This is a genomic window from Candidatus Amarolinea aalborgensis (genome assembly GCF_900491745.1).
Lineage (GTDB): Bacteria > Chloroflexota > Anaerolineae > SSC4 > Amarolineaceae > Amarolinea > Amarolinea aalborgensis.
The window spans coordinates 1-56,903 of sequence record NZ_UETR01000002.1 but is presented as its reverse complement, the minus strand read 5'-3'; the positions used below and the strand labels follow the sequence as shown (position 1 = coordinate 56,903).

Here is a 56,903-nt window from a genome sequence, read left to right as displayed (position 1 = left end):
TTGACCACGGGCGACTTCCAACTGACTGACGGTCGTCTGCAAAACGGTGCTCATGATTCACCTCCCCGGCGCGGGTGGCTCGTGACAGGTCGCTGTCTGCGTGACAGGCGACGTGTTGGTTAGGCTTCTGGATGGATAATGGGCGCCGCTGCTTGCAGGAGGCGCTCAATGCGTTCCGGTGCAACTTGCCGATAGGTAAAGTAGCGCTGCAGGGCCGCTTCCGGCGTGAGCGCTTCGATACTTCCCGTGTCGCTGGAAAGGCGCAGACGGCTGGAACGCTGCACTTCATGGGTCAGGGTGGCCACATGAAAAGCCGGAGCCAACGCCTTGTTGATCTGCTGATCGTCAATGAACTTCTCGATTTCAGGCGTGGTGCGAATGATCACCTTGACCACGGCGCCGGCAATCGGCTGGCGCTCAATGGCGGCAATGATCGCCTCGGTCGGCGCGTCCGCTGGCGCATCCACACCAATATGAACGAACGGCCGCGCATGAACCCGCAGAAAGCGCCAGCGCGCCTTCTGGCCAGGCCCGTCGAGTTCAACCATGACGAAGCCTTTGTCCTCGCTCGCCTCGCCAAAATCAATGCGCTCCAGGCTGCCGGGGTAGACGATAGGCGGATCATCGCCCAGGCTTTGATGCTTGTGAATATGTCCCATCGCGACGTAGCTGAGCAGCGGGTGATTGACCAGGCTGCGCGGCAGCGTCAAATCATAGCCCAGCATGACGCTGCGCTCAGAGCCAAAGACCGCGCCCTGCACGGTGCCATGCACCGCCATAATCGCCGGCTGATCGGGCCGCAACCTGGCGAAGAGCGTGCTGAGCACCCCATCCAGTTTGTCCAGCAGCGTCTGGTTGATTTCTTCCAGACTCAAGCCCGTGTACTGCTCACGCGTGAGCAGCGTGCTGCGCGTCACCCAAGGCAGCGCCACAATTTGCAGAGGGCCGTGCCGCGTTTCGATGGTGTAAATATCGGGCTTGCGCGCCACGGTCACGCCAGGAACTTCCAGGGTGTTGAAAATCTCCAGGCTGTGCGCCTGGCTGCTGGCGTTGGGCACGTCATGGTTGCCCACCAGGAGAAAGACCGGAATTTGATGCACGACCGCCAGACGATGAATGCGGCGGGCAAATTCGCGCTGATAGGTGGGGCTGGGATCCCGCGTCTTGAACGCGTCGCCGGCAAAGAGCACCAGGTCAACCGGGCCAGGCGCCTCTTCCTGCACAGCAAAGGCAATGAGTTCATCGAACACGCGCAGAAAATCGAGCGCCCGCGTGGAAAGACCGGTCTCAGGGTCAAGCCGGCCATAGTTCTCAACACCGAGGTGCAGATCGGCAAAATGCAGGATACGAATCATAGTACCATTTTACTACGACATGCAAAAAACGTAAAGTCGCGAAGAGCAAGATTGCTCGACCAACTATCCAGCGAACTCACTCTCATCCCCTGGCAGCCTGGGCTGCCAGGGGATGAGCGATCATCAGCTCACAACCGCTTTGCTGCGCGGCGGGGCGTGACGCGCAACAGTGGTGCGGGGCGCGCTGTCGCCCTGCTGCACGCGCAGGTCGCTGCCCGCGATATACTTCTCCGTCAACTCGCGCGCCTCATCGTCCACGTACTGCACCGGCGGCGACTTCATAAAATAGGCGCTTGGCCCTTCGAGCGTGCCGGAGAGGCCCCGATCCAACGCCAGTTTGGCGCAGCGCACCGCGTCAATCACGACGCCGGCCGAGTTGGGGCTGTCCCACACTTCGAGCTTCATCTCAAGGTTTAGCGGCACGTCGCCAAAGGTGCGGCCTTCCATGCGGATGTAGCACCACTTGCGGTCTTCCAACCACGGTACATAATCGCTTGGCCCCACGTGGATGTCGCGGTCAGCCAGTTCGTAAGGCAGCTGCGACGTCACGGCGTTGGTCTTGGAGATTTTCTTGGACTCCAAGCGATCCCGCTCCAGCATGTTGAAGAAGTCAGTGTTGCCGCCGAAGTTTAATTGGTAAGTGCGTTCCAGCTTGACTCCACGCTCGGCAAAAAGACGCGCCAGGACGCGGTGCGTGATCGTGGCGCCTACCTGGCTCTTGATATCATCCCCGATGATCGGCAAGTTGTGCTTGCGGAAGCGCGCCTGCCAGTACGGCTCGCGGCCAATGAAGACCGGGATGCAGTTGACGAACGCGCAGCCGGCCTCCAGCACCTGCTCGACATACCACTTGGTCGCCATTTCGCTGCCCACGGGCAGGTAATTGATCACGACATCGGTCTTGGTTTCCTGCAAGATGTCCTTGATCGGCGCGGTCGGGCCGTCTGCCTTTTTGATGACCTGCTTCAGGTAATGGCCCAGGCCGTCATGGGTCATGCCGCGCACCACCGGCACATTCATGAACGGCACGTCGGTAAACTTGAAGGTGTTGTTTGGCCCGGAGAAGATGGCCTGCGATAAGTCCTTGCCTACCTTTTCGGCGTCAATGTCAATACCCACGCTGAATTCGATGTCGCTGATATGATACCCGCCCAGGTTGACGTGCATCAACCCCGGAATCAGGTCCTCGGCGACCGCGTCGCGATAGTAATGCACGCCCTGCACCAGCGATGATGCGCAGTTGCCTACGCCGATGATCGCGACCCGTACTTTTTTGTCTCCCATATGATCTTCCCACACTCCTCTGATAGATAAGCGTAACCGTTCAATAGGCTCTGCGTAGGACCCAGATGAACGCAGAGTAACGCAGATTGACCGATGATAGCTCAATCTGCGTACGCAGTCTGCGTGTCTCTGCGTCCCCACCATCCGCCCGAAGGCTCACGTCATGATTTACTTGCGCACACGTTTGCGCTGCTTCCTCGCTGAACCAGGCGCCCGCGCATGATGACATCCGCGACCACTTCAGCGCCGGCCAGCAGTTCCAAGATGATGTTGGCCGCCACACGCCCCATTTCCTGCTTGCGCTGATCCACCGTGGTCAGCGGCGGCCAGCTCAGCGCGCTCATCAGGATGTTATCGAACCCCACCAGGGACAGCTCGGCCGGCACCGCCAGGCCCAGGCGATGGGCCGCGTGCAGCGCGCCGATCGCGGTCAGGTCGTTGTAGCAGAAGATCGCGGTGGGACGGCGAAGAGCCGGCAAGGACGCCAGGTGACGCAGGCCCTTGTCGCCCGCCAGCGGCGTGCCATCGCCGGTCAGCACCAGCGCCTCGTCCGTCTTGAGGTCGCGGCTGGCCAGGGTGGCGCGATAACCGGCCAGGCGTTCGCGCGCGGAGGCCGATTCGGCCGGCCCGCCGATCATCGCGATGCGGCGGTGGCCCAACTCAAGCAGGTGATCCACGGCCAGCGCGGCGCCGTGCGCGTTGTCGCTGGAGACCGAATAGACGCGGCCGCCGCGCTGCGGGCTGTTAACCAGGACGATGGGGAACGGCGCCGTGCTCAGCAGCGCCAGGGAGCGATCACCGCCGCGGCCGGAAACGACGATGAGGCCATCCACACGCTGCCCAATCATCATCTGCAGACCCGCCAGTTCCCGCTCGGCGTCGCCGCCCGAACTGGTGAGGATGACCGTGAAGTCCTGCGCACGCGCGGCAGCCTCGATCCCGCTGACCACCTCGCTGGCGTAGGGGTCGGTCAAACTGGCGACCACCACGCCCAGGGTGCGCCGCTGCTGCATGGCCAGGCCGCGCGCGAGAGCGCTGGGGGTATAGCCCATCTCCTGCGCCAGGCGTTCGATGCGCGCACGAGTTTCTTCAGGGATGCGCGCATGTCCCGCAAGCGCGCGCGACACCGTGGAGTGACTGACCCCTGCGGCTTTGGCTACATCTTTGATCGAAACACTCACGGCTGTTGCTGACCTCGATCTTGCCCACATCATGCGCAAACGTGTGCGCAAAGTATAGGCAAAAAAGAGGCACTGTCAAGTTGGCGGGGTCTGGAGTTGGCTCAGCGGTTCGCCGTAGAGGACATAGGCCAGCCAGGTCGGATTATTGGGATCTTTGGTGCGCACGGCCTCCCGCGCAAGCGCAAAGGCCGCGCCCAGCGCAGCGCCCTGGAAAAGCGCCCCATAGAATGTGGCGGCAAATTCTGCGGCCAACGCGTCGTTGACCTCCCACAGCGTGCCGATGAACGCCCCGGCGCCGGCGCGCACAAAGCGTTCGGCCCAGCCGCCCAGCCCTGACAGGGCAAAGCCGAGGCCGCCGCTCTCGCAGGCGTTGAGGAAGATGAGCGGATGCTGCCGGTAGCGCACACGGCGCGAGAGATCGGCCACCCGCAGGCTGCCATCGCTTAGCGCCAGGGGCGAATTCGTTGGATCGGCCGCATCCAACTTGCCGTGACAGGCGAAATGCAGAATGCCGACGAGATTGCCGTCGAGCAACTGGCGCACCGGTTTGACACTGGCGGCTGCGTCTGTCAGCGCAGTCAACCTTGCCTGCAAATCCTTGAGAGCGTCCAACTCCGCGGCCGCAAAAAGCAGACTGGAGGACGGGACAATCGCGGTCAGTTGGCGGCTGGGCAGGGTTGCGATCATGCCGTCGCCGGCCAACCAGCGCGCCACACGGAACCGGCTGCACAGGAAATCACCTTCGGCGCGCGTGTCAAGATCAAACGTGCGCGCCAGTTCCCAGGGAATCCACGGCTCGTCCGACGTAATGATCAGATCGGTGATCGAGGCCGGTATCGCCCACAGCGCGCGCTGCAGCGCTTCCGGGAAGGCGTCGGCAAAAAGATTCTCCCCCAGCGTGTTCAACTGCGCCTGCTTCTCCGCATCGAGCAGATCATCTCCCTGCTCACGCGCCAGGTCGTTGAGAGCCTCAAAGCAGATCTTCATCAGCTCGGCTGGCTGACTGGAGAACTGGTGGGCGCCCATGGATTTCCAATTGAAGCCGGCCAATTTGGAATGCAGGATGAACTCGAAAGCCGTGCGATCCTGGTCAGCGGCCTTGATGCGGAGCTCCAACTGCGGCGGCGGCAGCTCGCGGTCAGGCATGGTCATGGCCGCCTGCGTGGAAAGCGCCTGGACAGGACCAACGCCCAGCGCAGCATAATCGCTGACGACCTCCACCGCCAGGTTGACCGTCCCCAGCAGGCGGTCATTCTGGCGGAAGTCCACGGCCACCGCCTTCGCGCCGGGCGACTTAGGCAGCAGTTCAAACGTCAACGGTTCAGAATCGCCATCCGCCTTGACCAGCAGCTCGCCCGTGTTTGCCAGGTTCCAGGCGTCGTCGAAAATGACGAAATCGGGCGCCAGGACTACGACCGTCACCGGGTGCGCGGCGCCGGTCTGCAGCGACATCGGCGTGAGCGTGTTGACCGCGCTGGCGACCTGCTGCTCGGTCAGACGGACCGTCAGCCGGGCGGCCAATTTGTGCAGCACCTTGCCGGGAAACTCCACGGCGCCGTAGCGCGGCACGATGGTCTCTTCGTCATCCGCCGGCGGTTCAGCATGCGCCCCCTTGTCATCGCTCCCCGTGGGCGTCGGCACGGGAGAGGGTTGGGGGCCAGAGACGCCAGCCTGGCGCAGGAGGTCAATGACGTTGGGCTGAAGAGGGTGGGCCGGCTCGAAATCACGCATCACATCGCCTTTGGGCACGGCCAGCGGTTTGACCGCTTTGAGCAGCAGCGGCTGCACGGCTGGGGCGGCCGGCGCAATCAGCTCAATCTGCTCCAGAAACCAGACCGCTATGGCGCCATGCTCGTTGGCGGTGGTTGTCTCCCCCAGACGGCTGGCCGTCTCCCAAAACAGGCCGCACAGATCGGACTGGGTTGCAGGATCCAAGCTGCTCCAGTCAGCGAGAAGCGCCTGCGCGATCTCTGGCAGCACGCGGCTGGCCGGCCCGGGCCAGTAGGATGGGCGGGCGGCTGGGTATGGCCTGGGATCATAGGTCGGCGCCGTGTCATCGCTCCACGCCGTTGGGTATGGCAGCGGCTGCTGCAGCAGGTCCTCCAGCAGATGCCGGATTTCCTCCGCCCTGGCCGGGTCGCTGAAAGTAAGTCCACGCATGGCGGCTGCCTGGCGAACCGGTTCGAGGGCCGAGGCCAGTCGCCGGCGCACAGGCGCGATTTTGATCTCATCGAGCGCGCTCAACATCTCGCCGGCGCGGGTCACAGGCTCGAACCGCCCGCTCGCTTGCTGCAACCTGGGCGCCTGCGCAGCCAGCACCGCGTGAACTGCCTGCGCGCTGGCGTAATCCAACGCGGGCCACTGCGCCAACAGCGTCTGCAAGGCTTTGACCAGGGTTGTTTCAGCAACGTGAGGCGCGAAACTGGACATGTTACACCTCCACGATCACACGCGCACAGCCGGGTCAAAGAGTTTGGCATGATCTTCGAGGGCGTAGCGGTCGGTCATGCCGGCGATGTAATCGCAGATCACGCGGTGCAAGCCTTCCGGCTCGTCATCAATCTTGGCCTGGGTGATCGCCGGCATCTGCAGCGGTTCTTGCAAGTAGGCCGTAAACAGGTTGGTCAGCACGCGTTGGGCCTTGCTGGCCATGCGGATGACGCGATAGTGGCGGTAGAAATTCGCCAGCAGAAAGCGCTTCAGTTCCCGGTTGGCCGCGGCGAAGTCCGGTGTATAGCCGGCCGCGTTGCGCCCCAGGGCGCGCAGCTCGTCCACCGAGCGTACGTCATTCACCTCCAGGGCCGCAGCCGTCGCTTCGATGGCATCGCGCACGAAAATGCCTACCAGGCGGCGGATCACACGATGGCGCAAGAGATCATCCAGCGGCCGCTCCGGCGGTTCGCCCAGGCTGTGCAGCGCCTGCTGCCACAACGGCTGCTGCCGCACATCCTCGATGCGCAGCAAGCCCGCGCGCAGGCCGTCGTCAAGATCGCTGGTGTTGTAGGCAATCTCGTCCGCCAGGTTGGCTAACTGGCACTCCAACGTGCCGGCTAATTCGGGATTGTAGCCGGCCGCATCGGTCACGTCATAATCGGTGTCATGCTTGACCAGCCCCTCCCGTACTTCGTAGGTCAGGTTGAGGCCGTCAAACTCCACATAGCGTTTTTCCAACTGGTCGAGGATGCGCATGGTCTGGCGCTGATGGTCAAAGCCGCCAAAGTCTTGCATGAGAGAGTTGAGCGTCTGCTCGCCGGTGTGACCGAAGGGCGGATGGCCCAGGTCATGCGCCAGGCAGATGGCCTCGGTCAGGTCTTCATTCGCACGCAAGGCCCGCGCCAGGCTGCGCCCCACCTGCGCCACCTCGATGGAATGGGTCAAGCGGGTGCGGTAATGATCGCCTTCGGTGTTGACGAAGACCTGGGTCTTGTATTCGAGGCGCCGAAACGCGGTGGTGTGGATGATGCGATCCCGGTCGCGCTGATAAACCGAGCGATGGGCCGGCTCTTCCTCGGCCACCCGACGCCCGCGGCTGTCGCCGCTTTTCATGGCATACGGCGCCAGGCGCTCTCGCTCCACCTGCTCATAGTCACTGCGTGTCTGAATCATGCGACCTCCCGGCAGATTAGAGATTGAAGATTACAAATTGAAGATTGAAAATGTCACTGGCGGCGCCAGCGGCGCTCAAACGACCAGGACTGTCTGCAGGAAGCCCATCTGATCGAGGGTGTCATAGGCATAGGCCTGCACCAATGGGTTTTCATCTTGCAGGTAGTGATAAAACACGTTGGCGGTTGCCAGGGTGCGAATCTTGCTCAGGGCGTAGGCGGCGCGCGAGCGCGCGCCCTGCTGGCCGCCGGCCAGGACGGCCGCCAGGGCCGGCACTGCGCCCTCGCCCAGCAATGCCAGCGCGTCCGCGGCTGAGGCGCGCACCCAACCGCTGTCGTCGCCCAAGGCCTCGACGAGGTCAGGGGTGGCTGCCTGCTGGCCCAATTCGGCCAGGGCCAGCGCGCTGGCGCAGCGTACGGCCGGGTCCTCATCGTGCAGGCGTTGACGCAGGGGTTCTAACAGAGTCTCCCCGCCGCCGGTCACATGCGCAGCCGCGGTCAGCGCCCGTACGCCCCACCAACGCCGATCGGCGTCCCGCGCATCGAGCCAAGTGAGCATGTCGGACAATGGCGGCGCGGCGCTTGCCGTCCACTGACGCACCAGGCTTTCGGCCAGATCATCATCCTGCGCCGCAATCGCGCGCAGCAGGGGCTGCAGCAGATCGGGGACATTCGGGTCATCTATCATACGATTCTCCCAGGATTTTCAACCCATCGTCATTACTTTCTAGTTTAGCGCCAGGCCAGATTATAGCATCAGCCGCCTGGCCGGACAAGACACGCAAGACGATCAGATGCATTGCAAACTGGGGACAGGTTTTGAGGCTGATGGAGATCAACCACAGGGTCGGCCATACAGTGCCGCCCCTACCTTCGAAACTGCGGGCAGCGGTTAGCGCAAGCGGGCAACTTCATCTATAATGTCCATGTCCCCTGTGCCACCGTTTAGAGGAGATTTCACCATGCGCAACACCTTGAGTCGCCCCGTGTCGTTGTTGAGAGAGTTGGTCATTCTCGGCCTCGTCATGTGCCTGGTCTTCGTCTTCGCCTCGGCCAGCGCCCAATCCACTCATCCGGCGCCTGGCGCCGATCTGTGGGTGGACACGGACGAGGCCACCTTGCCCGCGGGCGGCGAACGGCTGATCGTTCCCCAGGTCTACCGCACGCTGACCCTCAACCCAGACGCGCTGCAAGCCATCTTGGCCGCGACCCCGCTGGAAGCGGCTGCCGGCGCGGCGAACAGCGCCACGATCATCACCTTACCCCTCCCCGACGGAACCTGGGCCCGTTTTCGCCTGGTCGAGTCGCCCGTCATGGCGCCCGAGCTGGCCGCACGCTTTCCTGAAATCAGGACGTACGCCGGTCAGGGCCTGGATGATCTCAGCGCCACCACCCGGCTAGATTGGACGCCCCTCGGCTTTCACGCGATCATTTTTTCTGCCGCGGGGACCGTCTACATTGACCCTTACCGCCGCGGGGATACCATCCACTACATCAGCTACGACACGCGTGATTTCCAGGCGCCGGCCGGCAAACGTTTCGTCGAGTCGCCGCCGCTGGATGACGGCATGTCGGCCACCATCGCCGCGTTGATCGCGGCGCATCCGCAGACGCCCGCGGGACCCCAACTGCGCACCTACCGCCTGGCCGTCGCCGCGACCGGTGAATATACGCAGTTCTTTGGCGGCACGGTTCCTCTCGGCCTGGCCGCCGTCGTCGTCTCGGTCAATCGCGTCGACGGGGTGTACGAGCGCGAAGTGGCTGTGCGCATGGTCCTGGTTGCCAACAACAACCTGATCATCTACACGAATGCCGCGACCGATCCGTACACAAACAACAATGGCAGCGCGATGCTCGGCGAGAATCAGACCAACCTGGATGCAGTCATCGGCTCTGCCAATTACGACGTGGGGCATGTCTTCAGCACCGGCGGCGGCGGCGTGGCCTACCTGGGCGTCCCCTGTCGCGCAGGGTGGAAGGCGCAAGGCGTCACCGGCAGCAGCAGTCCCGTCGGCGACCCGTTTGATATTGACTACGTCGCGCACGAAATGGGACATCAGTTTGGCGCCAACCACAGCTTCAACGGCAACGCTGGATCGTGCGGCGGCGGCAACCGCAACGCTTCGACGGCCTACGAGCCGGGCAGCGGCTCGACGATCATGTCGTATGCGGGCATCTGCGGCGCGCAAGATCTGCAGCCGCACAGCGACGACTATTTCCACGTTATCAGCTTCGATGAGATCATCGCCTACACTGTCAGCGGCCAGGGCAACACCTGCCCGGTCACCACCAACACAGGCAACCTGGCGCCTGTCGTCAACGCCGGAACCGGCGGCTTCACGATCCCCAAGCAGACGCCCTTCACGCTGACTGGCTCCGCCACCGACGGCAACAACGATCCGTTGACCTTCAACTGGGAGGAGTTCGATCTGGGAGCCGCCGGCGCGCCGAACAACGCCACCAACCCGCCCTTCTTCCGCTCCTGGCTCGCGACCGTAAGTCCGTCGCGCACCTTCCCGCGTCCCTCTGACCTGGTTAATAACACCACCGTCATCGGCGAAGTGCTGCCCAACGTCACGCGTGCGCTCAACTTCCGCCTGACCGCGCGCGACAACCGCAGCGGAGGCGGCGGCGTCAACTACGCCAGCCTCTCCTTCAACGTCACCACGGCCGCCGGCCCCTTCCAGGTCACCGCGCCCAACACAGCGGTCAGCATCCTGGGCGGCACGCCGATGAACGTCACGTGGAATGTCGCCAGCACCACGGCGGCCCCGGTCAGCTGCGCTGCTGTCAACATCCTGCTGTCCACCGACGGCGGCTACACCTACCCCATCACGCTGGCGAGCGGCGTGGCCAACGATGGCGCGGAGACCGTCACGACGCCCAACGCCAACAGCACGACCGCGCGTGTCAAAGTGGCCTGCGCCAGCAGCATCTTCTTCGATATCTCGAATGTCAACTTCACCGTGCCGGCCTGCTTCTGGGCCGACGTGGACTGCTCGTGCAATGCCGGCAGCACCACCGTGGAAACCACTGACATCGGCCTCACGGCTGACGCCTGGAACACCTTCAGCAACAGCGGTGTCTACACCCGGCCGGCCGACATCAACTGTCGCGCGAGCGGCGGCTGCGACAACGTCAACGACATCCAGGATGTGCAGGCAGCCGCCTCGGCCTGGAATACAGCGTGTCCGTAAGCTCGAAGAAGCCCGGCTTCAAGAGGCCAGGTTCCCAAACGGTTTGATAGACGGAGTATTTGATGAACAGCATTTACAAGCTTCCACTCGTGCTAGAACCCCAACCTGAAGGGGGATACACCATCACCTGTCCTCTCCTGCCAGAGTTGATTACGGAGGCGGACGATGTGTCAGAGATCTACACCCATGTGGCAGATGCGCTCATCGCGGTCATGGAGCTCTACAAAGATATGGGGCGCCCTCTACCAGCCGTTTTGATGCCCATGGCCGTTGGCACAACCATGTGGGCAGAAACGCTTGTTCCGGTGGTTGTTGCATGAGATACCGGGAAGTTGCCAGGAAACTGCACGAGTTGGGCTGCAAGGAGTTAGCTCAAGGCGGCAGTGGATCTCATCGAAAGTGGTATAATCCAGCAACCGGCAAAGGGACGGTTGTTCCCGATTGGGGAAACCAGGACTTGAAAACCGGCACGCTTCACGGCGTTATCCGTCAACTCGGCCTGGATTGGGAAGAGTTCAAGCGTGCCTGACAGGAACCATTCATAGAAGCCGATGCGTGTTCACCCAATCGCCAGCGCAGGCCCCTTCACGGCGGGCCTGCGCAAGGTTGACCGCTTGCTCGGCTGCCAATGGCAAGGACTCGCTCGAAGACACAGCCCTGGTTTCTGCGAGAAACCAGGGGTGTGAGAGCGCTACATCAATTCACGGGAAGTCCCAGGTAGTTACCTCACTGGAAGCGCCCGACATAGCGGCCAGCGACCAGGCGTGCAGAGCGGGCGGCCCCACAAAGTCGCCGTGGCCGAAAAACTGCGCAAGTGCACTGCGGTCGGCGCGCCCACGCACACTTCGGGGCTGTAGGCGCTCCACCATTCGTTGGCAAAATAGTAGATGGGCCGCGCCGTGAACGTTCGCACAACGAAACAATAGAGATTGGCGGGCGGCAGATCAGCGGCCCCATAATGGTCGGTCGCCCTGTCAGGTGTTGTACCGTGCACCACATAAGGCCCGCCGGGCCTCGTGGCGTAGCTCACCTCATAGAAGCCCTCCTCCCACCACAGGTGTGGAATCGGCGTCCAGGTCAGGGTTGCGCTATGACTGGCGACCAGAGTGGCCTGCACATTGCTCGGCGGCACCGTTTGGGTATACTCCCACCCTGGATCCACCATGTTCAGCCACGCAATCACCGTTGGATCGGTGGGCGTCACCATGTTGTAGTCCACACCGACCGAGTACAGGTACGGCGGCTGCATCAGTTCAGCCGGAATCTCGCCCGACAACTGATTGTCGCTCAGTTCGAGTCCGAGCAGGCTGCTCATGTTGCCCAGTTCGGGCGGAATCGAGCCGCTCAAGTGATTACTGGATAAATCCAGGTATTGAACCTGCGTCAGCTTGCCCAGTTCTGGGGAGATTGGTCCACTCAAGTGATTGGTGCCGAGGGAGAGGTATTCCAGATTGGTCAGATTCCCGAATGTGGCCGGAATGGCGCCCTGCAGCTGGTTGCGGTAGAGCAAGAGCGAGCCCAGGTTGTGCAGGTTGCCCAATTCAGGGGGAAGCTCTCCGCTCAGAAAGCACAACTCGATGGCCAGGACTTCCAGGAGAGGCAAGTTACCCAGGGTCGGCGGAAGGGGTCCGCTCAGCTCATTCTCGGATAGCTGAAGCTCCTGCAGGTTCACCAGGTTGCCCAATTCTGGCGGAATCGGACCGCTCAGGTGATTGACGGACAGCATCACACGGTTGAGATTCGTCAAGTTGCCCAGAGTGGCCGGAATATTACCGGTAATGTGATTGGAGCTCAAATCGAGCACATGCAATCCAGTCAGGTCTCCCAATTCTGGTGGCAGGATACCATTGAGTCGGTTCCCTCCTAACTCCATTGACTGGAGATTGGTCAAATGGCCCAATTCTACCGGTATCTGGTCGTAAAGTTCGTTCCCGGATAGTTTTAGTCGGAGCAAATTGGTGAGGTTGCCGAGCTCTGGTGGCAAATGACCCCTCAGCCAGTTGTTCTCCATGACAATTTGCGTAATGTGCCCCTTCGTGCATGCTAGACCGAACCAGGTACATGGTGTGTTTGATTGCAGCCATCCTTCACGACGCCACCAATGAGGTCCATCGGTGCTGTTGTAGAAAGCAACAATCGCTACGCATTCCGCCTGTGGGATCTGCGTTACCTCCATGCATGAGAAATCATGCGGTGTTGCTTCAGAGAATGCATTGTCAGCGTGGATTAGTTCTACTGTGACCAGGAGCGCCGCCAGGAACGAGATCACCACAGCCACCATCCTGATAGCGAATCGCCCCTGATCCGTGTTGTTTGTATCTAGCATCATCGGCCTCCATGACCTCTCAATGGCGATTGATTCGATTACTCGATGAACGCAAGCAGAAGTGGGAAAGCGAAATCAACACGGCGGGAATCCTGTGTGTCCAACCGTGACGAAAATGCCCTGACTGGTATTATGATAACTACCACTGCCAGACGTAACCAACTGAACCGCCTGCACTCGATACATGCTGGGACCGGGCCAGGGGTTCACCAGGAAGGGGTGCTCGTCCAGGAAAGTCGTGGTTGTGATGTAACCACTGTGAAGGGGGAAGAAACCGGCCGATGAGCACTCGACAGGATCTACGTCGTCAATTCGTTCGACGATATATCCCAAATTGGCATCGGGCGAGGCGTTCCAGGTCAGCCGAACCTGGAAGGTCGAGCTGATTGGAATAACTTCTGCCAGTACATTGCTTGGGGGTGCAGACACATGCATGCGCAATGTGGGATCGCCCATCAATGCGATATGAACATTGCCAGCATAAAGAGAACTATTTTCACCCGCGTAATACAATCCTTGATTATTCTGGGTAAGTCGCGTGCTGTACCCAATCGTTTCCCCCAGCGCCATGTGATGGAAGAACCAGTGTGGCCGCCCTGACCAACTGCTGGTGAGGATATAGTCAGAACCAAGAGGCGCGCGCAGGAAGTCATTGAACTGATCCCAGTCGCCAAAGTAGCTGCCATAGAGCATGGTGAAAACGGCCTTGACTCTTGGGTAATCGGCAAATCGCCTTGTACTAAAAATGTGGTCTGCCGAGGAGTTCGTTCCGAACCCGCTGCCATAAGCCCACAAGTGGGCCTGGTTACCAAAATGACTGCCGGGATAGACATCTTCTACAATCTGATCCCAACGGTAATTGGGATAGAGACTGGAATTGGCAACCGTGATATGGTCAGGTCCGAAAAACGGTGCGAAATTGCGCCATCCACTGGCCGCAAAATCGTAGCCCCTAACGGCCGTATCGAAAGTGTTGGCAACGAACCCGCGCTGTATGTCCGGGTCCTGCAGAATCGTCAACGTCTTGTGGCGAAACGCATGATCCTTGTTCAGGTAATTGCGCAACAGTTCCGTCTCCGTAGCGGCGAATGCATTCAGGAAGTAGAGATCAACCCGTCCGATTTCCAATTCCACATCTGATGGAATCCGTTCATAATCCAACGGCGACGGATCGAAACGGCCATCTCCAGGGATATTACGGTTTCTTAGGTCAGGCGGTAAGGGTTCGTTATTGTCGGTATTGACGATGCAATCCGTCCAGATATCATTGGCCTGGCACCCTGTGGCAACATTGTCTATGTCGCCATAGAAGACGTCGGCGGGCCAGGCGCCGCGATGATCCGGCACATGACCATCGGGCACCAGGTTACCAGCATAGGGCACTGGGATATGCCCGAATAGCAGCACAGCCCGGACTTGCGTTGGATCCGCAAGGTAATCGGCCTGAATCAGGCCCTTGATACTCAGGATGGTGGCCGTTTGCGCCACATCATGCCGCAGCACGAGCCAGCCGTCGCCCACCAGGTCCTGTTTCAAGCGCGCTAATTCCTGCCACAAGGCGGTTGTGAGATTGCTATCCACGATCAAGATCACCTTGCCTCGCTGCAAAGTCGGCGGTACTTCGACGCCGGCATAGATGTAACCGTAGGCCGTATAGGCTTCTGGCGTTCCCGTCGGATGCGGTATAACCACATCCTTCTCGATGCGATATTCCTGCGCGGCGCCGTTGACTGTGGTTTCCACGAAAGCAATCGCTGTTGCTCCCGGAGTAGCCACTGGCGTGCCCCAGGTTGCGTCATTCTTCGACTTGCGATAAACCCGGTAGCCGGCCGCGTTGGGATCAAGCGGCCATGTCAGTGTGATCTGAGCTGAAGGGGTGGATTGAACCTGGGCGCTGACCAAGACCGCGGTGTCTTTGCTCCAATCGACGGCAGAACGGTTGGGTAACGCAAACACGAGCGGGGCAATCTCAACCAAATCGCCTAAGCCTTCAGACGGACGCCCTAATTTGTTAGCAGACAGATCAAGGTAGCGCAAACTCTCCATCTGACCAAGCGATTCCGGAATGTTGCCAACCAACCGATTGCTTGAGAGGTAGATTTCGACCACATGATCGTCGTCGCACACAATCCCATACCAACTGCACGGAGATTCATTCTCCATCCAGGCGGTGTGATCAAACCAGAGATCTCCTTGAGTGCTCTCGTAGAGCTTCTTCAAGGCTTAGAACTCATTGGTGGGAATTTCACTGTTGCGTGTGGAAGAAGCCAAAAGTGCTTGCGCATCGGCTCCACTCGTTGCCAGGGCTCCACTGGCGTGGGTTGCTCGCGCCTGTGCTATCAGGCCGACAATGACAACAACCAGGATGACAAAAAGAAGCCACAACGCTTTGTGGTAATCGCCTCGAGTAGAATTGTTTTCCATGATGAGCCTCGCTTGACAGGTAACAGGGTTGCATCGTGGCTGGCTCGTTGGCATTGATACGTAAACAAAAAAAGCCGCTTCAATGCCAGGTGAACGACCAGCATTTGCAGCGACCTCCGGGACTCTTTCACCGCTGTCAGGGTCACAGCACGACAAAAGAAACAAACCAGGAAACTATCGCCATTCTACTTGATCCGCCAACCGCGCGCTATGACACACATCAGGTTGACGCCATCCTCACATGGATCACGGGACATCAGCGCCTTGGCTTGTGAGCGCCTCGCGCGCCTCTGAGATCGTCGTCTCTCCGCAGCCCTGCGAGGGGGCGAAATCCCCTTGCGCAGGCTGGCTGCTCCATCCAGCGCCGGGCAAGCCGAGAACGCCCTCGCCAGCGCGTGCCCCTTACACGGCGGGCCTGCGCAAGGTTGGGCGATTGCCCGGCTGCCAACCCTCGCAGGGGTACGTGAACATCAGCGCGGTGACGTGTGAGAACGTCGTGCGCCTCTGAGATCGTCGTCTCGCCGCAGCCCTGCGAGGGGGCGAAATCCCCTTGCGCAGGCTGGCTGCTCCATCCAGCGCCGGGCAAGCCGAGAACGCCCTCGCCAGCGCGTGCCCCTTACACGGCGGGCCTGCGCAAGGTTGGGCGATTGCCCGGCTGCCAACCCTCGCAGGGGTACGTGAACATCAGCGCGGTGACGTGTGAGAACGTCGTGCGCCTCTGAGATCGTCGTCTCGCCGCAGCCCTGCGAGGGGGCGAAATCCCCTTGCGCAGGCTGGCTGCTCCATCCAGCGCCGGGCAAGCCGAGAACGCCCTCGCCAGCGCGTGCCCCTTACACGGCGGGCCTGCGCAAGGTTGGGCGATTGCCCGGCTGCCAACCCTCGCAGGGGTACGTGAACATCAGCGCGGTGACGTGTGAGAACGTCGTGCGCCTCTGAGATCGTCGTCTCGCCGCAGCCCTGCGAGGGGGCTGCGAAATCCCCTTGCGCAGGATCGGATCGTCAGGTAGGACGCCATGCGGATATTGTTGACGGCAGCTTGATTCCTGCCTATAATTTGCGGCGACGCGAGACTGCCTTGTGGCATGGGCCAGCTGGACACCGCGCGTCATATCCTGGAACAGTCACCGGTTGGCTTCCGCAGCGCAGACGGCGACAAGTACGAAGCGCTCGCCCTGTTTCACCTAGCAAGGACGTGAATACTGATTGGTCAACTGGTCATGACAACCGACGCATCGGACCCGAAATCGCCAGCGCTGCTATCGCCCTTAGACGTGGAGGGCGTTGCGCGCGCAGACGACGAAACGGACGCAGGGCTGGGCGGCGCCGGCGCGTCGCCGCGGCCGACGATTCCGCGGTCGGTCGGCCGCGCCCTCGTCATCCTCGCCTCGTTGATCCTGTGCCTCGTGCTGGCGGTGGCCGCGGCCGTGGGGTGGACGCGCAGCACATGGACTTACGGCGCGACGACTGTGGATCGCGACACATCGCAGCGCCTGGCGCGCCTGGCCGATGACCTGGCGCAGGCAGGCGCGCCGCAGGTGGTGGTGGCGCACGTCGCCGCGGCCAGCCAGCCAGGCATCAACATCGGCGATGCGCTCGAAGCCCTGGCAACCGCACAAATGGCTTTGACCGGCACCACGGATTCGCTTGCCCTACTGCGCGCCCGCGCGGAACTGAATATGATCTACAGCGATCTCTACATGCACCAGTACGGTCGCTATCCGATGCCGCAGACGCCGCACCCCACGCGGCTGACACCCTCGCAGTCGCTCTGACTCAGCGAGCTGATCTGGGAATCCTGAACTTGTTCAAGCTCGACCATTCGACCCCGTGTCCCGAGCAAGTTCGGGAGTCCAGCTGATCCGGGAGTCCTGAACTTGTTCAGGCTCGAAAATCCAGCCAATCCAACCATCCGAGGGAGGGAAATCTCATGTTGCGTACTCAGTGGTTGCTGAGCCTGACCATCTTGACCCTGCTGCTCTTGCTGACCGTGGCCGCGTTGGCGGCAACGCCGACCCCGGCCCTGGCTGAACCGGTCTCACCGGACGCGCCGGCCCCCTGGCTGACCTCTCTGCCTGCGGGTCGTCCCCTTTCCGGCCCCTTGCCGCCGCCAACGCCGCCGCCTTTCTACTGGGTAGATCCGGACGCGCCCAAAGGCAATACGCCACCGGCCCGCGTGCCCGACCTGCCCGATCTCAGCGTCAACTGGATCGAACGCACGCCGCGCTATCAGCGCTACTGCCTGGACTACAGCAGCGGCCTGCCCGACCTGTGCCCCGGCACGCAGGGGCTGCGCCGCTTTCCCCTGCCCGGCGAAGTGGTCACCTTCACCGCGCGCATTGCCAACCAGGGCGCGGTGACCAGCCCGGCCACCAGCGCGGTGTGGACGCTGCAGCCCGCGGCGGCCGCGCTGGCGCGGCCGCAGGTCACTCTGGTCAATCTGCCGCCGCTGGCGCCCGGCGTCACCACCACCCTCACCCTGACCTGGCCCTGGCAGACGGCGCGCTTCACCGTGTCACTGGCGCTTGACCCGGCCGTGACCTTCAGCGAAATCACGCGCAACAATAACCAGCGCAGCGACGCCACCGACGCGCTCTACATGGATGTCCTGGTGCATCCGTTGATCGTGCAAGCCTTTGCCACGCGCGCCAACCTGGTCGGTTCCTGGGGCTTCAACGACTGGATTCAGGCCCAGTTCGACCGCATGAACGTCAACCTGGCCGCGGCAACCTACGCGGCCGCGCCCAACAGCATTCTCGATCGCGTGCGCATTGATGTCATTACTGCGACCGAGGAGGTGGGCGGCGACCTGGTGAGCGGCAGCGTTTGGTTCGATGGCCGCTGGACTTTCCGCGTCGAAGCGGACGATCCCGACACCCCGCAGGACGAGTCGCAGCTTTCGGCTGAAAACTACGCGCAGACCTTCGCCGGCGCGATTGACTGGGGCCTGATTCACGAGTTGACCCATCAACTGGGCGTGATTGACGAGTACAACCTCAACATCGCCGGCAGCTACCAGAACCAGGTGACGGACGGCGACGGCCGGCCGCTGCTGCTCGGCTTCGAGTGGGTGCGTCCTGGCCTGATGGGCGGCGGCGACGTCGGCCCGCACACGCCGTGGCGCGATTACAGCGACCACAGCGCCCTGGCGCTCAACAGTCACCAGGGCAAACGCCGCGGCTACTTTGGCGAGTATCTGTTCGATGTGCCGGCCAGCACCACCCTGCGCGTGCTGGACAACCGCGGCCAGCCACTGGCCGGCGCGACCGTGACGATCTACCAGGACCAAGGCGGCACGGTGCAGGCCGCGCCCATCGCCAGCGGCGTCACCGGCGCGGATGGCCGCATGTCGCTGCCCAATCGCAGCCTGCCCCTCGGCGGCATCACCACCGCCACCGGGCACACCCTGGCGCCCAATCCCTTCGGTCAGATTGACGTGGTGGGCTACAACGGCCAACTGCTGGTGCAGGTCAGTCAGGGCGGCCAGCAGTTCTACGCCTGGTGGACGCTGAGCGACTTCAACCTGGCCTTCTGGCAGGGCGGCGCGAGCGCCTACGAACGCGTGTTGAGCACGCACTTGCCCGCGGCCGGCGCGCCCGCGGCGCCGCCCAAACTGAGCGGCCGCGTGGATGGGACAACCGTCACGCTGAATTGGGCGCCCAGCCCGGCGATTGGTATCACCACCTACCGCGTCTATCGCGGCCAGGAACCGGGCTTCTATCCCCTGACGCTGATCGCCAGCACCGCCAACCTGAACCTGGTGGACACGTCGAACCGCACGGCCCGCTATGCGGTGACGGCCGTGGACAGCCAGGGGCGCGAGAGCGGCTTCAGCCCGGTCTTCCGCGCGCATCGCACCATTCTGCCCGCCGCCGTGACAGTCAACCCAGCCACGGGCGAACGGGTCATCCTGGATAGTCATGACGGCGCGCTCGTCACGCAGTTGGCCGATGACCGCTGGGTGGGGCGGCAGGGATCGGTGCACCTGGGACTGGCCGGCGGCCGCGCCCTGGTGCGCACCGCGGACGGGCAGTGGCTGGCCGGGGTGACGGGCGAAAATCGCCTCAAGGTGTTGGACAGCCAGCGCCAACTGGTCAACTGGTTTGGGCAGGAAGGCTTCGTCGCCGGGCCGCTGCAAGGCCCGGCCGGCATAGCGCTGGCGAGCGCGCCCTTCACCATCACGGCGCGGCCCGCGGCCGATGGACAAACGCTCGGCCTGGCGCCCTTCGACGGCAGCCTGAAGCTGAGCGGCAGCCAGCCCATCACCGCCACCGGCGTCAGTTTTGTGCCTGGGCGTTTCGACAGCGCGGCGCTCGTGGACGGCGACGATCAACTGGCCTACGCCGCAGCCAGCCATTTCGATCCGGCGCAGGGCAGTGTGCAGATGTGGGTCAAGCCGAGCTGGATCGGCGCGGACAACCAGGAGCACGCCCTGTTCGAGGCGCTGCAGGCCGGCAATAACGGTTATCGCCTGCGTCTGGCCAAGGCCGATTGGAACTGGCTCTACGCCTGGTTCACAGATGGCAGCCTGGGCCGGCACGATTTTGCCCTCTACGCCGACGTCTCCGACTGGCAGCCCGACGTCTGGCACCACCTGGCGCTGGCCTGGCAGCCGGTGCAGACCGGAACCCCCTACCGCCGCTTCACCTTCTGGGTGGACGGCCGCCTGGTGGATTCACATGTGCAGCGCGTCCCGCTGGCCGGTATGCCCACCTGGCTCAGCGTCGGCGCGGGCGTGGATGGCCGCGATCAGGCCGACGCCGCGTTGGACGAGGTTTTCATTAGCGGCGCGGCGCGCGTGGGCAGCAGCCAGCAGACGCGGCTGCTGGTCAGTCAAAGCAGCGTGAATCGTGTGGATGTGTTGGATTGGATGGGCAACACGCTGAGTCAATTCGGCGGCGCGGGCAGCGGCGCAGGGCAGTTCAACAACCCGCAGGCGCTGTTGCCCATCGGCCCGGCCGGGCAGACCGTGTTGGTGGCCGACAGCGGCAACGGCCGCATCGAGGCGCTGCATGATGACGGCGTCAATTTGACGTGGCAGGCGCACTGGGCCGTCGGGCTAGGCGTGCCGCAGGGGCTGGCGCGGCTGCCCGGCGACGCCGTGGCAGCCAGCGACCGCGGCGGCAACCGCGTGCGACTGCTCAGTCCCAGCGGCGCGCTCGTGCGTAGTTGGAGCGGGCCGAACGACGGGCACACCGGCAGCTTCTGGAGTCCGATGGGGCTGGCCTTGCTGCCCACCGGCGATCTGCTGGTGGCCGACACGAACAACGGCCGCGTCGTGCGCATCACGGGCGTCGTCAGCCTATGCTACGATTTCAACGGCAGCGGGCTGGTGGATGTCAACGACATTCAGGCCGTGGCGCAGCGCTGGTACGCCGGCGGCCTCTACGATCCGCGCTACGATGTGATTCCCGACGGCGTGATTGATGTTGTGGACGTGATGACCGTGGCTGCGGCCTGGAACCAGGCGTGTTCGTGAGGGAATTGACAGGATGAACAGGATGGATAGGATGGCTGGCGCGTCGCAGCGATGGGTTGGGCACAGCGCAGAACGAAAATCCTGCGCATCCTAAGGAAATTGACAGGAAACAGGATTGACAGGATGCCTGGCGCGTCGCAGCGACGGTTCTGCACACCACAAAACGAGAATCCTGCGCATCCTGTTCATCCTGTCTACATTGGCGTGCTGCGTGCGCAATCAAGAGATTTGAAACGCAAAGGCGCCACGACGCATAGCTGAAAGAGCAGATGGCAGCGGTCATCGAGCATGGCGACCAGCAGATGTTTCTGTTGGCGCTGCATGATGTGACTGAGGCGCGTAAGATCAGCCATGTTGCGCGCGAGACTGGTTTGAATCGCGAGAACCTACGAGATGACCAGTTCAGGCATAGCTTAATCGCAACATCTCAGATTCTGCTCTTCAGATAGGCCTCTATCATATGTCGAATCTGTTCAAGATCCTTCTCTGGATGGCCCGATAGCCCAGAGGGTTCAACGCTTCCGTTGTGATGGTGCACATGGTGAGGGAAGTTCGCCAATTCAGAATGATGACGTGCATTGTCCCACCCCATGATACGAACGCCTTGCGACACCAGCGTATAGCTATACTTGTTCAGATCAGCATTGAAATACAAATCGAGGAAGTAGACGCCACCCAATTCAAGTCGCCACTTGGTCATCAAATCTTGAACGGACGTCACGTACTTGCATTGAGCTATGAACTGGGCAACTGCTTGGTCAAACCCTGTAGCCATTCAAAGAGACTCCGCATGGTCTGGGCGCGGCGCAAGATCTCCACCGCATTGCGCCATTCGATTGAGTCTTCCCAGTCAGGATGCTCAGAACCCTGGCCTCTTTCTAACCGCGCATCCAGCTTTTCCAGTGAGCCATAGCGTTGCTCAAAGCGATGGACCATGGCTCGCAATACGGCCTCCCGACCATCCACTTCTTTGACCAGTCCAGCTAGCGTCTTTCGCGTGATTCCTGGCGGAAGAGATCGTGTCTCCAACATCGGAAGTTCTCCTGTTTGACATTACCAAACGGCACGTAAGTGCACATGAGCGCCATTTTACCAGAGAAACTATCGAAGGTCAATCACCCATCTCAGACATCAGGCGATCTCGTTGAGCACGCAGCCTGCCGAACCCATCCCCAATCAATGTCTATGTCGTATTCTTCCCAAACGCCATGCCCAAGTGCACCATACAACGTAGCAGTCAGGTGATGTGACGGGGTTACTGGCGCAGGCAAGGCAGCGATCAACCGGCGGCGTAAGGCTAATAGTTCTGGTATGATCGTATCAATCTGAGCCATAATTTGCCTGGTATCCCCAACGGCATCCAACTTGATCATCGTTTCGATCACGACAAGATCTCCTGTCCGAGTCAGGCGGTGTCCAAAAAACATTCACCATTGAGGCCAATTATAGTTTGCCCAAGATGGGCTGTCAATTGACCCAGTTCGCAGGTTGTTTGGGCTGGGTCACTGCACGAGAATGCCGCGTGTCTTCACTTCCCAGGCCAACGGATGTTCATCGCGGAACTGCTCGGGCCGGAAGCAGTTGCCAGCACCTCTGGCCCAAAGGTCTCGATATGGAACGTGATGGCTGATCTGACATCGGTCAGCGCCTCTTCGTCGCTATCGCCTTGCCCCACAACCACGCCTTTCAGATTCAATGGGTAGGCCACGTAACCATCGGAGTGTTTTTCGACCACGATTTTGAACTGTTTGATCATTTTGTTCTCCTTGGGACTCGCAAGGTTCATCAGAGTCAAGCCACGAGCTGGACGAATGTCACGAATTGTGTGATGGTCAGGAGAAACCTGCACAAGGCACCATCCTAACGCAAAGGCGCCGGGCGCAAAGGCGCAGAGAAACTCCTGTTCGTGCGTCGTTCTGTTCGCCACAAGCACCTTGTGGACGGCTATGCAGGCCTCTTTGCGACGTTACAGCGTTGCGGCTTTACGTTAAGTCAGGCGCACCCAGGCCTGTAAGCGGTCTCCCGTCTAGTCTGATCGGTTTCTGTGAAGTTGTCAGAATGTAGTTTTTATGCTACAATGCTCGCATGCCAGACAATGCCATCATCGAACTCCTTGAGTATCTCACAGAAGACGGACGTAATCCGTTTCGCGAGTGGCTCCTGAGTTTGCGCGATGCGCCTATGCGTGCGCGAGTGCGGGTGCGGCTCAATCGGGTTCGTCTCGGAAATTTCGGCGACAGTCGTGGCGTCGGCGGTGGCGTGAGCGAACTGCGCCTACATCTTGGGCCTGGGTATCGCGTGTATTATGGTCGCAGGGGGAACGCCCTGGTCATTCTCCTTTGCGGCGGCGACAAGGGAACGCAGGCGCGCGATATTCAAAGAGCACAGGCCTATTGGACAGATTACCTACGGAGGGCAATATGAGCGAGGTGACGGTCAGATACGAAGATGGATTGCTGGCGGATTTGACCGACCCTGTGGAAGCAGCGGCCTATCTGAATGCGGCCATCGAGGATGGCGACCAGCAGATGTTTTTGTTGGCGCTGCGTGATGTGACTGAGGCGCGTAAGATCAGCCATGTGGCGCGCGAGACTGGTTTGAATCGCGAGAACCTCTACCGGCTTCTTTCGGCAGCCGGCAATCCCCAATTGTCCAGTCTCAATGCTTTGCTGCACAGCCTCGGCTTGCGTTTGGCGGTTGAAGTTGAACCAGGGCGGATACCTCAGTCGTCACGTGTCGAGGTGGCGGTGGCTGAAACGCCGGCTACCTACCACGAAGACGCGGGATAGGGAAATAGTTGGCGACTGTCGGTTCCATGAGGCGTTCTTTGGGTTTCGGCTCTACAGATGCTGACTCATAATTTGCGCGGTCTCCCGCCAAGTCTGGCGAGATCATCGCCAGTCCAGTTGATAGGCCGTGCCACCTATGCTACAATGGCTCTTGGCTCGAAGACTCAGGAACGACTGCTATCCTGGACAAAGGGTGTATGATAGAGCTAGAGGTGATCCAGTACATCGCTCGTCAACAGCAACTGTTTTTCACCGACCATAATGGGCAAATAATCGAATCAGGTTGAAACCATCATGACATGCTATTACTGCCGCGGCGAGATGATCGAACAGAAAACCACCTTCATGTATGAAGACAACGGGGAATTCTGGATCATTCGCAATGTGCCGGCCTATGTGTGCACGCAGTGCGGAGAGAAGGAATACAGCCAGGAAACGACGCGTCGGGTCTTGGCGCTGCTGAGCCACCCACCGCGCCCACGGGACATCGTGCACGTGCCGGCCTATGAACTTGCCGCCGCCTAGATCCGTCCATGATTTTCCTGCGTCTTCGGAGTCAGGAAAGCATGGTCGCTTGGGGCGTCAACAGCGCAAGCCGAAGGCTCGCGTTATACACGAACGCTGGCCGGCGCCAGCCCGAGCGTCACGACGCTGGCGGGCAGGGCGCCGGCTGCTTTGATATTCGCCCGCCTGCGCTGCATGCCGCAGGCGGCCAGGAACCGATTGCGCCGGCCTTCAGCCGCGCGGCGTCAGCCGTAACCGACGCCGGATTCTGGTACGTTGCGGTGCGTTTCTGCGGGTTCAGACAACACCGCGTGCGTAGAAAGCCGTGGGACGCCACCCGAAAACCGATGTTGTTGTTGCGGTTGCCGGGGTCGTTCCTGTTCCGGTTGGCGGAGCGCACATTCCTCGCTTCATTGTTCCAACTCCCGCCCCGCAGGACACGACGTCTCAACCGGTCCCCACTGCAGCCGGGCCAGGTTGGCCCGCTGTCTGTCGAGTCACCTTCTGCCAGGCGCCCAGCAGGCGACCCAACTCGGCCACCAGGCGACTGGCATGTTCATACTGGCCAATGTTGATCCATTGCCAACGATGGGCCAGGCGCAGATACAGCCGTATCTTGTCCAACTCGGTGTCTGCCAGGCGCAACTGCGCCAAACGAGTCTCCCCGAACACGTAGTTGGCCAGGAGCACGATCTGCTGAAAATCCAACGCCGCGTCCAGTAAGCGCTTGGTCACGGTGTGGCGGTGTGCGCGCGGAAAGTGATTCGTCAGCGGCACCAGCCACCCGACGAAATCGTATGTTCTGATGAAGAGCGGCAGCTCGGCGCTCGCTTTGCCCGCGCCAGCGATTTCACGTTCAGCCATGCAATGGCGCCCCTTTCATACCTGACCCGATAGCCGCAGCCTGTTCAGCACGGCCAGGCGCAGTCCCCAGGTATCCCCATAGCGCACGTGGTTGATCCAGCCCAGCACCGAGCGCTGAATGGCCTCGCGTCCAATCTCGCGGCGCGCATAGGCTGCCAGCAAGAGCCGCAGCTTGCGCTGATAGGCGATGCCGCGCCGCCGCTTTAGGCGCCGGTGGGTTGGAAAGATCGTAAAGCCCAGGAAGGGAATCCCTTCCGTAACCGGACGCACCACGGCCTGCGTTTCGTGCAGAGTCAGGCGCAGGCGCGCCAGGCGTTCCACGATCGCCCCGCGCCAGGCCCACAGCGTGGCCCGGTCATCGGCAAAGAGCAGAAAATCATCCATGTAACGCAGGTAGGCGTGGCAGCCGAGTTCACGGGTTACGAAATGATCGAACTCGTTCAGGTAGCAGTTGGCCCAGAACTGGCTAGTCAGGTTGCCGATGGGCAGACCGCGCGGGCGCAGGGCCGCCCATAGGTCGTCGCCCGCATAATACACCATCTCGTATTCCTGGCGCAAAATGCCCTCGCCGCTGCGCAGGATCAGTGCCATCAGGCGGCGGATGTCGCCGTCCTGGATGCGGCGCTGCAGCTGCTGTTTCAGCGTGTGATGGTCAATCGCCGGGAAAAACTGGCAAATATCGCACGGTAAGACGTAGCGATACTGCCTGGTCCAGGCCTGGCAGGCATCCAACGCCCGGTGCGTGCCCTTGCCCACGCGGTTGGCGTACGTATGAAAGATGAAGCTGGCCTCGAAGGCCGGCTCGATCACCTGGCACAGCGCATGATGCACCACGCGATCCCGAAAGGGCGCCGCGCTGATCACGCGGCGCTTGCTCTCGTGGATGGTGAAATTGGTGTACGCCCCCGGCTGATACGTCCCCTGCGCCAACTCGTCCTGCAGCGCAACCAGGTTGTCCTCCAGCCGCCGCTCGAAACGCGCCACGGCGTCCTGGCTGCGCTTGCCGTGCGCCGCACGCAGATAGGCCGTATAGAGATTTTCCCAGGCATAGATATCGGCGTAGACGCCGCGCACCTGTGTCGGCATAGCAACACTCATTTCTTTCGCATAGTACAGGTTGCCGCTTTGAACCGGCAGGGGGCTGTCGCCCCCTGCACCCCCTCACAAGTTCGTCTCGCCGTGCTGTATCCTGGCGCACACCAAGCCAGATGTCAAAAAACTCAGAGATCCAGAGACGCCAGAGACTCAGAGGCCGGGGGACGCCACCCGAAAACCGAAGTTGCTGTTGCGGTCGCCGGGGTCGAGCCTGTTCCGGCTGGCGGAGCGCACAAGCCTCGCTTCATTGTTCCAACCCCCGCCCCGCAGGACACGAACATTTGTGCTATTCTGGCCCTCTCGTCCATCGTTAGGGTTGTATGGATATGCGAAATCTGGCTTATCACCACTGTTCCCCCATGCACTGCTTGTCCATTCCCACACATTTCCCGCCAGGTCCAGCGCTCGGTAAGGACTCACCCCATTCGCATAACTCCCCACCGGCGCCGTAGCCCTATACCCATCATTCACACTCGCATCTTTCCAGTCATACTCACACTGCTGATCGCAAAAATTTACACGCGTGCCATCCCACGTGTTCCCCCAGGGATAAATCCGCCCGTCTGTACCCCGCGCTGCTTTCTCCCATTCCGCTTCGCTCGGCAAACGTCCTCCGGCCCAGCGCGCATAGGCATACGCCTCGTACCAGCTCACGCACACCACCGGCTGCGCGGCCTGATTGAAATTGCCGTCGCTCCAGCAACCCGGCTGTGTGGCGTTGTTCTGCTCCTTCCACGCCCACCCCGCTTCGGTCCAATATTGCTTCTGGTTGTAACCCCCAGCCTCCACGAACTTCCGGTACTGCGCATTCGTCACTTCCGTGCGGTCTATCCAGAATCCATCCAATGTAACCTTGTGCTGCGGCTTCTCATCGGGCTGCGCCTGGCTGTCGCTGTCCGCCGATCCCATCGTAAATTCGCCCGCCGGCACATATACCATCACCGCCCCATCCGCGTCCCGTACACGGGTTGCCCCGGCCGCAGGTTCCGTCGGTCGGGTCGGTGTGGAGGTCGGCATATCAGTTGGCGTGGGCGTAGCCGTCGCGTTCGATACGGTCACTACCGGCGGCAAAGTCACCGTCGCTCTGGGATTCACCGTTCCCCCACCAGTGGTCGGCGCCGTAGTCGGCGCCGGGGGCGGGCCACCGCGACCCGCGATGGCTACCCCCAGGATCAGCAGCGCCACGGCCGCCGCCCCCAATCCGATCAATATCCAGCCCGGCAAACCACGTCCCAGGCTGGCTGGCGACGATGCCGGTCGAGGCGAGGGCCGCGGAATGACCTGCGTGGGCGGAGCCGCCGGCGCCGGGGGCGCGGGGCGGCCGGCTTTGGCCGCGCCCAGGCCCGCCTCCAGCTCCTGGCGCAGCAGGGCGATGCTCGCCGGCCGGTTGGTCGGCTGCGTCTCCAGGCCGTGCAGCAGCGCCCGGTCCAGCGCGGGGCTGAGGGTGGGATTCAGGGCGCGCGGCGGCGTCAACGCGACCGTCCCCACGGCGCGCTTGACGCTCTCTGGCGGCGCTTCGCCGGTCAGCATCGCGTACAGGGTGGCCGTCAGCGCATAGACATCGGTGCGCTGATCGGTGTGCGCGCTGCCGTACTGCTCCAGCGGCGCATAGCCCGCGGTCACGCCCAGCGCGCCGCTGGCCGTGCTCTGGTAGGCGGAACCAACTTTGCTCAGGCCGAAGTCCACCAGGAAGGCGTGCCCCTCCGGCGTGATCTTGATGTTCTGCGGTTTGATGTCGCGGTGGATGATGGGCGGGTTCTGGCTGTGCAGGTAGGTCAAGGCGTCGCACACCTGTCCTAGCCAGCTCGTCACGTCGGCCGGCGCTTGACGGCCGCGGGCGGCCAGCAGCTCGGCCAGGTTGGCGCCTTCGATGAAGGTCATCACCAGGTACTGCGCGCCCTCAGCCGTGATGAAGTGGTCGGTCACGGCAGGCAGGTTGCTGTGGTGCAGCCGCGCCAGCGTCAGCGCCTCGCGTTCGAACTGCGCGCGGGCGTCGAGCGTCACCAGGCTGTTTTCCTTCAGCGCCACGGCCAGGCGCAGGCGTTGATCGAACGCCTTGTAAACCGCGCCCATCCCGCCCTGGCCGAGCAGGGATTCGACGCGGTAACGGTTTTCCAGAATCGTGCCAGGTTGCAGAGGCATCGGGCGCCCTCCTCAGGCGGTCAATGGTTGACGCTTCCTTACGATGAGCGATGGGCGGTGCGCCGGTTGCCGCGGACAGGTTCCTTCGGAAACAGCGCAATCAGGGTTCGCAGCGCGCGATTCACCGATTCAGAGTCAGGAAAATAGCGCAGAACATCCGGTTCGAGAAAAACGGCTCCCTCTGTCGGCTTGACTTCACGGGTTTCAGTCGTGCCGTCCGCGCGCTGAATGGTGATCGTATAGCCGCTGCACATGGCCGCCACATGCTTGCCGCGTACGCCATCCGAAAAATCATACGCAGATCGCATGTCGTCATCAGCCGTTTGCGCGCTCTCATTTGTTGCGTTGCTCATAGAGCTTCCTCGAAGACGATAAGTGGGGCAGAAAGCATATGGCTGTCACTGCACGAGAATGCCTCGTGTCTTGACTTCCCAGGCCAACGGATGTTCGTCGCGGAACTGCTCAGGCCGGAAGCCGATGACTTCGAAGCGCGCATCGAGCCGCGTCGCCAGGGTGGTTAGGCGCACCCAGTCCTGTAAGCGGTCTCCCGTCAAGTCCGGTGAGACCACTGCGACGTCAATGTCGCTATCGGCGTCAGCCGTGCCGGCCGCATAGGAACCGTAGAGGTAGACCGCGATCATATCCAGGTCTTGCGCACGCAGGATGCGGCGCAGTTCCTGCACCTTGAGGATGACCTGCTCTGGTCCTATGACTCGATGCTGCTCTCTCGTTGCAGTTCCTGCTTTAGCCATGACGCCACCTCTTCAATGAGTTGCAGCTCCGTCTCCGTAAAGGACTTCGAGTACCGATCGCGTAGTAACAGACGATCTTCGGGATAACGTGTCTCTAAATTGTACGCCGTAAAGCGGACCAACTGCCGGCGTTTCTCGTCAGAGAGTACCACGTTAGTCCGTTCCGCAAGAATGAGCAGATTGTGGGTACGGGGTGCGTGTTCGCCAGTAGCCTTCACGACCAGCGCCTTCAGTAGTTTCTCCAAGTGCAAATGCCCAAAGAACAGAGCATAGTGATAATCTCCGCTGTTCATCAAATGTTTGACAACCGGCCAATCATCATCGGCAGATTCAAGCCAATATCGGACAACCTCAGGGACATTCATGTGTAGCTTGTCAATTTGAGGATTTGCCTGGCATCCACCAGGGCCTCGATCTTTGCCAAGTTTGGATCATAACACATTCACCTCTCCATGTCAGGCCGTAAAGTGAACAGTTGTAACGCACGTCATTATAGACGATGGCGCAAGAATGAACAATCCTCAGCCTTGCGCCGGGCGGGTGTGCGTGCTACAATTCCGCCGCATGAGGCAAGTTCTGGCCAAAAGGATACATCATGGCAAACGACATCATTGCGGCCGTCTATGAGAACGGCGTGTTTCGTCCGCTGCAAGCGCCGTCGGATCTCGCAGAGCACCAGGAAGTCCGGTTGTACCGCGTTGTGGCGCCAACGAAGGGTCAGGTCGTTGCCGCGATTGAGCGGCTGCAACCTGAGCAGTTGGCAGAACTATGGGAGGTCATCTGCGCCTGGTTGGACGCTGCGCCGTCTCCGCTCTACCGGATTCATGAATCCGCCATCGCCACCGGCGTAACCGATCTGGCTAACCAACACGACCATTATCTGTACGGGACGGACAAACGTAGGTCATCGCCTCCGGCGTGACAACCAAACGTGCCTCCACACAACAACCCCCTCGTAGGTCATCGCCTCCGGCGTGACATCCGCATGTATCACGAGCCAACGATCCCCTTCGTAGGTCATCGCCTCCGGCGTGACAACCAAACGTGCCTCCACACAACAACCCCCTCGTAGGTCATCGCCTGCGGCGTGGCGTGATCCTGCATGATGGAGCAAGTATACCCTATGAACTTCCGACGCTATTACGTACCCGACTCCATCGTTTTCATTACCAATGTCGTCCAGGGGCGCGAGCCGGTGTTTGCTCACGAACCAACCTTGAACCTGTTCCTCGAAACGCTGCGCAACACGAAGAAACTGCACTCGTTTATCATGCTCGCTTATGTGTTCTTGCCCGATCACATGCACCTGCTGATCAGGCCGAATGGCGCCAGCAGTTTCAGCACGATCATGCAATCGGCAAAATCGTACTTCACCCATGCGTACAAAGACAAGCTTGGAATTGATGGGAGGATGAAGTTCTGGCAGAAGCGCTTTCAGGATCACATCATTCGTGATGCTGAGGACTTCGACAATCACGTCAACTACATTCACTACAACCCGGTTAAGCATGGATACGTAACTCGCCCTGAGGACTGGCCGCACAGTAGTTTCTAGGCATGGAAATCAAGAGGGTTCTACCCAGAACAATGGGGATGGACATTGCCTGATTCGCTCACATCATTCAATCGGGACGATTTGGAATGAGCCGTCGTCAATCACCGAAGAGTCTTATGGTGGCCGTCGTCGCCGGCATGACGAGCGTTGTCACGCCGGAGATGCGGCCTACGATGACGACGCGTGGACTTGCCATCGTGTCTGAAAAACGTACGTCGTCACACCGGAGATGTGACCTACGATGACGACGACGCGCGAGACAAGCGTTGTCACACCGGAGATGTGACCTACCATAAGCACGACGAGTGGACTTGCCGTCGTGTCTGGAAAACGAACGTCCGTCACGCCGGAGGCGTGAACCTGCGGTGACGCGGATGTCCTGTCGAACTGCGTCGCGCGGGCGACCAACGCCCGTCACGCCGGAGGCGTGAACCTACGGCCACGCGGATGTCCTGTCGGACCGTGTATCGCGCGCAACCAACGCCCGTCACGCCGGAGGCGTGAACCTACGGCGACGCGGGTGTCCTGTCAAGCCGCGCCGGGCGGGCGACCAACGTCCGTCACCTGGAGTGCGGGCGTCCCGCCCGCCAATGCGCCTCTGTGCTTTGTCAGCAGGCGCAAAGCATGTTACAATGCTTATATCGCAGTGCGTCATCTTTGCACTGCATCCATTGGATCACAAAAAGGAGCAGCGAACCATGAAACTTCCGTTTCCCAGCGAGGAATGGGCCAAGCAGTTGCAGGTGGAACTAAACCAGAGTCAAGATTACGCAGAAGCCGCAGCGACGTGGGAAGGCGACTTCTATTTTATTGTGGATCCGGGCCAGGGCGTCGTCAAGGAAGAGGTGATGTACCTTGACCTGTGGCACGGCAAATGCCGCGAAGCCGGCATGGTGGCCGATCGTTCGGTCAAAACCCCAGAATTCGTCATTGCCGCGCCCCTGTCCGCGTGGAAGCAGGTCATCGGCCGCAAAATTGACCCCATTCAAGCCCTGGTCACGCGCAAGCTGAAACTGCAAGGCAACATGCTCAAGATCATGAAGTCGGTCAAGGCCGCCAATGAGTTGGTGCGCTGCACGACCTTCATCCCCACGCAGTATCCCGACGAAGTGTAACGGGCGCTGGCCGCGCGAGGCGACCGCGTCTCGCCGGCTTGGTTCCCATGCGCAGCAGGTAGGAGGCGGTTATGTGGTTTTTCAAAGCGCCAGAGATCGTCTACGGCGAGGATGCCCTGAGCTACCTCGGCCAGTTGCAGGGCCAGCGCGCCTTCATCGTGACCGACGCCATGCTGGCAAAGCTGGGCTATCCTGAGCTCGTCATCGCGCAGTTGAACGACGCCGGCATCCCCGCGGCCGTCTTTTCGGACGTGGAGCCAGAGCCTTCGCTGCAAACGGTGCGCAAAGGCGCGGCGGCGATGCTGGAGTTCGAACCCGATTGGATCATCGGCCTGGGCGGCGGCAGCGCCATGGACGCGGCCAAGGCCATGTGGATTCTGTACGAATATCCTGATATTGAACCGGCCGCGATCAATCCGATCGTGCCCATCGGCCTGCGCAGCAAGGCGCGCCTGATTGCCATCCCCACCACCAGCGGCACCGGCTCGGAGGCAACCTGGGCCACGGTGCTGACCGATGTGGAAGAGCGGCGCAAGCTCGGCCTGGCCTCGCGCGAGATTTTGCCTGACCTGGCGATCGTGGACCCCGCGCTGACGGCCAACCTGCCAGCCCGCGTCACCGCGGACACCGGCATTGATGTGCTCACCCACGCCATCGAGGCCTACACCAGCTCCTGGCACAACGATTTCTCCGACGGCCTGGCGCTGAAAGCCATCCAGTTGGTGTTCAGCTACCTGCCGACCGCGGTCAGCCAGGGCGCCAAAGACATGGAGGCGCGCGAGCGCATGCACAACGCCGCCACCATCGCGGGCATGGCCTTTGGCAATGCGCAGGCTGCCCTGGCCCACTCGCTGGGCCACACGCTCGGCGCCAGCTTCCACATCCCGCACGGCCGCAGCGTGGGCATGTATCTGCCTTACACCATCGAATACTGCGTGCGCGGCCAGGACCCGACCCGTTACGCGGACATTGCGCGCTTCCTGAATCTGCCGGCCGCGGATGAGGCGCAGGGCGCGGCCAGCCTGGCGGCCGCGATCCGTGACCTGGAGCGCCAGATCGGCCTGCCGCTGTCTGGGCGCGAAATGGGCATTGACCCCGCGACGTACGATAGCGAAATTAGCCGCATGGTGATCTTGGTGGAAGGCGACACCTCGGTGACGATGTCTTCCCGCGTGCCCAATCAGGCCGACACCGCCAAACTCCTGCGCTACACCTTCGACGGCACGCCGATTGATTTTTGAGCGCAGGCCTAACTGCTCAGGCGGTGCGCCGTCGCAAGCGAGCAATGGACATCACGCCTGATGAGCGTGCCGCCGGACGTCCGACCTGCGTGGACGCGATGCCGGTCGGCGACGGCCGACGGCTCGACTGAGCTCGCCGAAGTCCTGGCGGCGGCAGTTGGCGGAGGATGCCTGAATAGTGACGCACGGCCGCCTGAAACCGCCGCGGCCTGGCAACGGCGATCGTCGCCGGGCCGCGGCGGGATGACCCGCCCCGGGGTGAAAATTCGCTGCCGACCGCGAGATCTGGGCAGCGCCTGACGAAAACGAGGACACTCGTATGACCACCCTCCCTGGCTATCTTGGCCAAATCCTGCGTGTTGATTTGACGCAGCCGCGCACCTGGGTTGAGCCGCTCAATGCGGACTACGCGCGCCGTTTCCTGGGCGGCAGCGGCCTGGGCGCACGCTATCTGTGGGATTATGTCACCGCTGACACCGACCCCTTGGGGCCGGACAATCCGCTCATCTTCATGACCGGTCCCTTCGTGGGCACCACGACACCGGCTGCGGGCCGCTTCAGCGTGGTGACGCGTTCACCGGCCACGCGGCTGACCGGCGAGGGCAACAGCGGTGGTTTCTTCGGGCCGGCCATGCGCCAGGCTGGCTTCGACGGCATCATCATCACGGGCCAGGCGCCGGCGCCGGTCTATTTGAGCATCGTCAACGGCGAAGCGCAGCTCCACGACGCGGGACACCTGTGGGGTCTCGACAGCTACGCCGTGCAAGAACGGGTCAAGGCCGAGATCAGCCAGCCCAAGTCGCGCGTGGCCTGCATTGGCCCGGCCGGCGAACGGCTGGTCAAATTTGCCGCGGTGATGAACGACCACGGCCGCTGCGCCGCGCGCACGGGGCTGGGCGCGGTCATGGGCAGCAAGAAGCTCAAAGCCATCGCCGCGTACGGCCGCGCGGAAATCCCATTGGCCGATCCCAAAGAGTTCAAAGAGACGCTGCGACGCACGATGAACTTCGTCATCGAAGACCTCTTCACGCAGGCGCTGCGCGTGGGCGGAACCGTGCTCAGTCTCGATGCCGGGTTCATGTACGGCGATGTGCCGCGGCGCTACTACACGGCCGGTGAATCCGCGCACCTGGAAGACAACGTCAACATGAGCACGATGGCCGAAACCATGCTCACTCGCCACCTGGCCTGCTTCCGCTGCCCCATCGCCTGCAATCGTGAAGTCCACCTGGATAAGTATCAGGAGCCGCTGGTGGACGGGCCGGAATACGAAACGGTCGCCGGCTTCACGACCAACCTGGACTCTCCCGACATGCAGGCGGCCGGCATGGCCGGGCACATCTGCAACCAATTGGGCATGGACACCATCTCCACCGCCAATACTATCGGGCTGCTCTACTACCTTTACAATGAAGGGATCATCAGCGCCGAGCAAATCGGCATGGCGTTGCCCTGGGGGGATGCGGAACCGGCCATTCGCCTGACGCGCATGATTGGGGCGCGTGAAGGCATCGGCGACATCGCCGCGGAAGGCGCCCTGGCCCTGGCCACGCATTTTGGTGTGCCTGAACTGGCCGTGCAGGTCAAAAACCTGGAAGCGCCGTTCCATGATCCGCGCGCGTTCATGGGCCAAGGTCTGGTCTATGCCACCGGCAACCGCGGCGCGGACCACATGTCAGGCGACTGCTACGAAGTGGGGCGCGGCCGCATCATCCCCGAGCTGGGCCTGGACTTGCTCGACCGCTTTGAGCAGAGCGAGGCGCAGGCGGTGATGGCCGCAGCCACGATGGATTTTCGCAGCTTCACCAACAGCGCTATCCTCTGTCATTTCGAGGATCCACAGGTTGATAACCTGGTCAGCCTGCTGCGCACCATCGCCGGCATCGAAGCGGACTATGCCTGGATCACGCGCACAGGCCAGCGCATCACCAACCTCAAGCGCGCGCTCAACTGCCGCCTGGGCGCGACGCGTGCGGACGACACGCTGCCCAAGCTCCTGCGCACGCCGCTGGTCAAGAGCAACACCGAAGGCAACAGCCTCGATTTTGAAATGATGCTGCCGATCTACTATCGGGCGCGCGGCTGGGATTGGGAGACCGGCAAGCCGCTGCCGGAGAAACTGGCTGAGCTGGACCTGCCGGAAGCCGTGGCGGCATTGTGGTAGTAGGTAGGTAAGCGTTCAGGGAGATGACCAGGACGCAGATTAACGCAAGCTTCGCACGCAGATTTTGCTATTCTGTGAGATGGCAGACCTTGTCCCTTAAGCAGATCTCACCGCACGCGCCTGCGTGGTCACTATCCCGTTTTATCTGCGTTTTTCTTGCGTTAATCTGCGTCCCACTTCGAAGCCCCGCGAACGGTTGCGCAGGCAGAAACCCGGCTTCCTGGGGAAGCCGGGTTTCTATCGGCAGTAGGCCGAGTTTCTGATCGGGTCGAAAAGACGATGAATTGGACAAGTAACAAACGAATCGGGCTGGTCTTGGGCGGCGGCGTGGCCCGCGGCCTCGCCCACATCGGCGTCTTGGAGGTGCTCGACGGCCAGGGCATCCCCATTGATTTTGTGGTTGGCGTCAGCGCCGGGGCTATGGTCGGCGCGGCCTATTGCGCGAGTGGAAGCCACGAACAGGTGCGGCAAGTGTCCGAGTTGATGCGCTGGGACCGCATTGCGCGGCCGCTGCGCCCCTCGCGCACCGGCGGATTCGGCGTCACATTTGCGCGGCTGGAGCGCTGGGTGGAACAGAGCGCCGGCGTCACCACCTTCGAGCAGCTCAAGACGCCGTTGATCGTGGTCGCCAGCGACCTGATGAGCGGCAAGCCGGTCATCTTCCAGCACGGGCCGCTGGCGCCGGCCGTGCGCGCCAGTTCGTCGGTGCCTGGCATGGTCGAGCCGCTGATGCTGGACGGACGTCTGCTCGTTGACGGCGGAGTCACCAACAACCTCCCTATCTCGGTAGCGCGCCAGTTGGGGGCCGATGTGGTCATTGCGGTGAATTGTTTCCCGCCGCCGCATGCCATTCCGCGCAGCACGCTCTGGCAAGGCATCGCGGCCCTCTCCTGGCTGCTGGTGCGCGCGGGCGACGATCCACATTCGGCCGACGTGCTGGTGGAGCCTGATCTTGACCAGGTCAGTCTGCTGCGCCTGGCGAGCGCGGACATGCGTCAACGCGGCGCGCGAGCCATGGTGGCCCAACTGCCCCGGCTGTACAATCGTTTGTTTTCCTAACATACGCTCAATTCGAGGGTTTGGTCTCGGGTACATTTCAATCTCGGGGTGTAGCTCACGAAGGTGGGCTTGGCAGTAGTTGCAGCGACTGACAGTCGCCCGATCTGCCTCCAGATTGAAATGCGTCCTTTCGTCTCCATCCAATTTCGCGAAACCGGCTGCAGCCATTAAAATGAGATGCGAGGACTTGTAATCAAGGAGTGTGAATTGTGGCTGACAAGGCTCGGAAGCCACCAGACCTGCCAAATGTGATAGCCGTTGCGCTTCGAGAAGTAAAGCAAGCTTTAATTGACTTGTATGGCGCCCGGCTAAGCCAACTATACCTATACGGTTCGTACGCGCGCGGGACAGCAACCCCTGCGTCGGATGTTGATCTGATGGTTGTGCTGAATGATGATACCAACCCTGCCACCGAGATCGAACGTCTCAATCCGGCCGTTTCTGAGGTTTGCCTGCGTCATGATCTCCTCATCTCGACATTCCCTGTTTCGCTCGCTTGGTTCGAACATCAACGTAGCCCGCTATTCTTGAACATTCGTCGCGAAGGGATCGTGTTGTGATAACTATCAAGCGGTGTCTGTCATTGAGCGGCCCCATGCTGACCGACTAATGGCGTTCGCTGAACGCTTCGTGCAAATCGCAGAATCGTATTTGGTTGAGGGAGGCGCGCCATGAAGTTCGATTGGAAGAAAACCTTCGTCCTCGGTTTCGGCTTTTTGGGCATCAGCGTCATCTGGCCGCTGTTCAACAGCCTGATCCCGCCCTTCCTGGAAGACCTGGGGCTGTCGGCCCTCGTCGTTGGCTTCATTCTGACGTGGGATAACTTGATCAACATGTTCGTCCAGCCCTGGGTGGGGGCGCGCAGCGACCGTACGCGCAGCCGCTGGGGCCGGCGCAAGCCCTGGCTGATGGCCGGCGCGCCGCTGGCCGCGGTCTTTTTCATCCTGGTGCCCTTTGTGCGCACCAACTTTGCCCTCATTGCCCTCGCCATCCTGGGCACCAACATCGGCATGGCGCTCTTCCGCTCGCCCACCGTCGCCTACCTGGGCGATTTATATCCGGCCGAGCAGCGCAGCAAGGCCAATGGCGTCATCAACCTGATGGGCGGCGTCGGCGGTGCCATCGCGCTGTTTGGCGGCGGCGCCCTCTACAAGATCGGCGTGCCGCTGCCGTTCATCGTCGGCGCGCTGCTGCTGCTGATCGCCATCGGCGTCGTGCTGGCCTTCGTGCGTGAACCCGCAGCGCCGCAGGCTGCCAACGAAGTCGTGGCGCCAGGGGTGTGGGACAGCCTGCGTGACGTCAGCCGCGGCGACAATCCGAACGGCATGTACATTCTGCTCGCGATCTTCTGCTGGTTCATCGCCTGGAACGCGGTGGAGGCCTTCTTCACCCTGTATGTCCGCAACGTGCTTGGTATTGCGGTTGGCTCCGGCACCCAAATGCTGACCGCGTTCGCGGCCATGCTCATTCTGTTTGCTATTCCCAGCGGCCTGATTGCCACGCGCATCGGGCGCAAGCCGACCATCATGATCGGACTGATCGGCATGACCATCGGCCTGCTCCTGGCGCTGGTGCTGACGAACACCCTGCAGCTGCTCGTGCTGCTGGCGCTGATGGGCGGTTTCTGGGCGCTGGTCAACATCAACTCGCTGCCGATGGTGTACGATGTGGGCGGCAACCACGCGATTGGCGCGCTCACCGGGCTGTATTACTTCGCCTCATCGTTGGCCGCCATTACCGGGCCGATTGTGGCCGGCGGCTTGATTGACCTCACCTCGCACCGGGCCATCTGGCCCTTTGCCGCAGTCTTCATGCTGCTGGCCCTGGTCATGATGAGCCGCATCAAGGTATCCCGAACATGATTGACTCACATAAAGACACCAAGACGCAGAGAAGCTCTTGACATCTTGGTGACTTTATAGCTTTGTGTGAGGACTGACCAAAGAACAGGCCGCGGATGAACACGGATCGCCACGGATTGCCTGTTTTCATCCACGGTTGTGCGGCGCCTGGCGCTGGCGCTATTCAGCCTTCAGCATTCCTCATTCCTCATTCCTCATTCCTCATTCTGCCATCTTGCCGCGGTGGGTGAACGCGTGTACAATACGGTGCACACCAATCAGTGAGGTACCACCCACCGTATGCCAGCACTTGTACCGGCCGGCTTTACTCGGGGCGCCCTCGTCGCCACCGGCGGCCACGAGCCGTTCAACGACGCCAGCTACATCTTACAATACTTTTGGCAGTTGGCGGGCAGCTACGGCGCGCGTATTGCCATCATTCCCACCGCCAGTCGCGATTTCGACGCCGCTGAGCAGGCGCGCGCCTTGTTTGCGCGCTGGGGGGTCAACTGGGTCGAGCTGCTCCCCATCCGCACACGGCTGGATGCGCGCAGCGCCGACGCACAGGCCGTGATTCAACACGCCACGGCTTACTTCTTCACGGATGGCAACCCGCTGCGCCTCTCCACCGTCCTGGGCGGCACCCCGGTGGCGCAGGCCATCCGCCGCGGTCACGCACGCGGCAAGGTGGTAGCCGGCAGTGGTCATGCCGTCGCTTTCCTGGCGGAACACATGATCGCCTATGCCGAGCCGCGGCCGCAGCCTGAACGAGGCATCGTGCGCTTTGCGCCTGGGCTGGGACTGACCAATCGAGTCATGTTCGTGGCGGACTACACCGCGGATGCGTGGTATGGGCCTTTGTGCGTGGCCGTGGCGGCCAATCCATTCTTGCTCGGTGTTGGCATTCACGCCAACGCCGCAGTGGTGCTGCACCCGGGCAATCTCCTCGAAGGCGTGGGCGAAGTCCCCGCCGCCCTCGCCAATGGCAGCGGCATCACGCGCACGAACCTGTACGAAGTCCCCTTCGGGCAGACCGTGTCCATCGAGGGCATCGAGTTCCACCAACTGCCGAACGATCACTACTACGACATTGACAAGCGCGGCCTGTACGAAGAAGAGAACATCCTGGAAGAACCGGCGCGCAGTTCGTTCTAGGGCTCAAGATTCAAGATGACAGATTGAAGATTACAGATTATGTCTCCTGCACCTATTCCGACCGGCAGCCAGCGCGGTCCGCTGATGGCCATTGGCGGCTCCGAAGACAAAGCCGGCGCACGCCGCATCTTGCGCTATTTCCACACCCTGGCCGGGGGCGATGCCGCCCGGCTGGTGGTCGTTCCCACCGCGTCCGAGGACCGGCAGACTGCCGGTCAGGCGCACATGGACATCTTTCAGTCGTTTGGCGCGGCGGCCGTGCAGATTTTGCCGGTGTTCCAGCGCCAGGATGCGATTGATCCGGCGCATCTGATTCCGCTGCAAGAAGCCACCGGCATTTTCCTTGTCGGCGGCAATCAGCTGCGCTTCTCGGCCCTGCTGGGCGGCACGCCGTTGGCGCAGGCCATCCGCCGCGCCAACGCCAACGGCGTCCTGGTGGGCGGCACCAGCGCCGGCGCGGCTGTGCTATGCGAGCATATGATTGCCTTCGGCCATCAGGGCAGCACACCGATCCAGCGCATGATCAATTTTGCGCCCGGCTTGGGGCTGACCAACCGCCTGATCATTGATCAACATTTCAGTCAGCGCCTGCGCACCGGCCGCCTGATGGCCGCGGCCGCGTACAACCCTTTCCTGCTCGGCGTCGGCATTGACGAGGATACCGCCATCGTCATCGAAGCGGATAACCGCCTGCGCGTCATCGGGCAGCACAGCGTCGTCATCGTGGACTGCAATTCGCTCGAATACACCGACATTCACAAAATGGAGGAGATCAAGCCCGTTGCGATGCTTGGCGTCACCATGCATGTCCTCGTAGACGGTTACGGCTTTGACATTGACAAGCGCCGCCCGCTGCAGCCGTAGGCCGCGCCGTGGCTGACCGATCTCCGCTGGCCGCGCCAGAACCTCAGGCCCTGCCCCCGCCTGACTACAGCCGTAAGTGGCTGGTTCTGAGCGCCGTAGGCATGGGCATCTTCCTGTCCACGATTGACGGCAGCATCGTCAACGTGGCTGTGCCCACGTTGGAACGCGACCTGGGCGCGACCTTTGCCCTGGTGCAGTGGGTCGTGCTGGGCTATCTGCTCACCCTCAGCAGCCTGCTGCTCACGGTTGGGCGCCTGGCTGACATGCGCGGCAAGAAGAACATTTACCTCAGCGGTTTTGTCCTCTTCACGCTGGCCTCGGCCCTGTGTGGACTGGCGCCCAACATCGTCTGGTTGATTGTCTTCCGCGTCCTGCAGGCCATCGGCGGCGCGATGGTCGCCGCGCTCGGTTCAGCCCTTATCACCGAGGCGTTTCCCGCCAGCGAACGCGGTCGGGCCCTGAGCTACGGCAGCGTGATCGTCTCTCTCGGCATCATGGCTGGCCCCACCCTGGGCGGCCTGCTGATTCAGCATTTCAGTTGGCGCTCTATTTTTTATGTCAATCTTCCGGTCGGCATCATCGGGGTGGCCCTGGTCTACCGTTTTGTACCGTGGTCGCCGCCGCGCCCGGGCCAGCGTTTCGACGCGCCCGGCGCGCTGCTGCTCTTCGGCGCGTTGCTTTCCCTGCTGCTGGCGCTGAGTTTCAGCCAGGGCGCCGGTTGGCGCAGTCCGCTCGTCATTGGCTTGCTCCTGGGCAGCGGACTGCTGGCAATCAGCTTCGTCCTGGCCAGCCTGCGCACGCCCCAGCCGATGGTTGACCTGCATCTCTTCCGCAATGTGCTCTTCAGCGTCAACCTGGTCACCGGCGTGCTCGTTTTCATCGCCATGGCTGGCTCCACCTTCCTCATGCCATTCTATCTGAACAATGTCCTCGGCTATCCGATGCAGCAGGTGGGACTGCTGCTGGCCGTTGTTCCGGTGGGTCTGGGGCTGATGGGCCCGCTGGCTGGCCTGCTGTCGGATCGTTTTGGCACGCGCGCCATCTGCGTGGCCGGTCTGTCTTTGTTGACCGTGGGCTTTGTCTTGATTTCGACCCTGAACACGGACACCACGCGCAGCGGCTACATCCTGCGTTACGCGCTGGTGGGCCTGGGCATCGGCCTGTTCAACGCCCCCAACAACAGCGCCATTATGGGCGCGGCGCCGCGCGAACGGCTGGGTATTGCCTCCGGTCTGCTGGCCCTGGCGCGTGTGCTGGGACAAACGGCCGGGGTGGCCACACTCGGCGCGCTGTGGGCCAGCCGCGTGCAGGCCGCCACGTCAATCCCCGTGGGCGCGGACGTCACCAGCGCGCCGCCCGCCGCCCTGGTCGCCGGCCTGCATGATGTCTTTTTGCTCGGCGCCGCCGTCGTCGGCCTGGCGCTGCTGCTGGCGCTGGCTGCGCTGCGCCTGGAACATCGGCGCCCCAGGGACTGAAGGCCATCGCTGGACAGCATAGAGCACTCGAAGCATAGGAAACACGTATGGGAACACTGAATCCAAACATCCTCGCGCCGGAGACCAGCAAGGCGCTCAACGCGGCCAGGGCGCTGCGTCAGCGCTTCAACAAGACGGTGCTGACGCCCGAAATGCTGCTTTACCTGTTCATCACCAATCCGGACTTCGACGCCAACCGTGTGTTGCAGAAATTGGCGGCCGAGCGCGGTTTCAAGTTGGACGACATGGCGCGCACTGTGCAGACGATGGCCGAGATGCGCGACGGCGCCAACGCCAATCTGGACTTCATGGGCGACGACGGCCGACCGGCCGCGCTTTCGGACGAGATGATCGTGGTGCTGGACGAGGCCCGCGCGATTGCCCAGGCTGCGGGTGAAATCTACGTCGGCTCGGCCCATGCCCTGGCGGCTATGAGCCAGAAGGGCGTTTCCACCGCGGCCATGCTGCAGCGCTACGGCGTGACGCCGGCCGCCATGACCAGCCTGTTGGCCGACACGGCCGTGGCCAAACGCCTGACCAGCCCCGACTGGGTGGCGCAGGCCAAGGCCGGCGAGCTGGCGCCGGTGTTCTACCGCGAGGATTTGCTACGCGATATGTTGAGCCTGCTGGCATTGGCCGAAAATCGTCATGTCATCCTGGTGGGACCGGCTGGCGTGGGCAAACGGTCGTTGGTGCAGAGCCTGGCGCTGCTCATGGCCGAAGGCAAAGGCCCGCGCGATCTGAAGTCCGTCATCACGATTGCAGAAACAGCCCTGCTGGACGACGCGGCCAAATCGGTGCAGGCGGCCGCAAAACAGGCCAGCGGCGGCATCCTCTTTCTGCCCAGCGCGCAGCGTTTTCTAGGCAATTCGCTGGATGCCGAGTTCCCCAAGGCCACCACGGCTGTGCGGCGCGCTTTCTTGGACGGCGGCGCCGTGGTCGTTGCCAGCGTCACCGACGCGGACTACACCGCGCGCATCGCCAACGACGCGCTGATCACCGAACGCAGCCACGTGCTGCGCGTGCCCGAAGCGACTGTGGCGGACACAACCACCATCCTGGGTTTGCACAAACCCGCGCTGGAGCGTGAGTACGGCATCACCGTCAACGACAAGGCCCTGGGCCGTGCGGCAACCTTAGCCAAGCGCTACCTGGGTCAGAACCCGCTTCCGGCGGCGGCGGTGCAGCTCATGCACCGCGCGGCGGCGGTCGTGCGCATGGGCAGTCAGCCGCACCTGGCCTTTCGGCCGCAGCCAAGCCCAGGCCATGCTGACGATTCGACGCTGGATGAAGAGGACGTGCTGGTAGCCACCAGCCTGATGAGCGGCGTGCCTGTGGCGAAACTGGGCGCGGACGACCGCGCGCGCTTCGCCAACATGGTAGAATTTTTGCACCAGCGCATCATCGGCCAGGAAGAGGCGGTGTTGGCGCTTAGTCGTGCAGTCAAGACGGCGCGCGTCGGGCTGAAGGACCCCAGCCGGCCCATTGGCTCGTTCCTCTTTCTTGGCCCCACCGGCGTAGGCAAGACCGAGCTGGCCAAGGCGCTGGCGGAGTTCCTGTTCGATGATGAGAATGCGATGGTGGTGCTGGACATGAGCGAATACCAGCAGGAACATACCGTCAACCGCCTGATCGGCGCGCCGCCTGGCTACGTCGGTTACGAGAGTGGCGGCCAGTTGACCGACCGCGTGCGCCAGCGTCCCTACACCGTCGTGCTGTTGGACGAGGTGGAGAAGGCGCATCCGCGCGTGCTCGATGTGCTGCTGCAGGTCATGGAAGAAGGACGGCTGACCGACGGCCAGGGTCGTCTGACCTCGTTTGCGGATGCGGTGATCATCATGACCAGCAACCTGGGCGCCGAGTTCCTGGAACAGACCATGCTCAGCGAAGAGACGCGTGAATTGGTCATGCTCAAGGTCAAGCAGTTCTTCCGGCCGGAGTTCCTCAACCGTCTGGATGAAATCATCATGTTCCTGCCGCTGACGCAGGCCGAACTGCGCAAGATCCTCGTGCTGATGATCAAGAAGGAAAACAAGCTGCTGGCCGAGCGCGGCCTGACCCTGGAATTGACCGATGCGGCCATCACCTGGCTGTTGGCGCAGAATGATCACCCCGAGTGGGGCGCGCGTCCGCTGCGCCGCATCATCCGCAAGTTCGTGCGGGAGCCGCTCGCCGATTATCTGCTGACGCAGGAACCGCCCGCGGGCACGGTGCTGCGCCTGGACGCCGGAGAAACAGGCTTGGTATTTGCGCCGGGCGCTTGAGCCTGGAGAGGAACACGATCATGCGCGGCTTCGACCGGACTTGCGCGCTCAAGCTCTCAGGGGGTCTGCGGCTGCCGTCTGGCCTCGAAACGGCGCATCGGGGCCAACGGTGAGCGTGAGGCGCGGCGTGCAGCTCAAACGGCTCGTTTTCCAGTTGGCCTCATCGCTGGCGTATGGATGGCTGGCGCCGCTGTATGAGGCGGTGGCGCAGCTCTTTTCGAACGGCCAGTGGCACACCTGGCGTCGGCAGGCCATCGTGGCGCTGCGCGCGCGGACTGCCCTAACTGGCATCCAACCGCGACTCCTCGAAGTTGGCTGCGGCACAGGCGCGCTGCTGGCTGAGGCGTCCGCCGCAGGCAGGGCGGTCATCGGCCTCGATCGCTCTGCGCCTATGCTGCGTGCGGCCGTGCAACGGCTGCGCCGCGGTGGACTGACCTCGGTGCTCCTCGTGCAGGGCACGGCGCAGGCCATTCCGCTGCCTGCGTGCAGCGTGGACTGCATCATCCTGACCTTTCCCACAGCGTACGTTTTTGATCTGCGCACCTGGCAGGAGTTTGGTCGCGTGCTGGCGCCGGGCGGATGGGTCATCTGGGTGGATGGAGGGGAAATTGACCACCCCGGTCTGATTGCGCGCCTGCTGCAGGCCCTGCTTTCGCCCGACCTGGCCGCGCAGCGTCTGATGCGGGCGATGCCGGCCCAGGTGCGCGGCCTGGGCTTCGCGGCCAGTTGGCAAACACGCGAGCTGCCGTCTGGCCGCGTCTCGATCCTTACGGCGCAGATAGGCGCGCACGAACAAGAAGGCCCGCCGTCACTGATTGACGGCGGGCCTTGATCTTATCTAGGCCGGTTCTTCATCGCCAGGAGAATCAACGGGGTCGGGCGGCGAAGGCGCGGCCGGTTCGGGTAACGGCGGCGCCGCGGGCGGCGTGGGCGGCGCGGTCGTCACGATGGCTGCGGTCCTATCCTGCGGGTGAATGACGGCTGTGCTGGGCGCGGCTGGCGTCTCCCCGGCCGCGGGCAGCGGAGGCAACGTCAGATCAGCCGCGGGCAGCGTGCGGCTGCCCAGCCTGGTGAAGCCGCGCACGAGCAGGAAGATGCCGAGCGCCACGAGCAGCACCGGCCACCACTGCGCCACGAACAACTGCGGGCCGCCGGTTGCGCTGCTGAAAACGAAGGTGAAGAGGCCGAAGGCGATCAGCGCGGTCGCCGGCACCAGCGCCCACCAGACCTCGCGCTTGAGCGGACCAAGCAGGTAGACGAACAGGAACACCACCCCCATGCCGATGAACAGCGTGGCGCTCAGCACGTTGGGCCGCACCTGAAGGGTGCTCAGCGCAGTCGTTGCGCTGACGAGTAGAAGCACGCCGCCGGGAATGACAGCCCACCAGCGGCGGCGATCGAGCAGAAAAATCACAGCAAAAGCCAGCGCGACGCCGAAGAACAGAATGGCGCCGAGCATTTCGCCCGCCAGTTTGGCCTGCGTGGTCAGAAAAATGATCACGCCGGTCGTCAGCAGGGTGAAGGCGGGAATGATCGGCCACCAGCGAACGACATCACGCACGAAAAGAATCAGAAAGGCAATCCCGCCGACCCCAAAGAGACTGGCCAGGATGTACTGCCAGACGGGAGCATAGGGGTCGAGCTTTCCGGAATTGACAAGCAGCAAGAAAACGCCGGCCACCAAGATGCCGCCGCCCCACAAAAGCGTGTTGCGCTTGGCCGCGCCGTCGCTAGGTGTGGTCGTCATAGGCTAACGCTCCCGGCTGGGAGATAATCCATTGCGCAAGAGAACACCCACGCCGACCAGAATCAGCACCAACGGCCATAAGCGCCCGATCCACGCCATCTGTTCCACAGCGCCGGCCAGGAGGAAAAGGCCGATGATCGCCAGAACGCCAGCCGGAATGAGCGCCCACCAAAACTGCTGATGGAGGTTGCGCAGCGCGCCTTGCAGGTAGACGAGGCCAAACGTAGCGGCCAGGCCCAACAGCATCGCTGCCCCGCCGGCGTCACCCGATATCAACACGAGCGCCAGGCTGGCCATGACGCCGCCAGGGATGATAGCCCACCAGTTGACAGCCGGTTGGCTGAGATAGACCACCAGGAAGGCCGCCGCAATGGCGCCGAATAAAACAGACGGCAACCACTCACCTTCCAAACCGGCGCCGCTGAGCAAGACGAGCGCGCCGACGCCAACCAGGGTCAGGCCTGGTATGATGGGCCACCAATGCTGCCGGTTTCCCAGGTAGAGGGCGACGAAGACCAGGCCGCCGACCACAAAAAAGAGGCCCCACACCGTCGGGCCGAGGTCGCCGAAGATGTCGAAGTTGACCAGGAGGAGGAAGAAACCACCAAGCAGCAACAGCCCGCCCAGAATGAGATTTGTGCGCTGATTAACCACGATCAAACTCCTTCCCTTAGAGTGCTTTCCTTGCCGATTGGGCGCCGGCAGGTTACAAAACAACAAGCCACGGGTTCGTCAGACAAATTTCAGACATGAGGGGGATCAACGGGGCGATCGGGGCGCTGAGGCGACGCTGACGGGGTTGTGCGGGGAGTCTGGCGCCCGGCCTGCCACGAGGTGATGGTTTGCCAGGCAAAGAGCAGCAGCAGCGCGCTCCAGGCGCCAATTTCCCACCAGGAGCGGCTGGTGCTGGCCAGGCCGGCTGCGAACAATGTCATGCCCAGGTTGAAGGGGGTCTGGAACAGGGGCGTACGCAGGGCTGCGGTCAAACGCTGGTGATTGACGCCAGCCCACCAATCGGCGTAGCTCAGAGCCGCCAGGACCACAGCCAGGCCCAAGATCCAGAGTGCGTTTTTCGCCACGCCAACCCAGTCAATCAGGTTCATGATCCCTCACCTGTTGCCTAATACGCAGGACACGCGTCCAGGTTGCACCATGTTTGGGGAAATGCCGGCGAAGCCATCCGCATCAACCAAGACCGTTGTCACCAATGCGCTGCGCCGTGCAGGTCTGCTCATACGTCAAATTCAGTTCCACGGGCACACTGACCCCGCCCTGCAACCAGAGCGGCAGGGTAGGCAAAGTGCGTCCCAAGGCCAGGGTCTCAGGCCAAATGTCAAGATGAGACTCGCCTCGCACCTGCGAAGCCCGGTAAGCAATGGCGTACAGATCGCTGCCCAACGGAGGCAGACTCGTTGCCAGTTTGCGCAGGAGATCGTTGTGCAAATTGGCGCTGCGCCCGGTTACGATATCAACCATGATCAAGCTGATGCCTTGCCGCAGATAGGTCTCGCATTTGGCCGCGAAGGCAGCGCGATGTGCGGGACGGTCTTTGTTGGCCGGGCTAATCAATTCGATGGCTGCGGTCAGCATAGGACCACCAGCGTCGGTAAAAATCTCCACTTCCACGATGTCCGAGGTCAACGTGAAAGGCACAGAGAGGGCTGGCGCAGGCGCTGTCCATGCCATCGTTGGCCCTGGTGATTGCGTTTCTGTGAACGGCTCCTGGAATGTGGCGACATCAATTTCGATGCCAAACTGCACATTCGGTTCAGCAAAGTAGCCGGGCGGCAGGCGCTGGTTTAGGTCAGCGGCAATGTACGTCGCCCACGCGTTGTGAAATGCGTGCCAGTGGCGATGCGCACTCAGCGGAGGATGGAAGTGATCCCGAAGCGACATGCTGGCTCTCCTTGCGAAGGGTTCGACATAGCCCCACACGCAAATTGTAACATGCGTTCGAAAACGAGTCAATCTGCAAAATCACCTGACCAGGCGATCCCAGCCCTGACGTCGAGCTGGCGCATGGCGCGGAGAATACAAAACGGCCGGTGGAATCCTTGTGGACAAGGATGCCTCCCGGCCGTGTTTTGATCGCGGCGGCGCGCGCCGTTAGCCGCGCCCACAGGCTTCGCTAGATGAGAAGCACACCGGTGATGAGCAAAGCAAAAAAGGTCGGCACGGCAAAAACGAAGGTGTAGAGCCGCGTGTCGAACTTCAGGTGCATGTAATACATGACGACCAGGGCCAGTTTGGCAAAGGCAAACGTCAACAGGATGACCACCTGCCCGCCTTTGGGAATGGGCAGGAAGGTGACTCCAATCTCCATAAACGTCAGCGCCGCCAGCGCCAGGTAGACGGCAACATAGTTGGGCTTGGCATGTTCTTCATGAACCACAGCCGAGAGCTGAGATGCGTTTTCATTCATGATGTTGTTTTCTCCCATGCCTCAGATCAGGTAAACGATCACAAACAGGATGATCCACACGATGTCCACGAAGTGCCAGTAGAGGCCGAAGATCTCCAGGCTCATATTATAGGTGGCGCTGAAACGGCCTCGAAACGCCTGCACAATGATCCCCACCAACCACAGCAGCCCGATGAAAACGTGCGTGCCATGAAACCCGGTCAAGGTGAAGAAAATCGTGCCGAACATGTTGCTGTTGATGGTCAAGCCCTCTTCGAAGAGTTTGAAATACTCGATCATCTGCACACTGAGAAACGTGCCGCCAAACAACAAGGAGACCAGCAGCCACAAGCGCAGTTTGGCTTGATCGTTGCGCTGGGCCGCGGCCAGGGCCAACACCACCGTCATGCTGCTGGTGAGCAGAACGAAGGTATTGAACGCCGTCAACGGAATGTTCAACACATGATTGGCATCTGCTGGGCCGCGCAGCCGATACATCAGGAAGGCGGCGATCAGTGCGCTGAAGAACATCACTTCAGACGCCAAAAAAATCCACATTCCCAGCTTGGGGGTATTGACGGGCAGTAGGCTTTCGGGCGACCTCTGAGCGGGCGCGGTCGAGGCTTGGGCCATGCGATTGACTCCTTGAAAGAAACTGGTCTCGGTTTGGGTACGGGTCAGGGCACGCGCTGAAAATTGTCACCAATGACGTAGAGCTAATAATAATCAGATTTGCCCCTCTTGTCAAAACACCGAGTACACTTTGTTACTATTCGCACTTATCACCAGTTTTTGACAAGGCGCGACCTGTATGTTAGCATGTGTTGCCCGTACCAATGACGTACACCAGAACGAACGATTCGAGTGACCCGTGAAATCATTTTTTGTGAATAATCTCACAGTCTTGGGAGTAGCCATCCAATGAGCACGAGCTACCGCTTACGTGCAGCCTATCTGTACTTTGCCCATCCAACGCCGATCTTGCCTGACCAATGGTCGCGCAACGTCTTGGGAAGTCTGTATCCTGAGTTAGACCTGGATGCAGTACGCATCGTGGGCCGCACGGTGGGCGCCCTGCCCACTCAGGCCCAGGTTGATGCAGGCATGGAAGAAGCAGGTTATGGAAAGCCGGCGTATGAGTGGAACCGGCGATCCATCACTGATTCAACGGGAAAGCCGGTCATCCTGGTTGAAGTATATGAGGCGCCGGTGCCGGTTGCTGCGCCGGTTGACATGACCGACACGCGCACGCCGCCATTCACGCGGCGTGATCTGATTGCTGGCGCGCTCGCCGGTGTGGGCGGCGGCCTGGCCATGGGCCTGCTGGCGATGCTCGTTGCCCTGTTCGACCGTTCAGGCGCCATGAGCGTCTGGGCGCCGCTCAATCAGATTGCCAGCGCGATTCTTGGCCCCAGCGTCGTCGGACCACAGTTCAACTTCATGACCGCCCTGGTCGGCTCCGTTTTCCACTTTGGACTCTCAGCCGTTCTCGGCATGGCCTTTGCGGTGGTCTATCACGCCATCCTGCGCTTGCCGCGTGGCCTGGGCGCGCCGGTGGCCGCGGGCGCGATCTACGGCTTGATCGTCTACTTCCTGGCTGATCTGCTCTTGCCCGTGCTGGCCCCGGCGATGGCTTTTGCCGCCAAACCGGGCTTCATAGCGGGACACATGGTCTTTGGTCTCATCATCGGCATCGTGTACTCCCGCTTGCGCCCTAATTTCTCCAGCTTGCTGGTGGTCATCGCTTCGATGATCTTTATGGGCGCCGGTGTGGTGGTCACCTCGCTCAATCTCTTCATGCCGGTCGAAGCCTCTGTCCAGTCACGGGCGGTTGACTCTCTCTTCAATCTTATGCTCGGCATCGCCACGGTCATCTTCCTTATCGTGCAAGCCGGCCTGCTGTATGCCGTGCTCCAGTTCCGCCGCAAACCGGGGGACAATGAAGATGGGCCGCCCATTCACGGTAACAATACGCTCGAAGTGATCTGGACGGCTGTGCCCGCCGTCATCGTTATCATCATCGGCTTCTTGAGCTATCAGACCTTCGTTGGCGAGCGCGCTTTTGCCAAGACCGACATGGTGGTTGAAGTAACCGGCCAGCAGTTCTTTTGGACATTCTACTACCCAGAACAGGACATCACCGTCCAGAATGAACTGGTGGTGCCCGTGGATCAACCAGTGCAATATCGTCTCAAAGCCAAGGATGTGCTGCACGCCTTCTGGGTGCCCAATTTCCGCATCAAACGCGACGCCATGCCCGATCGGGTGACTGATACGCGCGCCACAGCTTCCGCGATCGGTGAGTATCCGATCGTGTGCGCGGAGTTATGCGGCGCCGGCCACGCGCAGATGCGCGGCAAAATCAGCGTGGTCTCGGCGGCCGACTTCGACGCTTGGGTTCAACAGCAGAAGAACAAGACGGTTGACACCAACGATCCGATCGCCTATGGCCGCAGCCTCTTCCAGAAAAATGGCTGCACCGCTTGTCACACGCTGACCGATGCCGGCGGCGCCGGGCAGATCGGACCTAACCTCAACCAAATCGGATCGGTCGCGGCCACCCGTGTGGCCGGCGAGACGGCCGAAGAATACATCAGGACATCCATTATCAAGCCGAACGCTTATATCGTGCCGCAGTGCCCTGCAGGCGCGTGTCCGGCGAATGTGATGCCACAGACCTTCGGCAGTTCGCTTTCTGAAGCGGAGCTGACGGCGCTGGTTACTTATCTGTCGAATCAGAAGTAAGCGAGGAGATCAACAAGATGGCACACGCACCTGCTTTACCGCAGAGTGGGCATGGCGCCGACCATGCTGAACACCATGAAGGCTTTGTGATGCACGGGGCCTGGAAGTGGTGGCACTACTTGACATTCAACACCGATCATAAGGTGATCGGTATTCAGTATATCACTGTCACGTTCTTGTTTTTCTTGCTGGGCGGCATCCTGGCGTTGATGGTGCGCACCGAGCTGGCGCAGCCGGGTCAAATCTATTCGGGCACCGAATACAACCGGTTGTTCACCATGCACGCCACGATCATGATCTTCTTGTGGGTGATCCCGGTATTGGCCGGCTTCGCCAACTATATCGTGCCTTTGCAGGTCGGCGCTGATGACATGGCTTTCCCCAAACTCAACGCGGTCAGCTTCTGGCTGCTTGTCATTGGCGGTCTGCTGCTCTGCTCGTCCTTCCTCGTGGGCGCGCCCGAAGCCGGTTGGACGTCGTATCCGCCCCTCTCCCTCTTGGGCAGCGACGGCCAGACGATTTGGGCCATTTCCATCATCATTCTGGGCTTCTCATCCATCTTCGGCGCGGTCAATTTCTTGACCACCGTCGTGCGTATGCGTACGCCGGGCATGGGCTGGTTCGAGCTGCCGCTCTTCACCTGGGGCATCATCGCCACCTCGATCATTCAGATTCTGGGCACGCCCGTCATCGCCAGCGCGTTGTTCTTGTTAGCCATCGAGCGCATCTTCCACGCCAACTTCTTCAACGTCGCGCAGGGCGGCGATCCCCTGATGTGGCAGCACCTGTTCTGGTTCTATTCGCACCCGGCCGTCTACGTGATGGTGCTGCCGGCCATGGGCATCGTCTCCGATGTGCTGCCGGTTTTCAGCCGGAAGCCGATCTTCGGCTACAAAGCCATCGCCTTCTCCAGTCTGGCCATCTGCTTTTTGGGCTTCACCGTCTGGGCGCACCACATGTTCACCAGCGGTATGAACCCCTGGATGACGGTGCCCTTCATGATCACCTCGATGATCATTGCCGTCCCCACCGGCGTCAAGATCTTCGGCTGGCTAGGCACCATTTGGCAAGGCAAGCTGCGTTTCACCAGCGCCATGATGTTCGCCCTGGGCTTCATCTCCCTGTTCGTCTTAGGCGGCATCAGCGGGGTCATCCTGGCCTCGGTGCCCGTGGACATCCATGTGCACGACACCTACTTCGTGGTCGCACATCTGCACTATGTGCTATTCGGCGGCAGCGTCACCGCGATCTACGCTGGCATCTATTACTGGTTCCCTAAGATCACCGGTCGCAAGCTGAATGAGTCTTGGGGCAAACTTCATTTCTGGCTGCACTTCATCGGCTTTCACACGACCTTCCTGGTCATGCACGTTTCCGGTTTGATGGGCATGCCGCGCCGCGTGGCAGATTATGATCCGCAGTTCGCTACCTTGAACCTGATTTCGACCATCGGCTCGTTCCTGTTGGGCGCCTCGACGCTGCCCTTCCTCTGGAATGTGTTGATCAGCCTCCGCAAGGGCGAGGTGGCCGGCGATAATCCGTGGGATGCCAAGACCTTGGAATGGCAGACCTCGTCGCCGCCGTCTATCTTCAACTGGGACGAAACTCATCAGCCGCACGTTGGCGGCGGCCCGTACGATTATGGTCGCCACGTGCTGACCGGCGGAGCCGCGGGCACAGCTGCCGCGCACGGCGCAGACTAAAGCATCACGTAACTGCTCAGGCATCCGGCGACTTGCAGCCACCGAATGGATTCAGGCCGCAGCGGCGCCGCCTGAGCAGCTACGCCATCGCTTGCATGGCTACCGGCTGATGTTTGCGCAGCACAGCGTCAGGGCCTTTGTGTTTCTTGTCACAAAACCCCCTGCGTAGTACAATGACACAAGATGAACGATGAATGGCGAACGCGAACTTGAATTCACGTTCATCATTCATCGTTTGTATTCTGGGGGTCTCACGTGCCAATTCGTTTGATCATCGCCGAGACCGGTCACATGCGCTGGTTTCGTCAACTGTCGCTGTGGACTGCGGTTCTCGCCTGGGTTGTAATTGTGCTGGGCGGCTTGGTGCGCGCCACCGGTTCCACACTGGGTTGTCGCACCTGGCCGCTGTGCAACGGAGGCCTGGCGTTCACCATCGCGCCAGGCGGTTTGACCGATTTGTGGCATCGCCTGGCCGCGATGATCCTCGGGCTGGCGCTGTTGCTGCTCCTGCGTATCACGCTGACCAACCGCGAGCACTTGCATCGGCTCTCCCCCCGCTTGCTAACTATCACCACGGCCACGGTCCTCATCCAGGCGCTGGTTGGCGTTCTTTTGACAGCTTCGCCCACCCCAACGTTGTGGGCCTGGATTCATACCGGTCTGGCCACGCTCAGCCTCGGCCTGCTTACTGCCAGCACGCTGCTGGCCTGGCCGCGCACGCGCAACCGCGGCGCCATCCTGGCGCGCATTGTGCAGACGCAGGAGGAGTATGGCGGCTTTAGCGCGTGGCTGACCCTGGCCACCGTGGCTGCGTTCATCCTGGTGCTGACCGGCGCCGCCGTCGCGCAGAGTCAGGCGGCCAGCGCGTGCCCGGCCTTCCCGCACTGCGGACCCAGTCAGGCTCCCGCTGCCTTGCAGTTCATCCAGATGCTGCACCGCGGCGCGGTTTTTGCCACGCTGATCGCTTTTCTGTGGCTCTCCTGGCGCTATGTCGGCATCTTGGGCCGGGCAAGCATGAGTGCACGACGCTGGAATCGCGCCATGCTGCTCCTCTTCGCGGCGCAAATCGGTTTGGGCGTGGCAAATGCGTTTTTCATCATTCCCGTGTGGGTCAACGTGGCGCACCTGGCCCTGGCAACGGCGGTTTGGGCTGGCTTCGTCGTTCTCTACACCCTTTATCACGAGGGCGCACACGCTCAGGTCCTCGCTGGCGCAGAGGACCAGGCCGCAAGCCCCCGCCGCGACACCGTCGGCTCCATCCTGTTTGCCTATTTCTGGTTAGCCAAGCCGTACATCACCGTCCTCTTGCTCATCACGACCCTGGCCGCCATCCTGGTGGCAACGGCCGGCCGCCCGCCGTGGGGCTTGACACTGTGGGCGCTGTTGGGCGGCGCACTTTCGGCCTCATCCGCCAACACCATCAACGCGTACATTGAACGCGACAAGGACAAAATTATGCCGCGCACGCGGCGCCGCCCTCTGGCCACCGCGCGCATCGCGCCAATCAACGCGCTGATCTATGGCCTGGCGCTCGGCGTACTCTCCGTGGTCGTTTTCCTGGTTTATGTCAATGTCTTGAGCGCCGTTCTCTCGACCATCGCGTTGGTCTACTATGTCGTCGTCTACACCCTGTGGCTCAAGCCGCGCACCCCGTACAACATCGTCATCGGGGGCGCGGCCGGCGCGTTTCCGCCCATGATCGGCTGGACGGCCATCACCGGGCAGATTGACCCGCTGGCCATCATCCTCTTCGCCGTCGTTTTCTGCTGGACGCCGCCGCACACCTGGGCGCTGACACTCCTGGCGCAGCGTGACTACACGATGGTCAACATTCCGATGTGGCCGGTCGTCCATGGGGAGGAAGACACCCGCAAGCAAATCGTCGCCTACACGTGGCCGATGCTGGTTGTCACCATTCTGCCTGCGGTGGCGCGTCTACTTGGCCCGATTTACCTGGTGGCCGCGGTCGTGCTGGGCGGGATTTTCCTGTACCTGGCGCTGCGCCTGCGCCAGGCGCGCACGAACGCCTCAGCCCTGAGTCTCTACAAGTATTCAACGCTGTACCTGGCCCTGTTGTTTGCGGCGATGGTGGTGGATCGGGTAGTTTAGGCGCGGCTTGGCGATTGCAGGTCATAGCAATGGCGACGAACTCCACTGCCTGGACGAATTGGGAGACAAACATGCAGCAGCGAACACGGAGAATGGTGGGCTGGATCAGCGCGCTGGCGGTCGGCCTGGGCCTGCTGGCGGCCTGCGGGAGCGCAAGCCAGGCCCTGCCGGTTTACTGGAATGCGCCCAACTTCACCCTGACTGACCAGGACGGGCAGCGCGTCAGCACCGGCGATTTGGCCGGCCGCGTATGGCTGGTCAATTTCATCTACACCACCTGCCCAGACGTGTGCCCCACAGAACTGATGCCGAAGATGCGCAAGGTGCAGGAGTTGGTCAAAGCTGACGCCAGCCTGGCGGGCAAAGTGCAGCTCGTTTCGATCAGTGTGGACCCGGCCAACGACACCCCGCCCGTGCTCAAGGCCTATGGTCAGCTCTTCGATGCGGACCCGGCCATGTGGCGGTTTTTGGTGGGCACAGAACAGGAAACGGTGGATCTCCTCCAAACCGGATTCAAAGTGGGCCTGGCGCAGCGTCACAGCCACGAGCCTGGCAGCGACGCGTCCAGTGACATCAATCACTCCACGCGTTTTGCGCTCGTGGACGCCCAGGGCCGCGTACGCGGCACGCCGCTGTCGAGTGACGAGACGGCTGAGCAATTCGTTGAAGACATGCGCAACCTGGTCAACGAGGAAAGCGGACGCAAATGAACGCTGGCTGCGCTCGCAGAGGCTGAAGAAATCAAGAAAATCAGCGTTTCTCTGCGTGCCTCTGCGTCCCGCAAAAGAATTGGACGCAGATACACGCTGGCTGCGCTCGCAGAGGCTGAAGAAATCAAGAAAATCAGCGTTTCTCTGCGTGCATCTGCGTCCCATCCCAGCGTTGGACGCAGATATACGCTGGCTGCGCTCGCAGATGATGAGAACATCAAATAAATCAGCGTTTTTCTGCGTGCATCTGCGTCCCATGCAAGCGTTGGACGCAGAGGATGCAGGTGGTCTGGATTATGCCAAGATAGGTGAGATATGCGTGAGTATCAGCAAAAGACGAGACCTGGCGCTGAACTGCAGCCAACCAGGCAAGCGCACAAATCGAGGCGCGCAGGATTGATGGGCGCGCTGGTGGCGTTGACCTTGCTGGCATTGAATGCGTGCGGCGGCCGCGCCACGCCGGCAAGCGATCTGCGCATCGAGCTGCGCGCCGCGGACACCATTCACACCGGCGCGGCGACGCTGACCATTCACGTGACCAACGCGGCCGGCCAGCCCATGGAAGATGCCGCAGTGACCGTTGAGGGCAACATGACTCATGCGGGCATGGCGCCTGTCCTGGCAACTGGCCAGGGTGGAGCAGACGGCCTGTACAGCGTGCCGTTCGACTGGACGATGGCCGGCGATTGGGTGGTGACTGTCAAAGTAACGCTGCCCGATGGACGCCAGGCGCAGGCCGATTTCCCAGTGGGCGTGACCGAGCCATGAGCCAGCCACGGCGCGCGGCCGCCGCGTGGGACCAGCCATGACCAAAATGCAGATGTCGTCGTCTTTATTGCCGCGTCGTCGCGCCCGGACTGCGGATCTGCTGCATTGGCCGCTGTTGGGCCGCTTTCTGCGCTGGCGCCACAGCCGGACGGCCGCGCAGATCGTTTTGCTGATCCTGGCCGCGCTGATGGTCTTCGACGGGCTGACCGGCCCCTCGCTGGCGCCCAAAAACCTGGCCACGGTGGTGGGTTGGATTCACTACCGCGGCTTCCTGGTGCTGGGTCTGCTGGTGGTTGGCAACCTGTTCTGCTTCGCCTGCCCTTTCATGCTGCCGCGGCGGCTGGGCAAATGGCTGCAAAACCGCGCCCTCGCGGGCGGCCGGCCGCTGCCGCGGGCGCTGCGCAGCAAATGGCTGGCGCTGGCGCTGCTCGTCCTCTTCTTCTTTGCCTATGAGCGCTGGGACCTCTGGGCCAGTCCCTGGCTGACCGCCTGGCTGATCCTGGCCTACTTTGCCGTGGCCTTCGTGGTTGACACCGTGTTCCAGGGCGCCGCGTTCTGCAAGTACGTTTGTCCAGTCGGCCAGTTCAACTTCTTCGGCTCGCTCGTCAGCCCCAGTGAAATCAAGGTGCGCGACGCAGCCGTCTGCGTCACGTGTACGACGAAGGACTGCATCCGGGGGCGACCGCTGGGAGGAAAGGCGGAGGTGATTGCTCAGGTGACTGCTCAGCCTGCGACCATCAGGCCAGCGATTGAAATCGCGCCTGAAGGGCGTACCGCCAGGCGCCGGTCGGCGGGGCCGGCGCCTGAAGTCGCTGCAACCATGGCCAAGCCTGCCTTCGCAGGCTATCGGTTGGCGGGGCGGCCAGCGATTGAAATCGCGCCTGAAGGGCGTACCGCCGGGCGCCCACCTGCGTGGGCGCGGCGCCGGTCGGCGGGGCCGGCGACTGAAGTCGCTGCAACCATGGCCAAGCCTGCCTTCGCAGGCTATCGGTT

The 56,903-nt window shown here is 61.7% G+C and carries 54 protein-coding genes and 1 pseudogene (1 of these 55 running past the window's edge); 28 read left to right on the top strand and 27 right to left on the bottom strand.

Annotated elements, in window-relative coordinates; all coding sequences use genetic code 11:
• From ACPQ6D_RS03040 to ACPQ6D_RS03010, 7 genes are all read right to left on the bottom strand, one after another.
• On the bottom strand, positions 1-54 hold the beginning of the coding sequence (locus tag ACPQ6D_RS03040) for an NHL repeat-containing protein (RefSeq protein ID WP_423222820.1). The gene continues 2,193 nt to the left of window position 1, outside the view; only the first 54 of its 2,247 coding nucleotides appear in the window; the start codon lies at positions 52-54; the stop codon falls past the left edge of the window.
• A gap of 65 nt (positions 55-119) precedes the next feature.
• Complete coding sequence (locus ACPQ6D_RS03035; protein ID WP_423222819.1) at positions 120-1,355, bottom strand: metallophosphoesterase family protein; 1,236 nt, start codon at positions 1,353-1,355, stop codon at positions 120-122.
• 123 nt (positions 1,356-1,478) lie between these two features.
• Positions 1,479-2,639: an inositol-3-phosphate synthase gene (locus tag ACPQ6D_RS03030; RefSeq protein WP_423222818.1), complete on the bottom strand. Its 1,161-nt coding sequence runs from the start codon at positions 2,637-2,639 to the stop codon at positions 1,479-1,481.
• Between the two features lie 161 nt (positions 2,640-2,800).
• On the bottom strand, positions 2,801-3,820 hold the full coding sequence (locus ACPQ6D_RS03025; RefSeq protein WP_423222817.1) for a LacI family DNA-binding transcriptional regulator: 1,020 nt from the start codon (positions 3,818-3,820) through the stop codon (positions 2,801-2,803).
• Positions 3,821-3,895: 75 nt separating this feature from the next.
• Entirely contained in the window at positions 3,896-6,250 is a 2,355-nt protein-coding gene (locus tag ACPQ6D_RS03020) for a CHAT domain-containing protein (RefSeq protein WP_423222816.1), read from the bottom strand.
• A gap of 15 nt (positions 6,251-6,265) precedes the next feature.
• The gene (locus tag ACPQ6D_RS03015; RefSeq protein WP_423222815.1) at positions 6,266-7,426 is read right to left on the bottom strand and encodes a deoxyguanosinetriphosphate triphosphohydrolase; all 1,161 of its coding nucleotides are present in this window, start codon (positions 7,424-7,426) and stop codon (positions 6,266-6,268) included.
• Positions 7,427-7,501: 75 nt separating this feature from the next.
• Positions 7,502-8,113 carry a HEAT repeat domain-containing protein gene (locus ACPQ6D_RS03010; RefSeq protein WP_423222814.1) on the bottom strand — a complete coding sequence of 204 codons (612 nt, stop codon included), beginning with the start codon at positions 8,111-8,113 and terminating at the stop codon, positions 7,502-7,504.
• 274 nt (positions 8,114-8,387) lie between these two features.
• Between ACPQ6D_RS03010 and ACPQ6D_RS03005 the strand changes: the two genes are divergently transcribed.
• The 3 genes from ACPQ6D_RS03005 to ACPQ6D_RS02995 all read left to right on the top strand — a co-directional run bounded on the left by ACPQ6D_RS03005 (position 8,388) and on the right by ACPQ6D_RS02995 (position 11,151).
• A complete protein-coding gene (locus ACPQ6D_RS03005; protein WP_423222813.1) occupies positions 8,388-10,622 on the top strand; it encodes a reprolysin-like metallopeptidase in 2,235 nt (744 codons plus the stop codon).
• Positions 10,623-10,684: 62 nt separating this feature from the next.
• On the top strand, positions 10,685-10,942 hold the full coding sequence (locus ACPQ6D_RS03000; RefSeq protein ID WP_423222812.1) for a type II toxin-antitoxin system HicB family antitoxin: 258 nt from the start codon (positions 10,685-10,687) through the stop codon (positions 10,940-10,942).
• Entirely contained in the window at positions 10,939-11,151 is a 213-nt protein-coding gene (locus ACPQ6D_RS02995; RefSeq protein WP_423222811.1) for a type II toxin-antitoxin system HicA family toxin, read from the top strand. Before ACPQ6D_RS03000 ends, ACPQ6D_RS02995 begins: the two co-directional genes overlap by 4 nt.
• Before the next feature lie 192 nt (positions 11,152-11,343).
• Here ACPQ6D_RS02995 and ACPQ6D_RS02990 read toward each other — a convergent pair whose 3' ends face one another.
• From ACPQ6D_RS02990 to ACPQ6D_RS02980, 3 genes are all read right to left on the bottom strand, one after another.
• Positions 11,344-12,426, bottom strand: coding sequence for a fibronectin type III domain-containing protein (locus ACPQ6D_RS02990; RefSeq protein WP_423222810.1), 1,083 nt, complete (start codon positions 12,424-12,426; stop codon positions 11,344-11,346).
• A 597-nt stretch (positions 12,427-13,023) separates the two neighbouring features.
• Positions 13,024-15,168: a hypothetical protein gene (locus ACPQ6D_RS02985; protein WP_423222809.1), complete on the bottom strand. Its 2,145-nt coding sequence runs from the start codon at positions 15,166-15,168 to the stop codon at positions 13,024-13,026.
• A 3-nt stretch (positions 15,169-15,171) separates the two neighbouring features.
• Positions 15,172-15,372, bottom strand: coding sequence for a hypothetical protein (locus tag ACPQ6D_RS02980; RefSeq protein WP_423222808.1), 201 nt, complete (start codon positions 15,370-15,372; stop codon positions 15,172-15,174).
• Positions 15,373-16,589: 1,217 nt separating this feature from the next.
• Between ACPQ6D_RS02980 and ACPQ6D_RS02975 the strand changes: the two genes are divergently transcribed.
• The 3 genes from ACPQ6D_RS02975 (at position 16,590) to ACPQ6D_RS02965 (ending at position 21,297) form a co-directional block, all read left to right on the top strand.
• Positions 16,590-17,144, top strand: coding sequence for a hypothetical protein (locus ACPQ6D_RS02975; RefSeq protein WP_423222807.1), 555 nt, complete (start codon positions 16,590-16,592; stop codon positions 17,142-17,144).
• Positions 17,145-17,299: 155 nt separating this feature from the next.
• Positions 17,300-20,848, top strand: coding sequence for a LamG-like jellyroll fold domain-containing protein (locus ACPQ6D_RS02970; protein ID WP_423222806.1), 3,549 nt, complete (start codon positions 17,300-17,302; stop codon positions 20,846-20,848).
• A gap of 269 nt (positions 20,849-21,117) precedes the next feature.
• Positions 21,118-21,297, top strand: coding sequence for a helix-turn-helix domain-containing transcriptional regulator (locus ACPQ6D_RS02965; RefSeq protein WP_423222805.1), 180 nt, complete (start codon positions 21,118-21,120; stop codon positions 21,295-21,297).
• On the opposite strand, the gene ACPQ6D_RS02960 is transcribed toward ACPQ6D_RS02965, so the two are convergent.
• The 4 genes from ACPQ6D_RS02960 to ACPQ6D_RS02945 all read right to left on the bottom strand — a co-directional run bounded on the left by ACPQ6D_RS02960 (position 21,276) and on the right by ACPQ6D_RS02945 (position 22,604).
• Positions 21,276-21,623 (bottom strand): toxin-antitoxin system TumE family protein, encoded by a 348-nt coding sequence (locus ACPQ6D_RS02960; RefSeq protein WP_423222804.1) that lies wholly within the window; start codon positions 21,621-21,623, stop codon positions 21,276-21,278. The genes ACPQ6D_RS02965 and ACPQ6D_RS02960 overlap by 22 nt on opposite strands.
• Positions 21,584-21,880, bottom strand: coding sequence for a hypothetical protein (locus ACPQ6D_RS02955; RefSeq protein ID WP_423222803.1), 297 nt, complete (start codon positions 21,878-21,880; stop codon positions 21,584-21,586). Before ACPQ6D_RS02955 ends, ACPQ6D_RS02960 begins: the two co-directional genes overlap by 40 nt.
• A 92-nt stretch (positions 21,881-21,972) precedes the next feature.
• Entirely contained in the window at positions 21,973-22,233 is a 261-nt protein-coding gene (locus ACPQ6D_RS02950) for a hypothetical protein (RefSeq protein ID WP_423222802.1), read from the bottom strand.
• A 143-nt stretch (positions 22,234-22,376) separates the two neighbouring features.
• Complete coding sequence (locus ACPQ6D_RS02945) at positions 22,377-22,604, bottom strand: type II toxin-antitoxin system HicB family antitoxin (protein WP_423222801.1); 228 nt, start codon at positions 22,602-22,604, stop codon at positions 22,377-22,379.
• A 329-nt stretch (positions 22,605-22,933) separates the two neighbouring features.
• Between ACPQ6D_RS02945 and ACPQ6D_RS02940 the strand changes: the two genes are divergently transcribed.
• The 3 genes from ACPQ6D_RS02940 to ACPQ6D_RS02930 all read left to right on the top strand — a co-directional run bounded on the left by ACPQ6D_RS02940 (position 22,934) and on the right by ACPQ6D_RS02930 (position 24,162).
• Positions 22,934-23,272 (top strand): type II toxin-antitoxin system RelE/ParE family toxin, encoded by a 339-nt coding sequence (locus ACPQ6D_RS02940; protein WP_423222800.1) that lies wholly within the window; start codon positions 22,934-22,936, stop codon positions 23,270-23,272.
• Complete coding sequence (locus ACPQ6D_RS02935) at positions 23,269-23,637, top strand: addiction module antidote protein (RefSeq protein WP_423222799.1); 369 nt, start codon at positions 23,269-23,271, stop codon at positions 23,635-23,637. The genes ACPQ6D_RS02940 and ACPQ6D_RS02935 overlap by 4 nt, the downstream gene beginning before the upstream one ends.
• Before the next feature lie 294 nt (positions 23,638-23,931).
• Positions 23,932-24,162 carry a type II toxin-antitoxin system MqsA family antitoxin gene (locus ACPQ6D_RS02930; protein ID WP_423222798.1) on the top strand — a complete coding sequence of 77 codons (231 nt, stop codon included), beginning with the start codon at positions 23,932-23,934 and terminating at the stop codon, positions 24,160-24,162.
• A 118-nt stretch (positions 24,163-24,280) separates the two neighbouring features.
• Here ACPQ6D_RS02930 and ACPQ6D_RS02925 read toward each other — a convergent pair whose 3' ends face one another.
• From ACPQ6D_RS02925 to ACPQ6D_RS02895, 7 genes are all read right to left on the bottom strand, one after another.
• The gene (locus ACPQ6D_RS02925) at positions 24,281-24,592 is read right to left on the bottom strand and encodes an SUMF1/EgtB/PvdO family nonheme iron enzyme (RefSeq protein ID WP_423222797.1); all 312 of its coding nucleotides are present in this window, start codon (positions 24,590-24,592) and stop codon (positions 24,281-24,283) included.
• Positions 24,589-25,005 (bottom strand): diversity-generating retroelement protein Avd, encoded by a 417-nt coding sequence (gene avd / locus ACPQ6D_RS02920; protein WP_423222796.1) that lies wholly within the window; start codon positions 25,003-25,005, stop codon positions 24,589-24,591. The genes ACPQ6D_RS02925 and avd overlap by 4 nt, the downstream gene beginning before the upstream one ends.
• Positions 25,006-25,020: 15 nt before the next feature.
• A complete protein-coding gene (locus tag ACPQ6D_RS02915; protein WP_423222795.1) occupies positions 25,021-26,091 on the bottom strand; it encodes a reverse transcriptase domain-containing protein in 1,071 nt (356 codons plus the stop codon).
• Positions 26,092-26,250: 159 nt separating this feature from the next.
• Entirely contained in the window at positions 26,251-28,242 is a 1,992-nt protein-coding gene (locus tag ACPQ6D_RS02910; protein WP_423222794.1) for an SUMF1/EgtB/PvdO family nonheme iron enzyme, read from the bottom strand.
• A 38-nt stretch (positions 28,243-28,280) separates the two neighbouring features.
• On the bottom strand, positions 28,281-28,595 hold the full coding sequence (locus ACPQ6D_RS02905; RefSeq protein WP_423222793.1) for a hypothetical protein: 315 nt from the start codon (positions 28,593-28,595) through the stop codon (positions 28,281-28,283).
• A gap of 45 nt (positions 28,596-28,640) precedes the next feature.
• The gene (locus ACPQ6D_RS02900; protein ID WP_423222792.1) at positions 28,641-28,994 is read right to left on the bottom strand and encodes a nucleotidyltransferase domain-containing protein; all 354 of its coding nucleotides are present in this window, start codon (positions 28,992-28,994) and stop codon (positions 28,641-28,643) included.
• Positions 28,949-29,287, bottom strand: a complete 339-nt coding sequence (locus tag ACPQ6D_RS02895; protein ID WP_423223152.1) for a HEPN domain-containing protein — start codon at positions 29,285-29,287, stop codon at positions 28,949-28,951. Before ACPQ6D_RS02895 ends, ACPQ6D_RS02900 begins: the two co-directional genes overlap by 46 nt.
• 302 nt (positions 29,288-29,589) lie before the next feature.
• Between ACPQ6D_RS02895 and ACPQ6D_RS02890 the strand changes: the two genes are divergently transcribed.
• From ACPQ6D_RS02890 to ACPQ6D_RS02830, 13 genes are all read left to right on the top strand, one after another.
• Positions 29,590-29,916, top strand: coding sequence for an antitoxin family protein (locus tag ACPQ6D_RS02890; protein WP_423222791.1), 327 nt, complete (start codon positions 29,590-29,592; stop codon positions 29,914-29,916).
• A 201-nt stretch (positions 29,917-30,117) separates the two neighbouring features.
• On the top strand, positions 30,118-30,549 hold the full coding sequence (locus tag ACPQ6D_RS02885) for an REP-associated tyrosine transposase (RefSeq protein ID WP_423222790.1): 432 nt from the start codon (positions 30,118-30,120) through the stop codon (positions 30,547-30,549).
• Positions 30,550-31,247: 698 nt separating this feature from the next.
• A complete protein-coding gene (locus tag ACPQ6D_RS02880; RefSeq protein ID WP_423222789.1) occupies positions 31,248-31,664 on the top strand; it encodes an SCP2 sterol-binding domain-containing protein in 417 nt (138 codons plus the stop codon).
• Positions 31,665-31,735: 71 nt separating this feature from the next.
• The gene (locus ACPQ6D_RS02875; RefSeq protein WP_423222788.1) at positions 31,736-32,905 is read left to right on the top strand and encodes an iron-containing alcohol dehydrogenase; all 1,170 of its coding nucleotides are present in this window, start codon (positions 31,736-31,738) and stop codon (positions 32,903-32,905) included.
• A 319-nt stretch (positions 32,906-33,224) separates the two neighbouring features.
• Positions 33,225-35,069, top strand: a complete 1,845-nt coding sequence (locus ACPQ6D_RS02870) for an aldehyde ferredoxin oxidoreductase family protein (RefSeq protein ID WP_423222787.1) — start codon at positions 33,225-33,227, stop codon at positions 35,067-35,069.
• 279 nt (positions 35,070-35,348) lie between these two features.
• Positions 35,349-36,128 (top strand): patatin-like phospholipase family protein, encoded by a 780-nt coding sequence (locus ACPQ6D_RS02865; RefSeq protein ID WP_423222786.1) that lies wholly within the window; start codon positions 35,349-35,351, stop codon positions 36,126-36,128.
• Between the two features lie 209 nt (positions 36,129-36,337).
• Complete coding sequence (locus ACPQ6D_RS02860; protein ID WP_423222785.1) at positions 36,338-36,688, top strand: nucleotidyltransferase domain-containing protein; 351 nt, start codon at positions 36,338-36,340, stop codon at positions 36,686-36,688.
• A gap of 111 nt (positions 36,689-36,799) precedes the next feature.
• The gene (locus tag ACPQ6D_RS02855; RefSeq protein ID WP_423222784.1) at positions 36,800-37,990 is read left to right on the top strand and encodes an SLC45 family MFS transporter; all 1,191 of its coding nucleotides are present in this window, start codon (positions 36,800-36,802) and stop codon (positions 37,988-37,990) included.
• A gap of 279 nt (positions 37,991-38,269) precedes the next feature.
• Positions 38,270-39,124, top strand: coding sequence for a cyanophycinase (locus tag ACPQ6D_RS02850; protein WP_423222783.1), 855 nt, complete (start codon positions 38,270-38,272; stop codon positions 39,122-39,124).
• 39 nt (positions 39,125-39,163) lie between these two features.
• Positions 39,164-39,988, top strand: coding sequence for a cyanophycinase (locus tag ACPQ6D_RS02845; protein WP_423222782.1), 825 nt, complete (start codon positions 39,164-39,166; stop codon positions 39,986-39,988).
• Positions 39,989-39,996: 8 nt separating this feature from the next.
• On the top strand, positions 39,997-41,463 hold the full coding sequence (locus tag ACPQ6D_RS02840; RefSeq protein ID WP_423222781.1) for an MFS transporter: 1,467 nt from the start codon (positions 39,997-39,999) through the stop codon (positions 41,461-41,463).
• A gap of 47 nt (positions 41,464-41,510) precedes the next feature.
• On the top strand, positions 41,511-43,727 hold the full coding sequence (locus tag ACPQ6D_RS02835; RefSeq protein ID WP_423222780.1) for an AAA family ATPase: 2,217 nt from the start codon (positions 41,511-41,513) through the stop codon (positions 43,725-43,727).
• A gap of 127 nt (positions 43,728-43,854) precedes the next feature.
• Positions 43,855-44,559, top strand: a complete 705-nt coding sequence (locus tag ACPQ6D_RS02830; protein ID WP_423222779.1) for a class I SAM-dependent methyltransferase — start codon at positions 43,855-43,857, stop codon at positions 44,557-44,559.
• Positions 44,560-44,565: 6 nt separating this feature from the next.
• Here ACPQ6D_RS02830 and ACPQ6D_RS02825 read toward each other — a convergent pair whose 3' ends face one another.
• The 6 genes from ACPQ6D_RS02825 to ACPQ6D_RS02800 all read right to left on the bottom strand — a co-directional run bounded on the left by ACPQ6D_RS02825 (position 44,566) and on the right by ACPQ6D_RS02800 (position 48,508).
• Entirely contained in the window at positions 44,566-45,474 is a 909-nt protein-coding gene (locus tag ACPQ6D_RS02825) for a hypothetical protein (protein ID WP_423222778.1), read from the bottom strand.
• Positions 45,475-45,477: 3 nt separating this feature from the next.
• Positions 45,478-46,128: a hypothetical protein gene (locus tag ACPQ6D_RS02820; protein WP_423222777.1), complete on the bottom strand. Its 651-nt coding sequence runs from the start codon at positions 46,126-46,128 to the stop codon at positions 45,478-45,480.
• Positions 46,129-46,217: 89 nt separating this feature from the next.
• A complete protein-coding gene (locus ACPQ6D_RS02815; RefSeq protein ID WP_423222776.1) occupies positions 46,218-46,577 on the bottom strand; it encodes a hypothetical protein in 360 nt (119 codons plus the stop codon).
• Between the two features lie 82 nt (positions 46,578-46,659).
• Positions 46,660-47,370: a DUF4058 family protein gene (locus ACPQ6D_RS02810; RefSeq protein ID WP_423222775.1), complete on the bottom strand. Its 711-nt coding sequence runs from the start codon at positions 47,368-47,370 to the stop codon at positions 46,660-46,662.
• 232 nt (positions 47,371-47,602) lie between these two features.
• Positions 47,603-47,896, bottom strand: coding sequence for a cytochrome C oxidase subunit IV family protein (locus ACPQ6D_RS02805; RefSeq protein ID WP_423222774.1), 294 nt, complete (start codon positions 47,894-47,896; stop codon positions 47,603-47,605).
• Positions 47,897-47,917: 21 nt separating this feature from the next.
• Positions 47,918-48,508 carry a cytochrome c oxidase subunit 3 gene (locus ACPQ6D_RS02800; RefSeq protein WP_423222773.1) on the bottom strand — a complete coding sequence of 197 codons (591 nt, stop codon included), beginning with the start codon at positions 48,506-48,508 and terminating at the stop codon, positions 47,918-47,920.
• 288 nt (positions 48,509-48,796) lie between these two features.
• Between ACPQ6D_RS02800 and coxB the strand changes: the two genes are divergently transcribed.
• The 6 genes and pseudogenes from coxB to ACPQ6D_RS02770 all read left to right on the top strand — a co-directional run.
• The gene (gene coxB, locus ACPQ6D_RS02795) at positions 48,797-50,620 is read left to right on the top strand and encodes a cytochrome c oxidase subunit II (RefSeq protein WP_423222772.1); all 1,824 of its coding nucleotides are present in this window, start codon (positions 48,797-48,799) and stop codon (positions 50,618-50,620) included.
• An 89-nt stretch (positions 50,621-50,709) separates the two neighbouring features.
• A complete protein-coding gene (ctaD, locus tag ACPQ6D_RS02790; protein WP_423223151.1) occupies positions 50,710-52,323 on the top strand; it encodes a cytochrome c oxidase subunit I in 1,614 nt (537 codons plus the stop codon).
• A gap of 255 nt (positions 52,324-52,578) precedes the next feature.
• Complete coding sequence (locus ACPQ6D_RS02785) at positions 52,579-54,432, top strand: heme o synthase (RefSeq protein WP_423222771.1); 1,854 nt, start codon at positions 52,579-52,581, stop codon at positions 54,430-54,432.
• A 71-nt stretch (positions 54,433-54,503) separates the two neighbouring features.
• Complete coding sequence (locus tag ACPQ6D_RS02780) at positions 54,504-55,142, top strand: SCO family protein (protein ID WP_423222770.1); 639 nt, start codon at positions 54,504-54,506, stop codon at positions 55,140-55,142.
• A 315-nt stretch (positions 55,143-55,457) separates the two neighbouring features.
• A complete protein-coding gene (locus ACPQ6D_RS02775; protein ID WP_423222769.1) occupies positions 55,458-55,910 on the top strand; it encodes a FixH family protein in 453 nt (150 codons plus the stop codon).
• 37 nt (positions 55,911-55,947) lie between these two features.
• Positions 55,948-56,903 (top strand): annotated as a pseudogene (locus ACPQ6D_RS02770) (hypothetical protein); the annotation flags it as partial.

Excerpts from the sequence above, each read along its gene's own strand:
- ACPQ6D_RS03035 (WP_423222819.1), bottom strand. The coding sequence starts at position 1,355 with ATGATTCGTATCCTGCATTTTGCCGATCTGCACCTCGGTGTTGAGAAC.
- ACPQ6D_RS03030 (WP_423222818.1), bottom strand. The coding sequence starts at position 2,639 with ATGGGAGACAAAAAAGTACGGGTCGCGATCATCGGCGTAGGCAACTGC.
- ACPQ6D_RS03020 (WP_423222816.1), bottom strand. The coding sequence starts at position 6,250 with ATGTCCAGTTTCGCGCCTCACGTTGCTGAAACAACCCTGGTCAAAGCC.
- ACPQ6D_RS03015 (WP_423222815.1), bottom strand. The coding sequence starts at position 7,426 with ATGATTCAGACACGCAGTGACTATGAGCAGGTGGAGCGAGAGCGCCTG.
- ACPQ6D_RS03010 (WP_423222814.1), bottom strand. The coding sequence starts at position 8,113 with ATGATAGATGACCCGAATGTCCCCGATCTGCTGCAGCCCCTGCTGCGC.
- ACPQ6D_RS03005 (WP_423222813.1), top strand. The coding sequence starts at position 8,388 with ATGCGCAACACCTTGAGTCGCCCCGTGTCGTTGTTGAGAGAGTTGGTC.
- ACPQ6D_RS03000 (WP_423222812.1), top strand. The coding sequence starts at position 10,685 with ATGAACAGCATTTACAAGCTTCCACTCGTGCTAGAACCCCAACCTGAA.
- ACPQ6D_RS02995 (WP_423222811.1), top strand. The coding sequence starts at position 10,939 with ATGAGATACCGGGAAGTTGCCAGGAAACTGCACGAGTTGGGCTGCAAG.
- ACPQ6D_RS02980 (WP_423222808.1), bottom strand. The coding sequence starts at position 15,372 with ATGGAAAACAATTCTACTCGAGGCGATTACCACAAAGCGTTGTGGCTT.
- ACPQ6D_RS02975 (WP_423222807.1), top strand. The coding sequence starts at position 16,590 with ATGACAACCGACGCATCGGACCCGAAATCGCCAGCGCTGCTATCGCCC.
- ACPQ6D_RS02970 (WP_423222806.1), top strand. The coding sequence starts at position 17,300 with ATGTTGCGTACTCAGTGGTTGCTGAGCCTGACCATCTTGACCCTGCTG.
- ACPQ6D_RS02965 (WP_423222805.1), top strand. The coding sequence starts at position 21,118 with ATGGCAGCGGTCATCGAGCATGGCGACCAGCAGATGTTTCTGTTGGCG.
- ACPQ6D_RS02960 (WP_423222804.1), bottom strand. The coding sequence starts at position 21,623 with ATGGCTACAGGGTTTGACCAAGCAGTTGCCCAGTTCATAGCTCAATGC.
- ACPQ6D_RS02955 (WP_423222803.1), bottom strand. The coding sequence starts at position 21,880 with ATGTTGGAGACACGATCTCTTCCGCCAGGAATCACGCGAAAGACGCTA.
- ACPQ6D_RS02945 (WP_423222801.1), bottom strand. The coding sequence starts at position 22,604 with ATGATCAAACAGTTCAAAATCGTGGTCGAAAAACACTCCGATGGTTAC.
- ACPQ6D_RS02940 (WP_423222800.1), top strand. The coding sequence starts at position 22,934 with ATGCCAGACAATGCCATCATCGAACTCCTTGAGTATCTCACAGAAGAC.
- ACPQ6D_RS02935 (WP_423222799.1), top strand. The coding sequence starts at position 23,269 with ATGAGCGAGGTGACGGTCAGATACGAAGATGGATTGCTGGCGGATTTG.
- ACPQ6D_RS02930 (WP_423222798.1), top strand. The coding sequence starts at position 23,932 with ATGACATGCTATTACTGCCGCGGCGAGATGATCGAACAGAAAACCACC.
- avd (WP_423222796.1), bottom strand. The coding sequence starts at position 25,005 with ATGGCTGAACGTGAAATCGCTGGCGCGGGCAAAGCGAGCGCCGAGCTG.
- ACPQ6D_RS02915 (WP_423222795.1), bottom strand. The coding sequence starts at position 26,091 with ATGCCGACACAGGTGCGCGGCGTCTACGCCGATATCTATGCCTGGGAA.
- ACPQ6D_RS02910 (WP_423222794.1), bottom strand. The coding sequence starts at position 28,242 with ATGCCTCTGCAACCTGGCACGATTCTGGAAAACCGTTACCGCGTCGAA.
- ACPQ6D_RS02905 (WP_423222793.1), bottom strand. The coding sequence starts at position 28,595 with ATGAGCAACGCAACAAATGAGAGCGCGCAAACGGCTGATGACGACATG.
- ACPQ6D_RS02900 (WP_423222792.1), bottom strand. The coding sequence starts at position 28,994 with ATGGCTAAAGCAGGAACTGCAACGAGAGAGCAGCATCGAGTCATAGGA.
- ACPQ6D_RS02895 (WP_423223152.1), bottom strand. The coding sequence starts at position 29,287 with ATGAACAGCGGAGATTATCACTATGCTCTGTTCTTTGGGCATTTGCAC.
- ACPQ6D_RS02890 (WP_423222791.1), top strand. The coding sequence starts at position 29,590 with ATGGCAAACGACATCATTGCGGCCGTCTATGAGAACGGCGTGTTTCGT.
- ACPQ6D_RS02885 (WP_423222790.1), top strand. The coding sequence starts at position 30,118 with ATGAACTTCCGACGCTATTACGTACCCGACTCCATCGTTTTCATTACC.
- ACPQ6D_RS02880 (WP_423222789.1), top strand. The coding sequence starts at position 31,248 with ATGAAACTTCCGTTTCCCAGCGAGGAATGGGCCAAGCAGTTGCAGGTG.
- ACPQ6D_RS02875 (WP_423222788.1), top strand. The coding sequence starts at position 31,736 with ATGTGGTTTTTCAAAGCGCCAGAGATCGTCTACGGCGAGGATGCCCTG.
- ACPQ6D_RS02870 (WP_423222787.1), top strand. The coding sequence starts at position 33,225 with ATGACCACCCTCCCTGGCTATCTTGGCCAAATCCTGCGTGTTGATTTG.
- ACPQ6D_RS02865 (WP_423222786.1), top strand. The coding sequence starts at position 35,349 with ATGAATTGGACAAGTAACAAACGAATCGGGCTGGTCTTGGGCGGCGGC.
- ACPQ6D_RS02855 (WP_423222784.1), top strand. The coding sequence starts at position 36,800 with ATGAAGTTCGATTGGAAGAAAACCTTCGTCCTCGGTTTCGGCTTTTTG.
- ACPQ6D_RS02850 (WP_423222783.1), top strand. The coding sequence starts at position 38,270 with ATGCCAGCACTTGTACCGGCCGGCTTTACTCGGGGCGCCCTCGTCGCC.
- ACPQ6D_RS02845 (WP_423222782.1), top strand. The coding sequence starts at position 39,164 with ATGTCTCCTGCACCTATTCCGACCGGCAGCCAGCGCGGTCCGCTGATG.
- ACPQ6D_RS02835 (WP_423222780.1), top strand. The coding sequence starts at position 41,511 with ATGGGAACACTGAATCCAAACATCCTCGCGCCGGAGACCAGCAAGGCG.
- ACPQ6D_RS02825 (WP_423222778.1), bottom strand. The coding sequence starts at position 45,474 with ATGACGACCACACCTAGCGACGGCGCGGCCAAGCGCAACACGCTTTTG.
- ACPQ6D_RS02815 (WP_423222776.1), bottom strand. The coding sequence starts at position 46,577 with ATGAACCTGATTGACTGGGTTGGCGTGGCGAAAAACGCACTCTGGATC.
- ACPQ6D_RS02810 (WP_423222775.1), bottom strand. The coding sequence starts at position 47,370 with ATGTCGCTTCGGGATCACTTCCATCCTCCGCTGAGTGCGCATCGCCAC.
- ACPQ6D_RS02805 (WP_423222774.1), bottom strand. The coding sequence starts at position 47,896 with ATGAATGAAAACGCATCTCAGCTCTCGGCTGTGGTTCATGAAGAACAT.
- ACPQ6D_RS02800 (WP_423222773.1), bottom strand. The coding sequence starts at position 48,508 with ATGGCCCAAGCCTCGACCGCGCCCGCTCAGAGGTCGCCCGAAAGCCTA.
- coxB (WP_423222772.1), top strand. The coding sequence starts at position 48,797 with ATGAGCACGAGCTACCGCTTACGTGCAGCCTATCTGTACTTTGCCCAT.
- ctaD (WP_423223151.1), top strand. The coding sequence starts at position 50,710 with ATGCACGGGGCCTGGAAGTGGTGGCACTACTTGACATTCAACACCGAT.
- ACPQ6D_RS02780 (WP_423222770.1), top strand. The coding sequence starts at position 54,504 with ATGCAGCAGCGAACACGGAGAATGGTGGGCTGGATCAGCGCGCTGGCG.
- ACPQ6D_RS02775 (WP_423222769.1), top strand. The coding sequence starts at position 55,458 with ATGCGTGAGTATCAGCAAAAGACGAGACCTGGCGCTGAACTGCAGCCA.